A 57,671-nucleotide genomic window follows, 5' to 3' on the forward strand; every position below is an offset into this window, starting at 1 on the left:
TTGATGACTACCGCAGGAGAGGTACACCTGTAATGTGAGGAATGGCCGCTACGAGGTACTCGTGACGGCCCAAAACGGAGAGCTGAGCGGACAACCTGACCGGTTTTGATTGGCGGGTGCGTTCAAAATCGGCAGAGGTCGAAGTCGGCCGGAAATGTAGGACTACTTCAGACCATCCCTAGGCATCGACCGCTTCAATACCCGGCACTTTACCACCAGTTTGATATGTAGTTAGCAAAGCGATGCCTTTGGTGTGTGGCGGCCCAACACCAAAGGCGGCAATATCGATGTGTTCCTGCGCTTCCACGGGCAGGTCGCCGATGCGCACAGTGGGCTGTATTACAACTACTTCAGGGATTACGACCCGGAAACGGGTAGGTATGTGGAGAGTGATCCGATTGGGCTTGGTGGCGGACTCAATACATATGGGTATGTGCAGGGAAATCCAGTAAAACTCGTAGATATCCTTGGGCTGGCACCGGGAGATATGTTCGCGACTGAAGCCGAGGCTCGAGCAGATGCATCGGCCTATCAGGAAACGGTGAACAATAGTATTGATAGATGGCTTTGGGGCCGTATGGTCTACGGTTTTCGGACATTTAAAATTTCCGAGTGTTCCTGGACATACGAGGCACAAACCCCAGTACTTGTAATGGCGCCCCCAATTGGCCCTCGTGGTATTTGGAAAATTAACAAACCAGGCGTTTCCGGAAAGGCTGGAGCCAAAGATATACCAAGCTGGGCACGAGGAGAAAGACCATATAAAGGTGAGCCGGGAAAAGATTTTGCCAAGCGGTTAATGGATAAAAAATACGGAGAGGGCAACTGGAGTTACGGCCCAGGCTCTGAGTACAATCAAATTAAAAAATGGGGCGACAGATTTTTTATAGACCCACAATAATCAACTCTTGGTGAACCCAATGAAAGACGTATTTATACTTCATCACACATATGGAGACTCCAATAGCGAAAGCTATAAGCTTTTAGGAGTTTTCAGGTCAAGACAAAAAGCAAATTCAAAAATCCGAGAATATGCAAAACTACCTGGGTTTATAGATTTCCCTGATGGATTCACTGTAACTAGATACACGCTTGACGAATCGCACTGGTTAGATGGCTTTGGGTCTGAAAAACTGGACGAAATTGAGGATAAAAACTGAAATAGTTACGATACAGCTTTCAAAAACCAGCAATTATAGAAACTCCTCGTCGTGTGCGAGACTCTCGACAAACATGAGAAAACTAGCCCTGCAACCGCCCATCCTACTCTCCTAACTTCATTGTCACTCCGGTTGGAACAGTATATCCGGTGCCGCAAGGTGCAGTAGGTCCCCGACCGGTAATTAATCAAAGCGGAAATATTACCGGGGCAGCATTTGTCGGGGGAAATGGTGGGAGTAATAGGCAAGTAACCACCATGAGGATAATGAATGCCACACAACCCAAGGGTAATAGCCCTGGATATCCGGATGGGTATATCCGATATACAAATTCGGCCAGTCCACGCCCCCAAGGTGTTGACCCTGTAACGGGAAAAACCTTACCCAATACTGCAGGCCACTATCCAATCGACTAGGGGGTAACAATGAAATCCTACTTAATAACTCTGGAAAACAAGCGCATAACAGATGTGTATAACGATAGTGAGTTAACAGGCTTCTTATTTGAAGACACCTCAAAGCTATCCATATTCAACAAGCACAAACTGTCGTCGAGCAATCCAAAAAATCTAATTGGCGAAAAAATTGAATCAATTGCGGAGAGCGAAAAAATGGTTCGACTGGAACTCAAGGGGGGCGCATATATAGAGATATACCTAGACAGCCCATCTTGGACAGGGCCAGAGGCAATCGAATTGGTCTTGCCTGACGGAAAAATAATTATTTGGAACTAGGAATGATCTGAAGTAGCCCGGTATTTTTTACTACCCCAGCACCTACCGTTTTTAAAGCAGGGGAGTCAAACGACTAGATCATCCGCTCACTTCAGTAATTTAGCCGCCGCGAGCACCTCGCGGTGGCTACTCCCTGTATTACAGGCTCACCTCCCCCTTATTCGCCAGCAAAACCCCGCGCCTGGCCACCAACCAGAGCGGCAACCTGGTGTGGAGCTGGCAGAGCGATGCCTTTGGAGTGGGGCAGCCGAATAACCACGGCAGCACCATCGACGTGATCCTGCGCTTCCCCGGGCAGGTCGCCGATGCGCACAGTGCGCTCTACTACAACTACTTCAGGGATTACGACCCGAAGACGGGTAGGTATGTGGAGAGTGATCCGATTGGGTTGGCCGGCGGGCTGAACACCTACGGGTATGTTCTAGGCAATCCGCTTGGCTATAGTGATTCGTTAGGGCTAGCAACTACAGTTATTTATACTTCAGATGGCATTGACCATACTGCAGTACACATTACAAACCCTCGCGGCAAGGAAATGCTATATGACCCCAACGGAGGTTATAGGTACTATGAGTGTGACCCGTGCAGTCAGGGTCAGAGGTACCTAACCAATCCAGGCCCTGTATTTGAAGATGATGAAGCAGATCTGAATAAATACCTTAACCACCCAGGAGAATACGGACCCAATACGAAAACGTATACATTCAACACAACACCAGAAGAGGAAGAAGAAATAGCCAGAAGAATACTGGGAATGCCAACTCCGGGAGCCCTTAGTTGTGCACGGCACACATCCTTGGTCATACACGGAATTGGCCCTTTTAATAGACTTGTACCTACGCAATTACCCTGGAGACTGGCCGATCAGCTTGAAAATTTGAAAGGGAAATAACTTGAAACAGAGCACATACCGATACTTGACGCTTGGTTGCTTACTGCTCGTGATTTCATTATTTATATGGATCTTCATACCCTCTCGAATTGAGAGACATCCATACAATGATGGTTATCGACTCGCATTCTTGATCACGCTCACCTTGCTGACGCTATGGTCATCTTCAGAGCCTCAAAAAAAACGACGACACTCCATACTTTTCAGTATTCTCATCGGATATACCTCATCGCTATCAGGCTATATTTTTGCATATTCTTTACTGTATAGCGGATTCTTTTCAGCCGAGGGCGCAAGCCTCGTACTGGAAAGGCTATCGGGTAGCCCCCCCAAGTACATTTACGAAACCATGGTCTATGTCTTAATCATTGGCGACTGGATTTACGGAGCTATTTTTTGGGGCGCCACATATCTTTTAAATTCCATAATCGAGAAACAATCCGCCAAATAATTTTTATTCACGAATATACGCACTAGGTTCTGTACGAAAAGTACTGCCGCAGGCATCGCAGCGTGCAAGCCAGCGTGACCATTGCGGCAAAACTCCTGGCGAGCTTGTCGTAACGGGTGACAATTCTCCGGTTTTCTTTTAGCCAGCCAAACATTCGCTCAATGATATTCCGCTGCCGGTATTTCGGACGATCAAACAGTCGGGGTAGCCCTGGCTTGGGTTTGCGCTTCATGGCGCGCTGCGGAATCACCGGCTGCATGCGGTAGCGGTCGCAGTACTGGCGCAGATGCTCGGCATCGTAACCTTTGTCTGCCAGTAACCAACGGCAGCGCTTACGAGGCCGTCCCGACTTTCCGGGGATACGTACCTGATCCAAGAGTGGCTGAGCATGGCCAATGTCGCTGGCCTGCCCAGGTGACAGCATGAAGCGGAGAGGTATCCCGTTGGCATCGCAGATCAGGTGAATCTTGGTGGTTAGGCCGCCTCGGCTACGTCCCAATGCATGATCTGCCGGTTCTTCTGGCCCCCTTTTTCCCGGCGCCAGAAGAGGCTCGGGTTGCACGCACCGCGGTGGAGTCGATCATCCACGTATCCAGGTCGATCAGGCCTTCCTGATTCAACCGGACGTGCAATCGCTCAAGTACCCGGTTAAACGTGCCGTCGTCTCGCCAGTCACGGAACCGTTGATAAACCGTCGACCACGGGCCGAAACGTTCCGGCAGATCACGCCAGGCGGCTCCGGAGCAGAGAATCCAGAAGATGCCGTTGAGCACCAGCCGATCATCACTTCGAGGTCGGCCCATCTTCTGTTCCGGGGCAACCAGATCCTTGATCAACTCCCAGCCTGCATCCGGGAGTTCGTAGCGCCTTGCCATATGGGACTCCAGCCAATCATGGCGGCGATTCTACCTGCACCGACTTTTCGTACAGAACCTAGCCCCCATCACCAAGTGCTCGACGACTCCAGTCCCCGGCGACCAACAGAAACCGCAAACGTCTAACTTGTTCAGCCACGCCCACAGAAGCGCCACCACCTCCGCCAACCCTATAACCAATCGATCTGAACCGAACGCACATTCTCCTGTCGGACCCCTATGCACCTTTGCGGTGCACCCTCCCCAACGGACACACCGGTAAGGAACTATGTGCGGCATTTCTGGAGAACTACGTTTCGATAACCGACCCGCCGACCTGGCTGCGGTCGAACGCATCACCCACCACATGGCCCCACGCGGGCCGGATGCCTGGGGTTTCCACAGCCAGGGACCGGTCGCCCTCGGCCACCGTCGGCTGAAGATCATGGACCTGTCCGACGGCTCTGCCCAACCCATGATCGAGCCCGACCTGGGGCTGGCGATCAGCTTCAACGGCGCGATCTACAACTTCCCCGAACTGCGCGAAGCGCTGCAGGCGCTGGGCTACCACTTCCGCTCCAGCGGCGACACCGAGGTGCTGGCCAAGGCCTGGCATGCCTGGGGCAAGGACATGCTGCCGCGCCTCAACGGCATGTTCGCCCTGGCGATCTGGGAGCCTGGCAGCCAGCGCCTGTTCCTCGCCCGCGACCGCCTCGGCATCAAGCCGCTGTACCTGTCCTGCACCGGCGAGCGCCTGCGCTTCGCCTCCAGCCTCCCGGCCCTGCTCAAGGGCGGCGACATCGACGGCAGCCTCGACCCCGAGGCGCTGAACCACTACCTCAGCTTCCACGCCGTGGTGCCGGCACCGCGCACCCTGGTCAAGGGCATCGAGAAACTGCCGCCCGCCACCTGGCTGATGGTCGACGCCCAGGGCAACCGCGACCAGGCCACCTGGTGGAGCCTCGCCTACGGCCACGATGCCGACGAGGCCGGGCTGGAACTGGCGGACTGGCGCGACCGCCTGCTGGCGAGCCTGCGCGAGACCGTTTCCATCCGCCAACGCGCCGCCCGCGACGTCGGCGTGCTGCTCTCCGGCGGGGTGGATTCCAGCCTGCTGGTGGGCCTGCTGGCCGAAGCCGGCGTGAAGGACCTGCTGACCTTCTCCATCGGCTTCCAGGACGCCGGGGGCGAGCGTGGCGACGAGTTCGAGTACTCCGACCTCATCGCCCGCCACTACGGCACCCGCCACCACCAGTTGCGCATCGGCGAGCACGAGATCATCGAGCAGTTGCCGGCCGCCTTCCGCGCCATGAGCGAGCCGATGGTCAGCCACGACTGCATCGCCTTCTACCTGCTCTCCCGCGAGGTGTCCCGGCACTGCAAGGTGGTGCAGAGCGGCCAGGGCGCGGATGAACTGTTCGGCGGCTACCACTGGTACCCGCCGCTGGTGGACAGCCGCGACCCGTTCGCCACCTACCGCAACGCCTTCTTCGACCGCAGCCACGCCGAGTACCGCGACACGGTGATGCCCGCCTGGCAGACCGGCGACCTGGCCGGCGACTTCGTCCGCGAGCACTTCGCCCGCCCCGGCGCCGACGACCCGGTGGACAAGGCCCTGCGCCTGGACAGCACCGTGATGCTGGTGGACGACCCGGTGAAGCGGGTCGACAACATGACCATGGCCTGGGGCCTGGAAGCCCGCGTGCCGTTCCTCGACTACCGCGTGGCCGAGCTGTCGGCGCGCATCCCGTCGCGCTTCAAGCTGGGCGATGGCGGCAAGCAGGTGCTCAAGGAAGCGGCCCGCCAGGTCATCCCCCACGCCGTGATCGACCGGCCCAAGGGCTACTTCCCGGTGCCCGGCCTCAAGCACCTGCAGGGCCGCACCCGCGACTGGGTGCGCGAGCTGCTGCTGGACGGCGGCAACGACCAAGGGCTGTTCAACCGCGCCAGCCTGGAACGGCTGCTGGCCCACCCCGAGGAGGACCTCACCCCGCTGCGCGGCTCGCGCCTGTGGCAACTGGCGGCCCTCAACCTCTGGCTCAACGAACAGGGAATCTAAGGAGAGAGACATGAAAGCCCACACCGGCCAGCCCTACCTGCACAGCCAGCGCCTGATGCGCGGCCAGGCCCCCTCCTACGAGCGCCTGCAGGCACGCCTGGCGGAAGAACACCAGACGCCCCCGGAAGACCCGGTGCAGATGCTGCACTGCGGCTGGGGCCGCCTGCTGCTCGGCCACACCTATGCCGACCCGGCCAGCCTGGCCCGGGAGCTGCTGGCCGAAAGCCCCGGCGAGCGCGACATCGCCCTCTACGTCGCCGCGCCCCAGCAGGTGCTGGCCCAGGCGCCGCAGCAACTGTTCCTCGACCCCTCCGACACCCTGCGCCTGTGGTTCACCGATTACCGCCCGGCGCGCCGTGCCTTCCGCGGCTTCCGCATCCGCCGGGCCCACAGCGACGAGGATTGGCAAGCCATCAACCAGCTCTACCGCAGCCGCGCCATGCTGCCCGTGGAACCGACCGCCATCACCCCGCGCCACCTGGGCGGGCCGGTCTACTGGCTGGCCGAGGACCCCGCCAGTGGCCAGGTGGTGGGCAGCGTGATGGGCCTCAATCACCGCAAGGCATTCCAGGACCCGGAAGGCGGCTCCAGCCTCTGGTGCCTGGCCGTGGACCCGCAATGCGCCCGACCCGGCGTGGGCGAGGCGCTGGTGCGTCACCTGGTGGAGCACTTCATGAGCCGGGGCCTGGCCTACCTCGACCTGTCGGTACTGCACGACAACCGCCAGGCCAAGGCGCTCTACGCCAAACTCGGCTTCCGCGACCTGTCCACCTTCACCATCAAGCGCAAGAACGGCATCAACCAGCCGCTGTTCCTCGGCCCCGGCCCGGAGCAGACCCTCAACCCCTACGCCCGCATCATCGTCGACGAGGCCCACCGGCGCGGCATCGAAGTGCGCGTGGACGATGCCGCCGCCGGCCTCTTCACCCTCAGCCAGGGTGGCCGCAGCGTGCGCTGCCGCGAGTCGCTGTCGGACCTGACCAGCGCCGTGAGCATGACCCTCTGCCAGGACAAGACCCTCACCCACCGCGCCCTCGCCCGGGCCGGCCTCAACCTCCCCGCCCAGCGCCTGGCCGGCAGCCGCGAAGAGAACGCCGCGTTCCTCGCCGAGCACGGCACCCTGGTGGTCAAGCCGGTGGATGGCGAACAGGGCCAGGGCGTCGCCGTCGGCCTGCGCCGCATCGAGGACGTCGAGGCCGCCATCGCCGAAGCCCGCCGCTACGACAGCCGCGTGCTGCTGGAGAGCTGCCACGAGGGGATGGACCTGCGCATCGTGGTGATCGGCTTCGAGGTGGTGGCCGCCGCCCTGCGCCGCCCCGCCGAAGTGGTCGGCGACGGCCAGCGCAGCATCCGCGCCCTGATCCAGGCCCAGAGCCGCCGGCGCCAGGCCGCCACCGGCGGCGAAAGCCGCATCCCGCTGGACGCGGAGACCGAGCGCACCCTGCGCGACGCCGGGCACGGCTATGACGACGTGCTGCCCGCCGGCCAGCGCCTGGCCGTGCGCCGCACCGCCAACCTGCACACCGGCGGCACCCTGGAGGACGTCACCGGCATCCTCCACCCGGCCCTGGCCGATGCCGCCCTGCGCGCCGCCCGCGCGCTGGACATCCCCGTGGTGGGGCTGGACCTGCTGGTCCCCGCCGCCGACCAGCCCGACTACGTCTTCATCGAAGCCAACGAACGGGTCGGCCTGGCCAACCACCAGCCGCAACCTACCGCCGAACGCTTCGTCGACCTGCTGTTCCCGCTCAGCCGCCAACCGGGCACCCCCTGAACGTGCCGGCCGCCGGCCCCACCGCCGCCCCGGCCCGCGCCCCCCCACAGAGGAGCCACCATGAGCCAGACGCTTCCCGACCCCGACCTCGCCTACCTGCAGAAGGTGCTGCTGGAGATGCTCGCCATTCCCAGCCCCACCGGCTTCACCGACACCATCGTGCGCTACGTCGCCGAACGCCTGGATGAGCTGGGCATCCCCTTCGAACTGACCCGCCGAGGCACCATCCGTGCCACCCTCGCCGGCCGCCAGAACAGCCCCGACCGCGCCGTCGCCGCGCACCTGGACACCATCGGCGCCATCGTCCGCCAGGTGAAGGACAACGGCCGCCTGGCCCTTGCGCCGGTGGGCTGCTGGTCCAGCCGCTTCGCCGAGGGCAGCCGGGTCAGCGTGTTCACCGAGAGCGGGGTGATCCGCGGCAGCGTGCTGCCGCTGCTGGCCTCCGGCCACGCCTTCAACACCGAGGTGGACAGCATGCCCATCAGTTGGGACCACGTAGAGCTGCGCCTGGACGCCTACAGCTCGACCCGCGCCGATTGCGAGTCCCTGGGCGTGTCCGTCGGTGATTTCGTCGCCTTCGACCCGCTGCCGGAGTTCACCGAGAGCGGCCACATCAGCGCCCGTCACCTGGACGACAAGGCCGGCGTCGCCGCCCTGCTCACCGCCCTCAAGGGCATCCGCGAGGCGCGGCTGGTGCCGCCCATCGACTGCCACCCGCTGTTCACCATCACCGAGGAGATCGGCTCCGGGTCCGCCGGCGCCCTGCCCTGGGACGTCAGCGAATTCGTCGGCATCGACATCGCCCCCGTTGCGCCCGGCCAGCACTCCAGCGAGCACGCCGTCAGCGTCGCCATGCAGGACTCCTCCGGTCCCTACGACTACCACCTCTCCCGGCACCTGCTGAAGCTGGCCGAGCAGAACGCCGTGGCAGTTCGTCGCGACCTGTTCCGCTACTACCACAGCGACGCGCAGTCGGCGATCGCCGCCGGCCACGACACCCGCGCCGCCCTCCTGGCCTTCGGCTGCGACGCCACCCACGGCTACGAGCGCACCCACATCGACAGCCTGGAGGCCATGACCCGCCTGCTCGGCGCCTACCTCATGAGCCCGCCGGTGTTCGCCAGCGACGCCGATACCGCCCAGCACTCCCTGGAGCCATTCAGCCACCAACTGGAGCACAGCGCGCAGATGGAGAACGACACCCGCGTACCGACCGTCGGAAGCCTCATAGGCAAGGGCGATAACGACGCTTGAAGACCACCGCGCATACGGGCAAAGTGCCAGGCCACAGGCGATAACAACGATGGGATCAACGGATGCCTCGCCTCTGTCTGGCGCTTCTGCTCCTGTGCGTCATCGGACCGGTCTGGGCGCTGCAGGGCGCCCCTCTCGACCGTGATGAACTACGCCTGTCCCTGAGCCCCTTCGCCGCCTACCTCGAAGACCCCGATGGCAGCCTCGCACCCGATCGGGTCCGCCATCTGCCCGACGAGGCCTTCACCCCTGTCCACGGCGAACACGCCAACCTGGGCAAGAACGCCTCGGTGTGGTGGTTCAAGGTCCGCCTGGTCAACAGCCGTCCGCATCCGGTGGCCGGCTACCTGGAAGTCAACTACCCGCTGCTGGATCACATCCGCCTGTATGCCTACGGCCCCGACGACCGTATCAGCGTGCAGGAAACCGGCGACAGCTTCGCCTTCGCCCAGCGCCCGGTGCAGGTGCGCAACTTCTGGTTCCCCCTGGAGGTGCAGCCGGGGGTCAGCACCGTGCTGCTGCGGGTGGAGAGCACCAGCACGCTGTTCCTGCCGCTGTTCTTCAGCACCCACGGCGCCAGTGCCGCGGCCCAGGAAAACTTCATGGGGTTCAACGGCGCCTTCTACGGTGTGCTGTTCGCCATGTTCTTCTACAACCTGTTCCTCTACCTCTCGCTGCGCGAGTCCGCCTACCTCTGGTACCTGGCCTACAACCTCAACGTCGGCCTGCTCGCCGCCTGCTTCGACGGCATGCTGTTCAAGCTGCTGCCCGAACATGTCGCCCTGCAATCGGTGAGCATCTACATCCTCATGTACCTGCACTGCCTCACCGCCGTGCAGTTCAGCCGTTATTTCCTCCACGCGCGCGCCTACTTCCCGCGTCTGGACAACTGCCTGCGCGGCGCCATGCTGTTCATCCTGCTGGCCTTCGTATCCGCCCCGCTGGTGGGCCTGCCGGCCTGGAACATCCTCGCCAGCCTCACCCTCCTGGCCGTGTCCCTGCTGCTGCTGGCAACCGGCATCTACGTCTGGCGGCGCGGCGTGCGCTACGGCTCCTACTACACCCTGGCCTGGGGGGTCATGCTGTTCGCCTTCATCCAGGCCACCACCGGCTCCCTGGGCGTGGAGGTGCTGGGCATCTTTGGCGCCACGGCAGTGAAGATCGGCGTCACCATCGAGCTGATCACCCTGTCCATCGGCCTCGCCGACCGCATCAACACCCTCAAGGAAGAAGGCTACCGCTCGCGCCAGGCCGCCGAGCAGGCCCACGTCGAGAGCCGCGCCAAGAGCCGCTTCCTGGCCAAGATGAGCCACGAGATCCGCACCCCGCTCAACGGCGTGCTGGGCATGCTGCACCTGCTGAAGGACACCTCGCTGGACCGCACCCAGCGCTTCTACGTCGACACCATCTCCAGCTCGGGAACCGCGCTCATGGCCGTGATCAACGACATCCTCGACTACGCCCGCATCGAATCCGGCAAGCTGACCCTGGAGCACATCGAGTTCGACCTGGAGCAACTGGTCTCCGACGCCCTCAGCCTGTTCACTGCCCAGGCCCTGGACAAGCGTCTGCGCCTCTACGTCAGCCTGGAGAACGGCGTGCCCCGGCGCATCCAGGGCGACCCCACACGACTCAAGCAGATCCTCATGAACCTGCTGAGCAACGCCCTCAAGTTCACCGCCGAAGGCCACGTCGCCCTCAACGTCAGCTGCCGCAACAACAGCCTGGGCAAGCCACGCCTGGTGTTCGCCATCAGCGACAGCGGCATCGGCATCGGCACCGAATCCCTCTCCCACCTGTTCGACTCCTTCGCCCAGGGCGACTCCAGCACCACCCGCCGCTACGGCGGCAGTGGCCTGGGCCTGGCCATCAGCAAGGAGCTGGTGGAGATGATGGGCGGCCGCATCGAAGTGCAGAGCACCCCCGGCCAGGGCACCCGGTTCTCCTTCGACCTGCCCCTGCAAGCCGTGGAGGAAACCGACGAGCTGCCGGCCCTGCTGAATGGCCGTACCGCCCTGCTCACCTCCCTCGACGGCCTTGGCCTGGACACCCTGGGCCGCCTGCTGGGCCGCTGGGGCATGCGTACCGAGCGCTGCCAGGACCCGGAACGCCTGCAGGACTACCTGGAAGACTTCACCGTGCCACCGCTGCTGGTGCTGATGGCGCCCTGGCCGGGCAGCGTCGCCCATTGGCTCGACAGCCTGCGACCCAGCCTCGCCAAGGGCCAGCGCGTGCTGCTGCTGTGTCCGCCCGAGCAGTGCCAGAACCTGCCCCCCAGCGACGGCCTGCAGCTTCTGGCCATGGCCCAGCCGCTGGCGGTGCTGCCGCTGCGCCAGATTCTGCTCGACTTCTACAGCGAACACCCGGCCATGCCCGCACCGCCCCCCGCGCCTCAGCACCCTGAGCCCGACCGCGCGCCCTGCGTGATGGTGGCCGAGGACAACCCGGTGAACCAACTGGTGGTGCAGAACTTCCTCAAGCGCCAGGGCTACCGGGTGCGCACCGTGGCCAACGGCGTGGCCGCCGTGGCCGAGTACGAGCGTGACCCGCAGGGCATCTCGCTGATCCTGATGGACTGCGAGATGCCGGAAATGGACGGCTTCGAGGCCACCCGCCGCATCCGCGTACTGGAGCGCAACCGTCACCTGGCCCCGGTGCCCATCATCGCCCTCACCGCGCACATCTTCGACGAGCACCGCGAAGCCGGCGCCGCAGCCGGCATGGACGACTTCCTCGGCAAGCCCCTCGACGCCCACCAGCTCTACGCCACCCTGGACCACCACCTGGCGCGCCAGCGCGTGCAAGACGAGAGCTGAACGCCCGCAGGTGCTACGATCGCGCCCCCGCTCCACGAGGCCCACCCATGCTCATCCCCCATCACCTGCTGGAACCCGAGACCCTGACCCGGCTGATCGAGGACTTCGTCACCCGCGACGGCACCGACAACGGCGACGAGACCCCGCTCGACACCCGCGTCGCCCGCGTGCGCAAGGCCCTGGAGAAGAAGCAGGCGGTCATCCTCTTCGACCCCGACAGCCAGCAATGCCAACTGATGCTGCGCAGCGAAGTGCCCAGGGAACTGCTGGTGGAAGACGAGGACGAGTGATGCGCCGGCTCAACCACCTCTCCCCGGGCTGAAGCCGATCACGGGCGTGCGGCCAGGAGCCCCCGTAGCCTGGGCTTCAGCCCAGGGCCACGCCGGTATCTCCGGTGAAATGCCCAGGTGAAGCGCCGGCTCACTTCTTCCCGGGCTGAAGCCCGGGCTACGGGCGATCACGCCCCGCGTCGCTGGGAGGATGAGTTCGTTCCTAGAGGTTTGCGCCATTGGCCGGGTGCACGATCACCGTGGCGGTGATGCCGGCGGCCAGGAGCACGCCCTCGGGCACCTTGTCGATGTGGATGCGCACCGGCACCCGCTGGGCCAAGCGCACCCAGTTGAAGGTGGGGTTCACGTCGGCCACCAGCTCACGGCTCTGGGGGTTGTCGCGGTCGTAGATGGCGCGGGCGATGCTCTGCACGTGGCCTTCCAGGCGCTCGCCGCTCATCAGTTGCAGCTCCGCCGGGTCGCCCACGGCGATGTGCGGCAGCTTGGTTTCCTCGAAGTAGCCGTAGACCCAGTAGGACGCCTCGTCCACCACCGCCAGCTTGGCCTCGCCGATGCGCGCGTAGTCGCCGGCGTGCACGGTCAGGTTGGTCACGTAGCCGTCCACCGGTGCGCGCACGTCGGTACGGGCCAGGTTCAGCCGGGCCGCCTCCAGGTTGGCCTGGGCCTGCTGGTAGTCCGCCTCGGCGGCCAGCGCGGTGTTGCTGGCGTCGTCCAGGCTCTCGCGGGAGACCACCTGCTCGTCCATCGCCGCGCGGCGGTGGGCGCTGAGCCGGCGCATGTCCAGCACCGCCTTGCGGGCGTTCACCTGGGCTTCGGCCTGCTTCACCGCCAGGCGGTAGTGCTCGGGGTCGATACGCATCAGCAGGTCGCCCTTCTTCACCCGCTGGTTGTCGGCCACCGGCACCTCCACCACCACGCCGGACACATCCGCCGCGACGTTGATGATGTCGGCGCGCACGCGGCCGTCGCGGGTCCAGGGGCTGTCCATGTAGTTCACCCAGAGGGTGCGGCCGATGAACACGGCCAGGAGCAGGACGAGAAGGGTCGCCAGCAGGCTGAAGACGGATTTGAGGGTCATGGTGGGCTCGATCAACGGTAGACGAACAACGAAAGCCCGCCGAACAGGCAGGCGAACAGGCTCACCCGGAACAGCACCGGGTGCCAGGCGAAGCGGTACAGGCCGGCGGCGGCCAGCACCCGGTCCAGGGCCCAGCAGGCCAGCGCGGTGGCGATGAACAGCAAGGTCAGGGTCGGCATGTAGACGCCGTGGAAGGCGATCTCGCGGGGCAGGCTGTCAGGCAGCATGGGCAGGCGCTCCGGCAGGGGCGGACCCGCGCAGGGGCGACTGCGGGTCCAGCAGGGAGGTACGGATGAAGTGCAGGTAGCTGAGCACGCGGCGCAGGCGGGACTGCTCGAAGTCGGCGCCGCCGGGTTCCTCGGTGGCGCGCACGGCGTCGATGGCCTGTTCCACCGCCAGCCGGGCCCGCTCCAGGTTGCCCGGCCCCGGCTTCATGAACAGCCGCGCCAGGGCCCGGCCCATGGCCCGCACGGCCTGGCGCCAGGGCTGGTCCTCGGCGTAGCACGGCGCCGCCGGCAGCAACGCCTGCTCGCGGCGCAGTTCCAGCACCGCGTGGCCCACCTCCAGCACCTGGAAGGTCCAGCGCAGCAGGCCGCGCTGCACCTCGGGCCGCCCGCTGGCGACGCCGTAGGCCTGGTTGAGCAGGTCCCGCGTGCCGCTGTCGAACGCCGCCGGCAGCAGCTCGCCGCGCTCGCTGGTGGCCAGCACCACGCGCTGGCGCAGGTCGCGCTCCAGGCGCCGCCAGAGCCAGGCACTGGTGGGCGGCAGGATCACCGCCGTGACCACCGCCGCCAGGGCCTGGGCGAGGATCAGCGCCAGGTACTCGTTGAGCATGCGCCCCGGGTCGTAGACCGTGAGGTTGGCCGGGATCGCGCCGAAGCTGAAGAACACCAGCAGCCCCAGGCCGTAGCCCGCCCACTGCGGGCGCACCGAGAGGAAGGCGCCGAAGGCGAACACCGGCGCCACCGCCAGGGCCAGCAGCGGGAAGCCGTCCAGGTGCGGCAGCACGAAGAAGGTCACGGTGAAGCCGAGGATGGCCGCCAGCACCGTGCCCATGGCCATCTGCATCGCCATCCGCGCCGGGTTGGGCGCCGCCGAGACCAGTGCCGCCACGGCGGCGGCGTTGAGCACGAAGCTGCTGCCGCTGGGCCAGGCGGTCTCGATCCAGAACAGGCCGAACACCAGCACCATCAGCGCGGTGCGCGCCCCGGCCACCAGCGCCGCCAGGGAGCTGGCCTTGGCGGCGAAGGACGGCTTCCAGTTCTCCCGCGCGTGGCGGTGGGACGCCAGGGATGCATGGGTGCGGGTGTAGCCCTGCAGCTCATCGGCGAAGCGGTAGAGCAGTTCGGCGGCGGTGTCGAAGTCCAGCCGCTGGGCCTCGTCGGCACCGGCGGCGAGCAGCCGGGCGCGGGCATCGCGGATGCGCTGCTTGAGCTGCTGGCGGCGGTCTTCCAGGCGCTCGGCCAGGGCCAGGGCGTCCTGGTCGGTGAGCGGGCGCTCGCGCCAGGGCCCGAGCACCTCGCGCACGCCGGCCAGGCACGGCTCCAGGGCCTGCAGCACGGTGCCGTCGCCCTGGGCCCGCAGCCGTGCGAGCAACTGGTGCAGGGCGTGGTAACGGGTGGTCAGGGCCATGAACTCGCTGTTCAGGCGAGACAGCCGGCCGCTGCGCAGGCGCATGTGCGGGTCCTCGAAGCCGGTGGCGCTGCGCAGCGCCTCCAGCCCCACCGCCTGGCTGGCGAAGGCCACGCTGGCCGCCTCGAAGCGCTGGCGGTCGCCGCCGTCCAGGTGCTCCAGGACGAACGCAGCGAACGCACCGAAGCGCTGGTACAGGGCGTTGCGCATGGCCGCGCTGGAGGTCTGCGGGAGGATCAGCGCGCTCACCAGGCTGGCGCAGCCGATGCCCAGGGCGATCTCCAGGATGCGCCACAGCGCCTGCATGAACGCCGCCTCCGGGTGGGTGGTGGCGGGCAGCCCGATGAGGGTGGCGGTGTAGCCGGCCAGCACGCAGGCGTAGGAGCGGAAGTCGCGGTAGCGGGTCGCGCCCACGGTGCACAGGCCGATCCACAGCGAGGACACCAGTAGGAACAGCACCCGCTCCTGGGCGAACAGGGCGATCAACGCCACCATCACCGTCAGCCCCACCAGGCTGCCGAGGATGCGGTAGAAGCCCTTCGCCAACACCTGGCCGCTCTGCGGCTGCATGACGATGAACACCGTGATGGTCGCCGTGCTCGGCTGCGGCAGCTCCAGGCGCATGGCCAGCCACAGGGTGACCAGCGCCGCCAGCAGCACCTTGCCGATGTAGACCCAGGTGACGCCGTCGCTGCGCGCCCATTCGAAGAAGGCCCGGCGCCAGGCCTCGGCATCCGGCAGGCGCAGGCCGCCGTGGGAGGCGGCCATCAGCGTGCCTCCGGGGTGCGCAACGGCACCCGCTCGGGCAGCAGGTGGGCGTCGTCCGGCGCCTGGTCCGGCTCACCCAGGCCGCCACCGAGGGCGATCACCAGGCCGGCGTGGGCCGCCAGGCGACCGGCGTGGACCTGCTGCGCCACCTCCTGCTGCTGGAACAGGCGGGTCTGGGCGTTGAGCACGTTGAGGTAGTCGGTCAGCCCACCCTGGTAGGCCTGGGTGGCCAGTTCGTAGGTGTGCTGCGCGGCGGCCACCGAGTCATCGGCCAGCTGCTGCTGGCGGGCCAGGCTGCGCACGCGGATGAGTTGGTCGGACACGTCCCGCAGGGCCTGCACCAGGGTGCCGTTGTAGCGCGCCACGGCCGCGTCGTAGGACGCCGAGGCTTCGCCCAGCAGGGCCCGGCGCCGGCCACCGTCGAAGATCGGCAAGGACAGCGCCGGGCCGATGCCGTAGTTGAATTTCTGCCCCCGGAGGAACTCCAGCATGCCGCCGCCCACGGCGTTGTAGCCGACGCTCGCCACCAGGTCGACGTTGGGGTAGAAGTCGGCCTCCGCCGCGTCCACCCCGCGTGCTTCGGCGGCCACCTGCCAGCGGCTGGCCACCAGGTCCGGGCGGTGCCCCAGCAGCTCCACCGGCAGGCGCGCCGGCAGGCCCGGCTGGGCCGCCAGGGACAGGCTCGGGCGGCGCAATTCGGCCGCCGCCCCCGGGCCCTTGCCGGCCAGGGCCGCCAGCTGGTTGCGGCTGAGGGCGATGGCCTCCTCCACCGCTTCCAGGCGGCGGCGGGTCTCCGGCAGCGGCACCTCGGCCTGGCTCACCTCGAACTGGGTGCCGAGGCCCCCGGTCAGGCGCCGCCGGGCCAGGTCGAGAATGGCCTGCTGCTGGTCCAGCAGCGCCTGGGCGATGTCCCGCTCGGCGTACTGCAGGGACAGCTGCACGTAGGCGCGCACCACGTTGCCCTCCAGCTCCAGCTGGGCCATGCGGGCCTGGGCGGCGCTCATGCGGGCGAGGTCCTGGTAGTGCTCGGCGATGCTGGACTCGCGCCCCCAGAAGTCGAAGGCGTAGCTCAACCCCAGAGCGGCGTCGTTGTTCCAGGTGGTGGTGCGGGCCAGTTCGCCGGGGCCGTAGAAATAGTCCGTGGGCCAGCGGTGGCGGCTGAGGGACGCCTTGGCGTCGACCTGGGGCGACTCCACCGCCTCGGCGGCACCGGCCAGGGAGGCGGCCATGCGCACCCGCGCGCGGGCCTCGGCGAGGCTCGGGCTGCCGGCCAGGGCCTGGTCGATCCAGGCGTCCAGTTGCGGGTCGCCGAAGGCCTGCCACCAGCGCTGCCGGGGCCAGCCGGCATCCTGCCCGGCCTGGACGATGGCGGCGTCCAGTTGCAGGTGGTCGGGGGCCAGGCGTTGTTCGGAGGGGGCGATGCCCTGGGTGGAAAGGCAACCGGCCATTGTTGAAAAAATGACAACGGTGCTGGCGGACCTCAGTCCTCTGGCGAGACGACGCGGCACGGTGGGCTGTCCTGGGATGGTGTGGCTGGATTGGAGCGGAGAGCAGGCACCGACGGGTGCCCGGTGGAGCAGATTCTAGGGATCGGCCCGCACCGGCATAAGCGGGGCATTCGGTGAATGACTATTACCGGATCAGTAACAATCCGCCGACCCGGCCGCGTGATAATGGCGCCCCCAGCCCTCACCCCGAGCCGCCCCATGGACACCCTGCAGACCATGCGCGCCTTCAGTTGCGTCGCCGACACCGGCAGCTTCACCGCCGCCGCCCAGCAGTTGGGCACCACCACCGCCAACATCTCCCGCGCCGTGGCCCACCTGGAACGCCACCTGAAGGCGCGCCTGCTCAACCGCACCACCCGGCGCATCGCCCTGACCGAAGCCGGCCAGCGCTACCTGCTGCGCTGCCAGCAGATCCTCGCCTACGTGGAAGAGGCCGAAGCGGAGGCCGGCGACGCCCATGCGCGCCCTGCCGGGCGGCTGCGGGTGCACTCCATGAACGGCATCGGCCAGCACTACGTGATCCGCGCCATGGCCGGCTACCGCCAGCAATACCCCGACGTGAGCCTCGACCTGACCCTGGCCAACCGGGTGCCGGACCTGCTGGACGAAGGGCTGGACGTGGCCATCGTGGTCGCCACCGAGCTGCCCGACTCGGGGCTGGTGTCCCAGCGCATCGGCGCCACCTACAGCATCCTCTGCGCCTCCCCCGGCTACATCGCCGAGCGTGGCGCCCCGCGCACCCCGGCGGAACTGGCCCAGCACGAGTGCCTGCTGCTGATCAGCCCGGTGATGCCCTTCGACCGCTGGCACTTCGTCGGCCCCGACGGCGAACAGATGATCACCCTCGGCAACCCCAGCTTCCAGGTGAACGTGGGCGATGCCATGACCGAGGCCATCCGCTCCGGCATGGGCATCAGCGTCCTGCCGCTGTACTCGGCCATGGACGGACTGCGCGACGGCTCCCTGGTACCGGTGCTGCCCCACTACCGCCTGCAGTGCCTGAACATCTACGCGCTCTACCCCTCGCGCCAGTACCTGGACGCGAAGATCAGGACCTGGGTGACCTACCTGCGCGAGACCCTGCCCGACGCGCTGCAGGCCGACGAGGTGGAGCTGGCCGGGATTCGCGCCCGCGCCGGTTGAGCGGCGCGGGCGACGGGCTCAGGCGCCCGCCTTCTCCAGCACCAGGTCCGGCGCGGCGGCGGGCTTGAGCAGGGCGTAGAGCACAGCGGTGAGCAGGCTGCCGGCGACGATGGCCAGCAGGTACGGCAGCACCTGGTTGATGGCGTTGGGGATGAGCAGCACGAACAGCCCGCCGTGGGGCGCCATCAGCTTGCAGCCGAAGTACATGGACAACGCCCCGGTGAGCGCACCGCCGGCGATGCTGGCCGGGATGACCCGCAACGGGTCCTTGGCCGCGAAGGGAATCGCCCCCTCGGAGATGAAGCACAGCCCCAGCACCAGCGCCGCCTTGCCCGCCTCCCGCTCGCTCTGGGCGAACTTGCGCCGTGCCAGCAGGCAGGCCAGGCCCAGGCCGATGGGCGGCACCATGCCGGCGGCCATGGTGGCGGCCATCGGCGCATAGCTCTGGGACGCCAGCAGCCCCACCGAGAAGGCGTAGGCAGCCTTGTTGATCGGCCCGCCCAGGTCCACGCACATCATCCCGCCCAGCAGCACGCCGAGGAGGATGGCGTTGGTGGCGCCCATGCCGTCGAGGAAGCGGGTCAGCGCGGCGAGCATACCGGCCACCGGCGTGCCCACCACGTAGATCATCACCAGCCCGGTCACCAGGCTCGCCAACAGCGGGATGATCAGGATCGGCTTCAGCGCCTCCAGGCTCTGCGGCAGGTGCAGCCAGCGGTTGATGGCGCGGGCGCAGTAGCCGGCGATGAAACCGGCGACGATGCCACCGATGAAGCCCGCCCCCAGGGTGCCGGCCAGCAGCCCGCCGATCATCCCCGGCGCCAGGCCCGGCCGGTCGGCGATGGAATAGGCGATGTAGCCGGCCAGCAGCGGCACCATCAGCTTGAAGGCGGTGTCGCCGCCGATCTGCATCAGCGCGGCGGCCAGGGTGCCCTGCTCCTTGAAGGCCTCGATGCCGAAGACGAAGGACAGGGCGATCAGCAGGCCCCCCGCCACCACCATCGGCAGCATGAAGGACACGCCGGTGAGCAAGTGCTTGTACAGGCCCTTGGCCTCGCCGCCCTTCTCCACCGGTGCAGGGCCGGAGGAGGCCTCCGCCTGCAGCTCGCGGGCCTCGGCCAGGGCGCGCTCCAGGGTCGCCTCGGCCTGCTTGAGGGCCACGCCGGTGCCGCAGCGGTAGACCCGCTTGCCGGCGAAGCGCGCCAGGTCCACCTCGATGTCGGTGGCCAGCAGCACCACGTCGGCACGGGCGATGGCGTCCGCCGGCAGCGGATCACGGGCGCCCACCGACCCCTGGGTTTCCACCAGCAGGTCGTAGCCCAGGCGCTGGGCGGCCTGCTTGAGGGCCTCGGCGGCCATGAAGGTGTGCGCCACCCCGGTCGGGCAGGCGGTCACCGCCACCAGGCGCGGCCGCTGGACACGGGCGCCGACCTCGGAGGGCTCGCGCAGGGCCGCGCGGGCCTCGGCGCGGCGCAGGAAATGCTCGGGGGCCTGCAGCGCCTCCACCGGGCTGGAGAGGAACACCCGCTTGCCGCTGAAGCGCGACAGGTCCACCTCGCCGGTGGCCACCACCAGCACCCAGTCGGCGGCGGCCAGGTCGGTGGCGGACAGCGGCGCCCCGCCGGGCATCTCCACGCAGGTGCTCCAGCCCAGGCGGCGGGCGGCGGCGTCCAGCAGGCGGGCGCTGATCAGGCTGGTGACGGCCCCGTTGGGGCACGCCGTGACTAGGGCGAGTTTCATCGCGGGACCTCATGCTGTGCGGGGGCATCGACCAGGGTGACGGCGCCTTCCAGCGCGGCCAGTTGGACCCGGTCGTGAATGCCGAAACCGATCTGAGTGACGGCCAGGGCGGCAATGGCGGTGGAGTGGCGCAGGGTCTGCTGCGGCGACCAGCCGCTGAGCAGGCCGTGCAGCATGCCGGCCAGCAGCGAATCCCCGGCGCCGACGGTGCTCGCCACCTGCACCCTGGGCGGACGGGCTGCCAACACCCCGCCCGGGTTGAACCAGCGCACCCCGTCGGCGCCCAGGGACAGCACCAGGTGCTCGATGCCCGCCGCGTGCAGGCGCTGGGCCTCCGCGGCCTGGGCGGCGGCGTCATCCAGGGGGTGGCCGCAGGCGTCCGCCAGCTCCTCCTGGTTCGGCTTCACCAGCCAGGGCGCGCAGTCGAGCCCGGCCCGCAGCGCCGCGCCGCTGGTGTCCAGCGCCACCCGGGCACCCAGCCCGCGCAGGCGCTGCAGCAGCGTCCGCAGCCAGTCCGGGTCCACGCCCCGGGGCAGGCTGCCGGCCACCACCACCAGGTCGTGGCCCGGCACCAGGCTGTCCAGCCGCTCCAGCAGCGCAGCCCTGGCGGCCGCGTCGACTTCGGGACCGGGGCCGTTGATGTCGGTGATGCGGCCGTCGTCCTCGGCCAGCTTCAGGTTGCTGCGGGTCTCCCCGTCGACGCGGACGAAGGCATCGTGGAAGCCGCGCCGGGCGAACAGCGCCTCGAACGGCTGGGCATTGTCGGCACCGAGGAAGCCGGCCACCGACAGGCTGTGGCCGAGGTCGGCCAGCACCTGGGCCACGTTGAGGCCCTTGCCGGCGGCGTGGGCCACCAGCGCATCGCCGCGGTTCACTGCGCCCGGCACCAGTTGGCGCAGGCGCAGGGTGAGGTCCAGCGCGGGGTTGAGGGTCAGGGTGAGAATGCGTGCCATCAGAATCGCTCCGCCAGTTCGCGCACGGCTTCGGCGCTTTCGGCCTGCAGGGCCACGGCTGCCAGCTCCTGGGCGGCCGCCTGGCTCATGGCGCGGATGCGCGCCTTGATTTCCGCAATGCTGCGTGCGGACACGCTCAGCTCGTCCACCCCCAGCCCCACCAGCAGCGGCACCGCCAGCGGGTCGGAGGCCAGTTCGCCGCACACGCCGACCCACTTGCCGTGGGCATGGGCGGCGCGCACGGTCATGTCGATCAGTTGCAGCACCGCCGGGTGCAGCCCATCGGCCTGGGCGGACAGGGTCGGGTGGCCACGGTCGATGGCCAGGGCGTACTGGGTCAGGTCATTGGTGCCGATGCTGAAGAAGTCCACCTCGCGGGCCAGCACCGGCGCCAGCAGGGCGGCGGACGGCACCTCCACCATGATCCCCAGCTGCACGTCGGCATGGGGCAGCTCGTCCAGCAGCTCACGGGCCATGTCCCGCGCCTGGCGCCACTCGCCGACGCTGCCGACCATGGGGAACATGATGCGCAGCGGCCGGCCCTCGGCGGCCTGCAGCAGCGCGCGCAGTTGGGTGCGCATCACCTGCGGGCGCTGCAGGGTCAAACGCACGCCGCGCAGGCCAAGGAAGGGGTTCTCCTCGGTGGGGATGGGCCAATAAGGCAACGGCTTGTCGCCGCCCACGTCGAGGGTCCGCGCCACCAGCGGGCGCCCGTCCAGGGCGTCGAACACGCGGCGGTAGTCGGCCTCCTGGGTGGCCAGGTCGGGGGCCTGGGCGTGGGCCATGAAGATGAATTCGGTGCGCAGCAGGCCGATGCCTTCTGCCCCCTGGGCCACGGCCGCAGCGGCGCCCTGGGCGTCACCCAGGTTGGCGCAGACCTCCACTGCGTGGCCGTCGCGGGTCACCGCCGGCTCCAGCTTGTGGGCCTCGGCCTCGCGCAGCAGGCGTTCGCGTTCGCTGCGCTCCTGGCGGGCACGCTCCAGCAGCGCCGCCTCGGGTTCCACCACCAGGCGCCCTCGCCCGCCGTCCAGCAGCAGCATGGCGCCCGGCGCCAGGTCCAGCACCCGCGCACCCGCACCCACCAGCGCGGGGATGCCCAGCGCCCGCGCGACGATGGCGCTGTGGGAGGTGGCGCCACCCCGGGCGGTGAGGATGCCGGCGACCCGCTCGCGGTCCAGGCGGGCCACGTCCGAGGGGGCCATTTCGTCCAGCACCAGCACGTAGGGCTCGCGGGGCTCGGGCACCTCCTCCACGCCGCACAACTGGGCCAGCACGCGCCGGCCGACGTCGCGCAGGTCGGCAGCACGCTCGGCCAGCAACGCATCCTGCAGAACCTCCTGCTGGCGGGCCGCCTCGCCGATGACCGCATTCCAGGCGGCGGCGGCACTCTCGCCACGGGCCAGGCGCGCATCCACGTCCTCCACCAGGGAGGGGTCGGCGAGCATTTCCAGATGGGTGACGAAGATCTCGCGGATGGCCTTGACCTCGCTGCGCGCCACCAGCGCCTCGATCTCGCCCCGCACCTGGGCCAGGGCCTGCTCCAGGCGCTGGCGTTCCTGCGCCGGGGACTGGCCCCGGGCCGGGTAGTCGAAGGCCCGCGCCACGCGGACATGGGCCGGGCCGATGGCGATGCCGGGGGACGCCGACACGGCCGCCAGCACCTCGCCGGGCTGCGGTGCGGTGGGCTCGGCGACTGGAGCCTCGGGTGCTTCCGAGGGTGCCTCGGGTCGCGCTGCATCCAGCGGCTCAACGCTTTCGCCGAGCCCGGCCAGGATGGCATCACGCAGGGCTGGCAGGGCCTCATCGGCAATCGCCGGTTCGGCCAGCAGCTCCAGCACCTGGCCACGGCGCACACCCAGTGCCAGCAGTTTGCTCAGGCTGCGAGCGCTGACGGCGGGCTGGCCGCTGTCGGCGACACGGATGCGGATTTCCCCGGCAAAGGCCTTGGCCGCCAGGGCCAGCTCCTTGGCGGGGCGGGCATGCAGGCCGTGGGCGTTGGCCAGGGGCACGCGCAGGCTCGGCCAGTCGGCGATGGAGTCACCGCCGAGGGTTTCCAGCAGCGCACGACTGGAGACGGCGTGCACGATCTCGCCGCCGCGCCCTTCCACCAGCAGGCTGCAGAGGCGCTCCAACAGGGCCTGGTGGGCATCCCCCAGGCTCGCCAGGCAGAACAGGCCGGCCAGGGGCTGGCCCTGGTACTGCAGGGCCGCCGCCGGGGCGACGAAGGCCAGGCCAGGCCGCTCCACGGCCTGGTCGGTGTCCAGCCACCAGAGGCCGTCGCCCAGGGGCAGCGGCTCGCGCTGCAGCAGGGCTGCCGCGAAGCCCTTGTCGACGCAGCCGGCGCGACGCAGCAGGCGGGCGCCTTGCAAGGCCAGTTCGTCGAGGTCTTCGGCCTCGCTGCCGAGGGCGATCAACTGGTCGTCCAGCGCCAGGTCACGGGGGGCGCCCTGAAGCAGTTGGAGGATGGCCTCGGGGCTCTCGGCCGCGCGCAGGGCCTCGCCCAGCTCGCCCTCGCCGAGGGCGCGGGTCAGCAGTTGCAGCAGGCGCAGGTGCTCGTCGGACTTGGCGGCGATGCCGATGGCCAGGTACACGCGCTGGCCATCGCCCCACTCCACACCACTGGGGAAATGCAGCAGGCGCACGCCGGTGGCGTGCACCAGGTGGCGGGTCTCGGGGGTGCCGTGGGGAATCGCGATGCCCTGGCCGAGGCAGGTGGAGCCCTGCGCTTCGCGGGTCTCTAGCGCCGCCAGGTAGCCGTCGGCGGCCAGGCCGTCCGCCACCAGCCGCTGCGCCACCTGGCGCAGGGCGTCGGCCTTGTCCGACGCGGCCAGGCCCATGGACACCTGTCCGGGGGTCAGTTCGAGCATGCGTGCCTCCAAACGGGCCTCGGGGCCCTCTTGTCGTTGTGCCATCTGCATCAGCTTAGGGGTTGCCTTCCATCGCGCCCGGGCAGGTGCGTGCGGTCCGTGACCACGCCAGGCAGGACGTGGGAACATCTGGACAAGGGCCTTGCTGAATCGTTTCACTAAGCGTGGGCGGCACGGTAACCGATATCCTTCGCCGCTTGAAGTGCCCGACGGACGAAATGTGCATCCGCCCGCCGTGCCCCAGTGAGGACCCCGAACGTGAAACTCAGCGACATCGCCCGCCTGGCCGGCGTCTCCCTCACCACAGCGAGCTACGTGGTCAACGGCAAGGCCGAGCAGAAGCGCATCTCCCCTGCCACGGTGGCGCGGGTGCAGGCGGTGGTGGAAGCCCACGGCTTCCGCCCCGACCCCCAGGCCGCCGGCCTGCGCCGGGGGCAGACGCGCACCCTCGGGTTCATCCTCCCGGACCTGGAGAACCCCAGCTATGCGCGCCTGGCCAAGCTGCTGGAGCAGCGGGCGCGTGCCCGGGGCTACCAGGTGCTGATCGCCAGCTCGGACGACGACCCGGCCAGCGAGCGCCAGTTGCTGGAGCTGTTCGCCGCCCGCCGCTGTGACGCGCTGGTGGTCGCCAGTTGCCTGCCGCCCGAGGACCCGACCCTGGCCGACCTGCTGGCCGAAGGGCTGCCGGTGATCGGCGTCGACCGGGTGCTGGACCCGGCGCGCTTCGGCTCGGTGGTCAGCGACGACCGCCCGGCCAGCCAGCAGCTCACCCACAGCCTGCTGGCACCCGGCCTGCGCCAGGTGGCGCTGCTGGGCGCGCGCCCGGAGCTGAACATCAGCCGCGAGCGGGAAGCGGGCTTCCGCCTGGCGCTGGAGGGGTTCGCGGGTGAGGTGCGGGTGATGCAGGGCACGCAGTTCAGCCGCGAATGCGGGCGCCAGATGATGGAGTCCCTGCTGGACGAACAGGCCCACCTGCCGGACGCCCTGGTGACCACTGCCTATGTGCTGCTGGCGGGGGTGCTGGACGTGCTGCGCGAACGCGGCGCCTGGCCCCGGGCGTTGCGCGTCGGCACCTTCGGCGACACCCAGTTGCTGGACTTCCTGCCCCTGCCGGTGAACGCCATGCGCCAGCAGCACGAACTGATCGCCGATGCCGTCCTGGCCCAGGCCCTGCGAGCCATCGCCGGGGACTACCAGCCCGGCGTCACGGCCGTCCCACGGCAACTGCATGTGCGGCGTAACGGCTGACAGGTCGCCCGGACTTCAGTTCGGGGAATGCCCCAACCTCCGCGCCCTGGGCTGAAGCCCAGGCTACGGGTGCCAGTAAACGGCTGCGGGGGCGAGCACTGGGTAGCCCGGGCTTCAGTGCGGGGAATGCCCCAACCCCCCCGCTCCCTGGGCTGAAGCCCAGGCTACGGGTGCCAGTAAACGGCTGCGGGTTCGAGCACTGGGTAGCCCGGACTTCAGTCCGGGGAATGCCCAACCTCCGCGCCCTGGGCTGAAGCCCAGGCTACGGGTGCCAGTAAACGACTGCGGGGGCGAGCACTGGGTAGCCCGGACTTCAGTCCGGGGAATGCCCCAACCCCCCCCGCTCCCTGGGCTGAAGCCCAGGCTACGGGTGCCAGTAAACGACTGCAGGTTGAAGCACGGGGTAGCCCGGACTTTAGTCCGGGGAATGCCCCAACCCCCTGCTCCCTGGGCTGAAGCCCAGGAAATGTGCGGGTCAGGGTTCTTCGAGGAAGAGGGTGACGCGGACGTGGAAGCGTTCGATGCGGGTCCAGTCCTTTTCCAGGGTTTCGCCGGAGCCCATGCCGATCTCGTAGCCGTAGGGCCGGCCGGCGGGATGGGGGGCGTAGACGGACGGGGCCTCCCAGCCGCAGCAGACGAAGCGCAGCGGCTGCATGCCGAAGCGCTGTTCCAGCCGGGCCTCGAGCGCTCGGGCGTCACGCCCGGGGATGCTGTACTCGGCCACCCGCTGGCGCAGCTGGCCGCCCGCCTCCAGGCGGCAGCCGTCGAACTGCAACCCGGGCGCGGTGACGCCGAGGGCCGCCAGGTAGTCGCCGCACCCTGGCTCCTCGCCCCAGGCCAGCAGCGGCAGCAGCGCCACCGCCAGCAGCACGCCGCGACGCATCAGAAGATGTAGTCCGTGCTGATGAAGCTGGATTCGCGGTTGCCAAGGATGCGGCTGACCAGCGCCTTGTTGTCCGCGTTGAAGCGGGTCGCCACCAGGGTGCGGATGGAGAAGGTGCGCAGGGCGTCATGCACCGACAGGGTGCCTTCGGCGGAGTTCTTGCGGCCGTTGAAGGGGAAGCTGTCCGGGCCGCGCTGGCACTGGGCGTTGATGTTGATGCGCCCCACCTGGTTGGCGAAGGTGTCCACCAGCCGCCCCACTTCGGCGGGGTCGTTACCGAAGATGGACAACTGCTGGCCGTAGTCGGAATCCAGCACGTAGTCGATCACCGTCTGCAGGTCGCGGTAGGGCACCACCGGCACCAGCGGGCCGAATTGTTCCTCGTGGTAGACCCGCATGGCCGGGGTCACCGGGCACAGCAGCGCGGGGTAGAAGAAGCTCTGGTGACGCCGGCCGCCGCCTTCGTTGACCACCTGCGCGCCCTGCTCCAGGGCATCGCGCAGCAGGCCGTCGAGGTAGTCCACCTTGCCCGGTTCCGGCAGCGGGGTCAGGGCCACGCCGTCGTCCCAGGGCATGCCGGGGCGCAGGCGCGCCAGGCGCGCGCTGAACCGGGTGAGGAAGGGTTCCAGCACGTCTTCGTGGACGAAGAGGATCTTCAGCGCGGTGCAACGCTGGCCGTTGAACGACAGCGCGCCGGTGACGGCCTCTTCCACGGCGTTGTCCAGGTCCACCTGGGGCAGCACGATGCCGGGGTTCTTCGCATCCAGCCCGAGGGCGGCGCGCAGGCGGTGCGGGCGCGGGTGCAGCTTCTTCAGGTCGGCGGCGCCGGAGTGGGTGCCGATGAAGGCGAACACGTCCACCTTGCCGCTGGCCATGATGGCGCTGACGGTCTCGCGGCCCTTGCCGTAGATAATGTTGATGACGCCGGGCGGGAAGCTGTCGCGGAACGCCTCCAGCAGCGGGCGCATCAGCAGCACGCCGAACTTGGCCGGCTTGAAGACCACGGTGTTGCCCATGATCAGTGCCGGGATCAGCGTGGTGAAGGTTTCGTTCAGCGGGTAGTTGTACGGTCCCATGCACAGCGCCACGCCCAGGGGGACGCGGCGGATCTGCCCGAGGGTGCCCTGCACCAGTTCGAAGCGGCTGGAGCGGCGGTCCAGCTCCTTGAGCGCCTCGATGGTGTCGACGATGTAGTCGCAGGTGCGGTCGAACTCCTTCTCGGAGTCCTTGAGGTTCTTGCCGATCTCCCACATCAGCAGCTTCACCACCGCCTGGCGCTGCTCGCGCATGCGCGCCAGGAAGCACTCCACGTGGGCGATGCGCTCGGCCACCCGCAGGGTCGGCCAGGCGCCCTGCCCCTTGTCGTAGGCACGCACGGCGGCGTCCAGCGCCTGCAGGGCGGCCTCGGCATCCAGCAGCGGGGTGCTGCCGAGCACCACCTGCTCCTCGCCCTGCGGCCCCTTGAGGTAGACCGGGCTGCGCACCGGAGCCAGGGGGCCGGCCCAGTGGCGCAGCTCGCCATCCACCAGGTAGTCGCGTTGTTCGACGGGCTCGCCCAGGCGCCAGGCCTCGGGAATCTGCTCGGCGTGGGGGAACAGGGTCTCGGCGGTGAACAGGGACATGGCGCGCTCCGGGTAGGGGTTCAGGCCAGCAGGGCCAGGGCTTCGGCGGTGGTGCGGGTGATGCGGTCCCAGTCGCCGGCACGCTGCCAGGCGCTGTCCAGCATCCAGCTGCCGCCCACGCACATGACGTTGGGCTGGGCCATGTACTGGACCAGGTTGTCCGGCCGCACGCCGCCGGTGGGGCAGAAACGCACCGCCGGGAACGGGCCGCCGAAGGCCTTGAGCGCGGCGACGCCGCCGCAGACCTCCGCCGGGAACAGCTTGAAGCGCCGATAGCCACGGGCGTGGCCGAGCATGATCTCGGAGGCGCTGCCCACGCCCGGCAGCAGCGGCAGTGGGCTGTGCAACGCGGCATCGAGCAGCTCGGCGGTGCAGCCGGGGCTGACGAGGAACTGGGCGCCGGCGGCCTCGGCCTCGGCCAGCATCGCTTCGTCCAGCACGGTGCCGGCGCCCACCAGCAGGTCCGGGCGCTGCGCCCGCAGCAGGCGGATGGCGCCCAGGCCGTGGGCCGAGCGCAGGGTCACTTCCAGCACCTTGAGGCCACCGGCGGCCAGGGCGTCGGCCAGCGGCAGGATGTGGGCTTCGTCTTCGATGGTGATGACCGGCAGGATGCGCGCCTCGGCGCAGAGTCGGTCGATCATCTCCACCTTCTCGGCCATGCTCGGCACGCGGCGAACGGCGGTTCGCGGCTTGTGGATGGTGGTCATGGCATTACTCCCATTGCGTGAGCCCTTGAGACGGATGGAGCCTCAGGGGCACCAGTAGATCGACAGCGGCCGGCGCAGGAAGGCGCGGATCGGCATGGCCGCCACGTCCTCGCCCTGCAGCGCGGCGACCAGGGTGTCCAGCTTGCCGCGCCCTTGCAGGGCCAGCAGGGTCAGGCGGCTGCCTTGCAGCAGGGCCAGGGGCAGCGTCAGGCGCTGGTGGGGCACGCTGGGTGCCCGGGTCGCCAGGCACCGGGCGCGACAGGCCGGGTCCAGGGCCTCGGCCAGGTTCGGGCTGCCGGGGAACAGCGAGGCGGTGTGGCCGTCTTCGCCCATGCCCAGCACCAGCACGTCGATGGGCTGCGGCAGCGCTTCCAGGGCCTGGTCGGCCAGGCGCGCGGCCTCCTCCTGGGTCGCGGCGGCCTGGTAGAGGCCGACGAAACGGGCCTTGGCGGCTTCGCCCTGGAGCAGGTGGCGCTGCACCAGCCCTTCGTTGCTGTCCGGGTGGCTCACTGGCACCCAGCGCTCGTCGGCCAGGCCGACGGTCACGGCGGACCAGTCCAGCCGCGCTTGCGCCAGGCGTTCGAAGAAGGCCACCGGACTGCGCCCGCCGGACACCACCAGGGTGGCGCTGCCGCGTGCGGCCAGGGCCTCGCGCAGGGCCTCGGCCACGCGCTGGGCCAGGTGCCCGGCCAGTTCGGCGGCGTCCGCCAGGGTCACCGGCTCCACGGCCGGGGGGAATCGGAGGTCAGAGATCGCCATACCAGCTCCTTCCGTCTCGGGTGATCAGTGCGATGGAGGCCACCGGGCCCCAGGTGCCGGCGGCATAGGGTTTGGGGGCATCGCCCAGTTGCTTCCAGCCTTCGATGAGCTGGTCGCACCACTGCCAGGCGTATTCGATTTCGTCCTTGCGCACGAAGAGGTTCTGGTTGCCCTGCATCACCTCCAGCAACAGGCGCTCGTAGGCATCGGGGATGCGCGCGCTGCGGTAGGTGTCGGAGAAATTCAGTTGCAGCGGGCCGCTGCGCAGTTGCATGCCCTTGTCCAGGCCCTGTTCCTTGGTCATCACCTGCAGGGAAATGCCTTCGTCCGGTTGCAGGCGGATGATCAGCCGGTTGCTGATCAGCGGCCGCTGCTCGGGGGCGAAGATGTAGTGCGGCGGTTCCTTGAAGTGGATGACGATCTGCGACAGCTTCTGCGGCATGCGCTTGCCGGTGCGCAGGTAGAAGGGCACGCCGCTCCAGCGCCAGTTGCGGATGTCGGCCCGCAGGGCGACGAAGGTCTCGGTGTCGCTGTGGGTGTTGGCGTTCTCTTCCTCCAGGTAACCCGGCACCGCGCGGCCCTGGCTGCTGCCGGCGATGTACTGGCCGCGCACCACCTGCTGCGCGACTTGGGCGGCGGTGATCGGCGCGAGGGCCTTGAGCACCTTGACCTTCTCGTCGCGGATGCTGTCGGCGGAGAGGTTGCTGGGCGGGTCCATGGCGATCAGGCAGAGCAGTTGCAGCAGGTGGTTCTGCACCATGTCGCGCAGTTGGCCGGCCTCGTCGAAATAGCCCCAGCGCCCTTCGATGCCCACCTGCTCGGCCACGGTGATCTCCACATGGGAGATGTGGTGCTGGTTCCACTGGGTCTCGAACAGGCTGTTGGCGAAGCGCAGGGCGATCAGGTTCTGCACCGTCTCCTTGCCCAGGTAGTGGTCGATCCGGTAGATGCGGCTCTCCGGGAAATGCACCGCGACGGCGTCGTTGACCCGCCGGGAGGACTCCAGGTCATGGCCGATGGGTTTCTCCAGCACCACCCGGGTGTTCTGCACCAGGCCCACCTGGGCCAGACCTTCGCAGATGGCGCCGTACACCGAGGCCGGGGTGGCGAAGTAGGCGATCAGCGGCTCGTCCGCCCCCACCCGCTCGGCCAGCTCGCGGTAGCCCTCGGCGTGAAGGAAGAAGTCCATCGACAGGTATTCCAGCCGCGCCATGAAGCGCGCCACCTGGTCGGGGTCGATCTCGCGCTCGGGCACATGGCGCCCCAGATGCTCGGCGATGGCGGCCTGGCGGGCGCCGTTCTCGTCGCTCTCACGGGCCAGGGCGAGGATGCGGGTGCGGGGATGCAGCAGCCCCGCGCGGTCCAGCTGGTAGAGCGCCGGAAACAGCTTGCGCAGGGCCAGGTCGCCAAGGGCGCCGAACAGGGCGAAGGTGCAGGGTTCTACAGTGATGACAGCCATGATGTTTTGTTCTTCAACAAGGTCGTGAGAGATTTACACCGCCAGAACTCGCAACACAAGAATAAATGTAGTAATAAACACAACATTTAGTCACACCCCTGTTACCTCTGGCTGGCGACTGTGGCCCTCAGTACGATAGGCCACCGTTTCCGCAGGCCCTGCTAAGGAATCCCCATGGACCGCATGCGCAATCTCCTGGAGCAGATCCAGGGCCGTCTCGACGAACTCAACAAGGCCGAACGCAAGGTCGCCGAGGTGATCCTGCAGGACCCGCAGCAGGCCACCCGCTTCAGCATCGCCGCCCTGGCCCAGGCCGCCCAGGTCAGCGAGCCCACGGTGAACCGCTTCTGCCGCTCCTTCGGCGTCAACGGCTACCCGGAGCTGAAGATGCAACTGGCCCAGAGCCTGGCCAGTGGCGCGGCCTACGTCAGCCAGGCGGTCTCGGCGGACGACGGCCCCGAGGCCTACACGCGGAAGATCTTCGGCAGCGCCATCACCTCCCTGGACAGCGCCTGCCAGAGCCTCGACCCGCAACTGATCAGCCGCGCGGTGGACCTGATGATCCAGGCCCGGCAGATCCACTTCTTCGGCCTCGGCGCCTCGGCCTCGGTGGCGCTGGATGCCCAGCACAAGTTCTTCCGCTTCAACCTGGCCGTCTCGGCCCACTCCGACGTGCTGATGCAGCGCATGCTCGCCTCGGTGGCCCACACCGGGGACCTGTTCGTGATCATTTCCTACACCGGGCGCACCCGCGAGCTGGTGGAGGTGGCGCGCCTGGCCCGGCAGAACGGCGCCTCGGTGCTCGGCCTCACCGCCGCCGGCTCGCCGCTGGCCAAGGCCAGCACCATCAGCCTCAACATCCCGTTGCCGGAGGACACCGACATCTACATGCCGATGACCTCGCGGATCATCCAGCTCACCGTGCTCGACGTGCTCGCCACCGGCGTGACCCTGCGCCGGGGCATCGACTTCCAGCCGCACCTGCGCAAGATCAAGGAAAGCCTCAACGCCAGCCGCTACCCGGCGGATGAAGAGCCGGCCTGAGCCCCACCCCATAGGGCACGGCGGACCTCCCGCCGCCTCGTCCCGGGCTGAAGCCAGGGCTACCCCGTCGATTGATTCGAGCCCAATGGTCCGGCGGTAGCACCACCCTCGTAGGATGGGCTGAGCTACGCGAAGCCCATCATGGGCGTGGCACGGTGGCCTGGGTTGTACCCCGTGCCTTGGCAGATTCAGGAACGTAGCCCGGACTTCAGTCCGGGAAACCCGCGCCAACCCTTCCCGGGTTGAAGCCAGGGCTACCCCGTCGATTGATTCGAGCCCAATGGTCTGGCGGTAGCACCACCCTCGTAGGATGGGCTGAGCTACGCGAAGCCCATCACGGGCGTGGCACGGTGGCCTGGGTTGTACCCCGTGCCTTGGCAGATTCAGGAACGTAGCCCGGACTTCAGTCCGGGGATTTCCCGCCACCGATTCCCGGGCTGAAGCCCGGGCTACGCCGCTACCCCGCGATCCAGGCCTTCAGCGCCAACCTGGCCTCGTCCCCCGGTGCCAGGACCTGCCCCGGGTCGCCGCAGGCGGCGGCCTGCACCGACAGGAACCCCAGGCTCTCCGCCCAGCTCACCTCGGGCAGCGGCCGGCTGCCGGGGTGCCAGACCAAGGTGTGGGGATTGTCGCCACCGTCGATGCGCAACCGCCGTTGCCAGCCGGGGTCCTGCAGGGTCAGCGCCCCGCCACGCTGGAAGCGCCTGTGCACGCCCTCGGTGACCCGCAGTTCACCGGCTTGCCGGCAGGGCTCTCGGGCCAGCAGGTCGTGCCCGTCGGCGCCATCCAGGCCGAGCAGCGCCACCCGCGCCACATCCGACACCCGCCAGTAGGCATGCAGGGCCTGACTGAGGACGCACGGCCCGCTGTCATGGTGGGTCGTCACCAGTTCCAGGCTCAGGGCATCCCCCAGGCAGGCCCGCAGCTCCACCTGCCAGTCGTGCAACTGCAGGCGCCACTCCAGGCGCACCCCCTGGGCGTCGGCGTCCTTGCCGATCAGCCGCCAGTCGGAGAGCCGCGCCCAGCCGTGGTGGGGCCAGCCGCTTTCCACGGGATGCCGCCCGAACCAGGGCCAGCACACCGGCACGCCACCGCGAATGGCGCCCACGCGCGGCCAGTGACGGGCGCACCAGAGCACCGGGTGCTCGCCCCGCGGCTGGTAATGCAGCAACTGCCCACCCTGGCGACTGAACACCGCCGAGCAGCGGGGATGCTCCACCAGCAGCAGCTCGCGCCCCTGGTGTTCGTGCCAGCGGAACAACTGCCCGCTGGCCGGCCGCAGCAGGGCGTCGAGGGGATGCGCGCCGCCCTCCCCCGCCTGCCCTGCGCGGCGCGCCCCGTCGCGCTCAGCAGCCGCCACGGGCCGCTCCCGTCACTTCCACCAGTACTCCACCTGCACGCCAAAGTTGGAGCCATGCAACGCATCGCCGAAGGCCCCGGTGTCGGACAACGCCGAACCGGCGGCCAGCTCGCTGGCAGCGCGCTGGGCGGCCTCGTTCCAACTGGCGTAGGTGTAGTAGAGGCGGAACTCCGGACGCTGGGAGAACCCCGGCCCGGACGGCGACCAGGTGGGCGCCACGGTGAACTTGGTGAGCTTGCGGGTGCCGCCGGGGGCCTCCACCTGGTCGCGGCCCAGCTCGGTCACCAGCTTGAACTGGTCGGTGAAGGCGTAGACCGGGCGCACGCCGATGGACAGCCAGTTCTGGTCGTCGCCGTCCGGGCGGGTGTCCTTCTGGTAGACCACTTCGAACTGCCCGCCGAAATGCGGCGTCACCTGCCAGTCGAAGAACTCCACCAGGCGCCAGCTCTTGTTGGCGTTGTCCAGGGTCGGGTCGCCGGTGTAGCCCAGCGCCGTGCCGGGGCCGCGCCCGTATTGCAGGGCCAGGGTGTTGACCCCGCCGAGGAAGGCCTGCTGCTTGTGCTGCGCCGAGACCGACCAGCCGCTGTGGGCACCGGTGCTGTCGGGCTTGTCGATATAGCTGACGCCCAGTTCCACCTCGCCGCCGGGGTTGGTCTGGAAGCCGCCGACGTTGAAGTCGTGGCGGTTGATGTAGGGCTTCTGCTCGTAGTTGTCCTTGCGCGAGAACACGTAGCTGTACTTCAGGTCGCCGATGGCCACTTCGTCGAAGCCGAAGCCCGTGGCGCTCTGGTTCCAGTAGTAGAAGTCGGAGATGTGGATGTCGTTGCGCTTGTAGAAACGGCGCCCCGCCCAGAACGAACCGCCGTTGAGCGCGGGCATGTTGCTCCACTCGGCGTACATCTGGTTCATCCGCGCGAAACCGTAGTCACCGGTGAACTTCGGCGTGTGCCCGTACTGGTTGTACAACTGCGCCATGCCTTCGACGCTGACCACCGAGCCGTCGTCCAGCTTGAGCAGGTCCTGGCGCAGGTCCAGCTCCATGTACTGCTCGCACTCGTTGCCCAGACGGTACTTTGACTGCGCCCCCGGCAACTGGAAGCAGGACTGCGTGCCCCCTTCGCTGGAACCGCCGGCGCCGCTGCGCACGTACCCGCTGAACTCGACCGCCTGGGCCAGCCCGGAGGCGGCGAACAGCGTGCAGGGCAGTACCCACAAACCTCGGATCTTCGTGTTCATGTCCACTCCATTCTTATTGTTGTGTTGCGATGGAACGTTCCCTTGGCGCCCTCGCAGAGTGGGCATCAGCCCACCACGGGGCGATCGGCAGGGCTGAGACGAAGCACCCTGCCTGCCGTGGCCCGGCGGTTCCGAGCCATGGTTCAACGCCCCTTCAGTTGCGCCACGTTGGCGGGCAGCCCGGGGCTGCTGGAAGGGCCTGCCGGGCGCAGCCGCTCGCCGCTGTTGGCGTCGAACAGCAGCACCTTGCTCGGATCGATGTGCAGCGTGAGGCTTTCACCTGGCCGGGGAACGGTATCCGGGCCGAGGCGGCAGCAGACCTTGGTGCGGTTGAGGCTGGTGAACACCAGGGTGTCCGGGCCGGTGGGCTCGACCACCTCCACCTCGACCCGCACGCCCGGGGTGCCACGGCTGTCCGGCGCGGTACCGAGGATCTGCTCCGGGCGTATCCCGAGGATCACGTCACGCTCCTCGAACCCGGCCCCGCGCTCGCCCAGGGGCAGCTCGCAGCGGTCCTGGCCGCTGTCCAGCAGCGCCCACAACTGGCCGTCGCGGCGCTGCAGGCGCAGGGGGATGAAGTTCATCGGCGGCGAGCCCATGAAGCCGGCGACGAAGAGGTTGGCCGGGTCGTTGTAGATCTGCTGCGGGGTGCCGAACTGCTGGATGACGCCATCCTTCATCACCGCCACCTTGTCGCCCAGGGTCATGGCCTCGATCTGGTCGTGGGTGACGTAGACGGTGGTGGTCTTCAGCCGCTGGTGCATCAGCTTGATCTCGGTGCGCATCTCCACCCGCAGCTTGGCGTCGAGGTTGGAGAGCGGCTCGTCGAACAGGTAGATCTTCGGCCGCCGTGCCAGGGCCCGGCCCATGGCGACGCGCTGCTGCTGGCCGCCGGAGAGCTGGCCGGGCTTGCGCTCCAGCAGGTGCTCGATCTGCAGCAGCTTGGCCACGCGGCTCACCTCCGCCTCGATCTCGGCGGACGGCAGCTTGCGGATCTTCAGGCCGAAGGCGATGTTCTCGCGCACGCTCATGGTCGGGTACAGGGCGTAGGACTGGAACACCATGGCGATGTCCCGGTCCTTGGGGCTCATGCTGCTGATGTCCTGGCCGTTCACGAGGATGGCGCCGCCGCTGATGGCTTCCAGCCCGGCGATGCAGTTCATCAGGGTGGATTTGCCGCAGCCCGAAGGCCCGACGAGGATCAGGAACTCGCCCGAGTCGATGGACAGTTCGATGTCCCGGAGGGTGTCGGCCAGGCCGCTGCCGTAGCGTTTGTTCACGTTGCGCAGTTCGAGGGTTGCCATGTCGATCTCCACTAATCAGAAGCGCCGCGAACGGGCGCAGCCGCTTTTCAGCCCTTCACCGCACCGGCGGTGAGGCCGCGCAGGAAGTACTTGCCGGCGAATACGTAGACGAGCAGGGTCGGCAGGCCGGCGATCATCGCGGCGGCCATGTCGACGTTGTATTCCTTGGCCCCGGTGCTGGTGTTGACCAGGTTATTGAGGGCCACGGTGATGGGCTGGCTGTCGCCGCTGGCGAACACCACGCCGAAGAGGAAGTCGTTCCAGATCTGGGTGAACTGCCAGATCAGGCAGACCATGACGGTGGGCACCGACATGGGCAGCAGGATGCGCCCGAAGATGGTGAAGAACCCCGCGCCGTCGAGCCGCGCCGCCCGCACCAGGGCATCGGGGATGCTCACGTAGAAGTTGCGGAAGAACAGCGTGGTGAAGGCCAGGCCGTACACCACGTGCACCAGCACCAGGCCGCCGGTGGTGTTGGCCAGCCCCAGCTTGCCGAGGGTGAAGGACGCGGGCAGCAACACCACCTGGAACGGCAGGAAGCAGCCGAACAGCAGCGCACCGAAGAACAACTGCGAACCCCGGAAGCGCCACATGGACAGCACATAGCCATTGAGCGCGCCGAGCAGCGTGGAGATCAGCACCGCCGGCACGGTGATCATCACCGAGTTCCAGAAGTAGCCGCCGACGCTGGCCCAGGCCTTGGCCCAGCCGATCAGGGTGAAGGCATCCGGCAGGGACAGCAGGTTGCCGGTGCGGATGTCGTCGGGGGTCTTGAAGCTGGTCAGCAGCATCACCACCAGCGGCACCAGGTACAGCGCGCAGGCGAGGACCAGGGTGGCGTGGATGGCCAGGCGGCTGACGCTGAGCGGGGACTTTCCGGCCAGGCTAGTCATGGCGCTTGTTCCTCAGTTCGGAATACAGGTAGGGCACGATGATCGCCAGCACGGCGCCGAGCATGAGCATGGCGCTGGCGGCACCCAGGCCCATCTGCCCACGGGTGAAGGTGTGGGCGTACATGAACATCGCCGGCAGGTCGGAGGCGTAGCCGGGGCCGCCGGCGGTCATCGCTGCCACCAGGTCGAAGCTCTTGATGGCGATGTGGGCGAGGATCATCAGCGCGCTGAAGAACACCGGGCGCAAGCTCGGCAGGACGATGCGCAGGTAGATGGTCGGCAGGCTGGCGCCGTCCACCTGGGCGGCGCGGATGATCGACGGGTCGACCCCGCGCAGGCCGGCGAGGAACAGCGCCATGACGAAGCCCGAGGACTGCCAGACGGCGGCGATCACCAGGCAGTAGACGACCCGCTCCGGGTCCACCAGCCAGTCCAGGCGGAAGCCTTCCCAGCCCCAGTCGCGCAGCAGCTTGTCCAGCCCCAGGCCGGGGTTGAGCAGCCACTTCCAGGCGGTGCCGGTGACGATCATCGACAGCGCCATGGGGTAGAGGTAGACGGTGCGGATGAAGCCTTCGCGGCGGATGCGCTGGTCCAGCAGCACGGCGAGGAACACGCCGATCACCAGGCTGATGGCGATGAACAGCCCGCCGTACACCAGCAGGTTCTGGCTCGCCACCCACCAGCGGTCGTTGTCCCACAGGCGCTGGTACTGCTGCAGGCCCACCCACTTGTAGCTGGGCATGAAGCGCGAGTTGGTGAAGGACAGGACGAAGGTCCAGAGGATGTAGCCGTAGAAGCCCACCAGCACGATGAGCATGCTCGGCGCCAGCACCAGCTTGGGTAGCCAGCGCTGCAGCGCATCCAGCGGTGAGGCCTTGGCGAAGGCGGCGGTCGAACTCATGGGGCGCTCCGGGTTGGCAGGGGAAATTCGGCACGGCCGGGCCCGCAGCGCAGGCAGCGGGGCCTGCGCCGTGGGCGGGTCAATCGGCGGTTACTGGACGGCCTGGATCGCGGCAGCCAGTTGCTGGGCGGCCTTCTTCGGGTCGGCGGCGGGGTCGTTGAAGAAGTTGGTCACCACGTCGAACACCGCGCCCTGCACGTAGCTGGAGGCGGCCATGCCATGGGACAGGCTGGGCTGCAGGCCGTTGCCGGCAGCGGCGGCCTTGAAGTCCTTCATGGACTGCTGGGCGCAGGCGTCGAAGCTGGACATGTCCTGGTCCAGGCGCACCGGGATCGAGCCCTTCTCCTGGTTGAAGAACTGCTGGAACTGCGGCTCCATCACCGTCCGCGCCAGGTCGTTCTGGGCCTTGCGGTTCTCCGCGTCGCTCAGCTTGAACATGGCCAGGGAGTCGATGTTGTAGGCGAAGCTGCCCTGGGTGCCGGGGAACGGCAGGCACTGGTAGTCCTTGCCCGCCACCTTGCCGGCGGCGGTCCACTCGCTCTTGGCCCAGTCGCCCATGATCTGCATGCCGGCCTTGCCGCTGATCACAAGGCCGGTGGCGCTGTTCCAGTCTCGGCCGGCGGCGTCGGCGTCGAGGTAGCCGCGCAGCCTCTTCAGCGCGGCGAAGGCCTGGACCATGGGCTCGCCGGTAAGGGTCGCCTTGTCCTGCTCGACGAAGGCCTTGTGGTAGCCCTCGGGGCCGAGGATGGCGAACACCAGGTCCTCGAACACGGTGCCGTCCTGCCAGGGCTGGCCGCCGTGGGCGACGGGGATGAAGCCGGCGGCCTTGAGCTTTTCAGCGGCGGCGAAGAACTCGTCGAGGGTGGCGGGCGGCGTGGCACCGGCCTTCTTGAACACCTCGGGGTTGATCCACAGCCAGTTGACCCGGTGCACGTTCACCGGCACCGCCACATAGTGGCCGTCGTGCTGCATGATGCTGGCCACCTGCTTGGGCAGCAGCGTGTCCCACCTGCCCTCCTCGGCCACTTCGTCCATCTCGGTGAGCAGGCCCAACTCGCCCCATTCCTGGATGTCGGGGCCCTTGATCTGGGCCGCCGAGGGCGGGTTGCCGGACACAGCGCGGGTCTTCAGCACGGTCATGGCCGCCTCGCCTCCGCCACCGGCAACGGCGAAGTCCTTCCAGGAGTGGCCTTTCTCTTCGACGAGTTTCTTCAGGGTGTCGGCCGCGCGCTTTTCGCCGCCGGAGGTCCACCAGTGCAGGACTTCCACTTCGCCGGCGAGGGCGGACAGGGGGAACAGCGATGCGAGGGAGACGGCAGCAGTCAGGCGAGACAGAGCATTCATCGGCAATACCTTGTTGTTCTTATTGGTCATGCAAGTCGGTGCTTGCGCTGACCAGCAGTCTAAACACGCCCCGAAAGGCCCTGGGTAACAAAGGGATTGTCGATGGTCACGGGGTCGTTACAAAGCGCCGCGTGAACGCAAGCGCCTGACGCGCTTGGCAAAATCCGCAACCGGCCACCGAAGCGCCACGCCTTCACACCCACTCCCAGGTGCCCGTCGGCGCGCGACCCGGCACTCCGCCCCCTGCCAGCGCCCCTAGGGCCCCTAGGGGGAATCCCTATATCGAGCCCCCCAGGCGCGACCTATCTTTTCGAACATTGCGCATCTCACAGGACGTGTCCCGTGCTGGCTTACTCCCTCCTCTGCCTCGCCCTCCTCCTCGGCTTCGCCGGCCTCGGACTCGGTCAGCCCTGGGTCACCGGAGCGGGCCTGGCACTGGCGGCGGGCGCCGCCGTCGCGCTGCGTCCACGCAGCACGCCGCCGACACGCGAACCCCAGGTGGATGACCTGCCGAGCACGCCGGTGCAGGCCGATTGCGTGCCGCTGCTGGTCAGCGTGCTGCCGGCCTGGGGGCAGAACCTCGGCCAGGTGCGCGAGCTGGTGTCCAGCAACATCGGCCAGCTGTTCCAGCATTTCTCCAGCCTCGCCCAGCGCCTGGACCAGACCCTGCAACGCTCGGAGAACGTGGTGGGTGGCTCCGGCGTCGCCGACAACCTGCGCCACGCTCAGCAGCGCCTGGACGAAGTCACCACCGCCTTCCACAAGTCCGCCGATCGCAAGACCGAGCTGCTCAACACCATCGGCCACCTGGACAGCTACGCCACCGAACTGCAGAGCATGTCCAAGCACGTCCAGGACATCGCCAGCCAGACCAACCTGCTGGCCCTCAACGCCGCCATCGAAGCGGCCCGCGCCGGGGACTATGGACGCGGCTTCTCGGTGGTGGCCGACGAGGTGCGCAAACTCTCCAGCCTTTCTGCCGAGACCGGCCAGCGCATGGTGGAAAAGGTCGGCGAGATCAACCAGGCCATCCGCGGCACCGTCAGTGCCGCCGCCGAGCTGTCCAGCAGCGAGGAAAACAACCTGCGCTACCTGGACCAGGTAGCCGGGGAAATCATGAAGGACCTGGGCACCAACCTCGACGAACTGGCCGAGAGCGCCATCGCCCTGCAGCAGGACGCCCGCACCACCCAGGGCGACATCCAGCAGATCATCGTCGGCATGCAGTTCCAGGACCGCACCGACCAGATGCTCGACCACCTGCAGCACGACATCGAGCGCCTGCGCCAGGCCGTGCAAAGCCAGGACTCGATCCTCGGCGAGCCACAGCGCTGGCTGGCCGAGCTGCGCCGACAGTTCACCACCGACGAAGAACGCACCGGCCGGCGTGCCAAGCCGGCCGACAACGAAGTCACCTTTTTCTGATCCGGGAGCCACACATGAGCAAGACCATCCTCATCGTCGACGACTCATCCTCGATGCGACAACTGGTGAAGATGACCCTGGGCGGCGCCGGCCACCAGGTCATCGAAGCCGTCGACGGCCGCGACGCCCTGACCAAGCTCAACGGGCAGAAGATCAACCTCATCATCAGCGACGTGAACATGCCCAACCTGGACGGCATCAGCCTGGTGAAGGAGATCAAGAACAGCAAGGACTACCGTTTCACCCCCATCGTCATGCTCACCACCGAGAGCGAGCAGGCGAAGAAGGCCGAAGGCCAGGCCGCCGGCGCCCGTGCCTGGATCGTCAAACCGTTCCAGCCGCAACAGTTGCTGGCCGCTGTCGAGAAGCTGGTGGGTTGAAATGCTCACGGTCCATGTGAAATCCCCCGGGCACCTCGAACTGGAGGGCAGCCTGACCATCTACGAGGTGGCCGATGCCCACGCCGAGCTGACCGCGCGGCTGGCCGAGCAGGCTGCCGACCAACCCTGGCGACTGGACCTGCACGCCCTGGAAGACCTCGACAGCGCCGGCCTGCAACTGCTCCTGGCGCTGCGTCGGCAGGTGCTCGGCAACGGCGCCGTGCTGGTCATGGAAGGCATCCAGGGCGGCCCTCTGGAACTCATCACCCTGCTGCGCCTGGAGCACCTGCTCCCGGCCGCAGCCACGTCCACGGCCTGAGCGGAGACCGCCATGCTCAACGGAGACCAGTGGAGCCAACTGCTGCAGGGGTTCATCGAAGAAGCCCGCGACCTCAGCCAGCAAGCCGAGGAATACCTGCTGCAACTGGATCAGCAGCCTGACGACGCCGAGGCCATCAACGGCCTGTTCCGCGCCATGCACACCCTCAAGGGCTCGGCCGGGCTGTTCTCCCTGACCCCGCTGGCCAGCTTCACCCACCACCTGGAAAACCTGCTGATGGCAGTGCGCGACGGTCAGCGCCAGTTGGAGCCGTCGCTGGTCTCGCTGATGCTGCGCTGCCTCGACGAGATCGTCTCGATGATCGCCCTGATCGACCCGGAGACCGGCGAGCTGCCGGTGGACGAAGCGCACCAGGCCGAGCTGCTGGCGGCCCTGGCCGAGCACCTGGGCGAACCCCTGGCCGCCGTGGTCGAGGCCGTCGATGCCCCGGCCGCCCTGCGGGAAGAGCGCGGCAACGGCGCCTGGCACCTGTCGCTGCGCTTCGACGGCGACCTGCTGCGCAACGGTTTCGACCCGATCTCCTTCGTCCAGTACCTGGGACGTCTGGGCACGATCACCGCCCTGGAAGTACTCGACGACAGCCTGCCGCCCTTCGCCGAGATGGACCCGGAAACCTGCTACCTGGGCCTGGAGATCGACCTGGACACCCCGGCGAGCAAGACCGAGATCGAGGACGTCTTCGAGTTCATCCGCGACTTCTGCACCCTGCGCATGCTGCCGCCGGCCAGCACCCTGGACGATTGCCTGCGGCTGATCCAGGCGCTGCCGGAGGCCGACGAGCGCATCGGCGGCATCCTCGTCGCCGCCGGCCTGCTCACCGAACACGAACTGCAGCAGGGCCTGGCCGTCCAGGCCAGCGCCCCGGCGGAGAGACCGCCCCTGGGCGCGGTGCTGGTGGAACAGGGACTGGTGGCCCCCCAAGCGGTGGACGCCGCCCTCGCCCGCCAGCAGAAAACCCGCCGCGACGGCGAGCGCCGCACACCGAACACGGAAAGCACCCTGGTGAAGGTGGCCGCCCACAAGCTCGACGAGCTGATCAACCTGGTGGGCGAGCTGGTGATCAGCGCTGCCGCCGCCCGCATGCAGGCCCAGGAACACGGCAACCCGCAGTGCCAGGAGAGCGCCCAGACGGTGAACCAGCGCGTGGAACAGATTCGCGAGGCGGCGCTGAAGCTGCGCATGATCGAGATCGGCGACACCTTCAACCGCTTCCACCGGGTGGTGCGCGACGTCAGCCAGCAACTGGGCAAGGACATCCGCCTGGAGATCCGCGGCGCCGACACCGAGCTGGACAAGACGGTGATCGACAAGCTCGCCGACCCCCTCACCCACCTGGTGCGCAACGCCATCGACCACGGCATCGAACCCGCCGAACAGCGCCTGGCCGCCGGCAAGAGCGCCGAGGGTCACCTGGGGCTCAACGCCTACCACGAGTCGGGAATGATCGTCATCGAGGTGAGCGACGACGGCCGGGGTCTGAACACTGCACGTATCCGCGAGAAGGCCATCGAGCGCGGCCTGCTGGACCCGCAGGCCAACCCGCCGGAACACGAGGTGCAGCGGCTGATCTTCGCCGCCGGCTTCTCCACTGCCGACAACGTCTCCGACCTCTCCGGCCGGGGCGTCGGCATGGACGTGGTGCGCAGCGCCATCGAGGCCCTGCGCGGCAGCATCGAGATCGACTCACGCCCCGGCCAGGGCTGCACCTTCCGCATCCGCCTGCCACTGACCCTGGCCATCATCGACGGTTTCCTGGTGAGCCTGGGCGGCGAGCATTTCGTGGTGCCGCTGAACCTGGTCACCGAGTGCCTGGAACTGGACGAGACGCGCCTCGGCCGTCGTGCCTACGGCCACATCGAGCTGCGCGGCCGGCCCCTGCCCTGCATCGACCTGGCCGCCCACTTCGACCTGCCCTGCAGCGCCCATGGCCGGCGCAACATCGTGGTGGTCAGCCTCGGGCGGCGCCAGGCCGGGCTGATCGTCGACGAGCTGCACGGCGAGCTGCAGACGGTGATCAAGCCCCTCGGCCTGCTCTTCGAACACCTTCGCGGCATCAGCGGCTCCACCATCCTCGGCTCCGGCCAGGTGGCGCTGATCCTCGACATCGCCAGCCTGCTCCAGCACCTGCAACAGAACGCGGACGCAGAACCGCGCACCCTCGCCAACCCCGTACCAGCACGGCCCGATCTCGCGGGTCAGTAGGAGAGCCTCACCATGCAATTCATCCGCAACATGAAAATCGGAGCCCGGCTGATCGCCGGCTTCACTCTGGTGGTGCTGCTCACCGCTGCGGTGGGTGGGCTGGGCATCGCCAACCTGCACAGGGTCAACGACCTCACTGACCAGATGTACCTGGGCGAAGTCGGTGCCTTGAAGACCATGATGAGAGGCAACATTGACCTCATCTACATCGGTCGTAACCTGCGCAGCCACCTGCTGGCCACCACCGTGGAGGAACGCCAGCGCACCGCCGACCAGGTCGTGGAGGCGCTGCAGAGCGTGCATGAGCACGTCAACAGCGCTCGGGGCAGCTTCAAGAGCGAACAGTCCATGGCCAAGCTGGCAGAGATGGAAGCGAGCCTGGCGGGTTACGAAAAAGTGGTGCGGCAGATGCTCGAACTGAGCAAGACCGTCCCCCTGGCCAGTGATACCGAGTTCACCGCGCTGATGCCCGAGCTGCGCGCCCAGGGAGACAGCGCCGACAAGCTGTTCTCCGAGCTGGTGACCCAGAAGGACGCCAGCGCCAAGGAGGCCAACGACACCATCACCGAGATCTACCTTGGCTCACGCGCCCAGTTGATCACTCTGATGATCATTGCCGCCGTGCTCGGATTCGCCATCGGCATCTTCGTCACCCGCTCCATCACCCGTCCCCTGAACAGCGCGGTGGCCGTGGCCGACAAGCTGGCCGAAGGTGACCTGTCCACCGAGATCGAGGTGGACAGCCGCGACGAGACCGGCCGCCTGCTGGCCTCCATGAAGCACATGACCGAGCGCCTGCGCACCGTGATCAGTGACGTGCGCAGCGCCGCCGACTCGCTGTCCTCGGCTTCAGAGGAAGTCAGCGCCACCTCCCAGTCCCTCAGCCAGGCGGCCACTGAACAGGCGGCCAGCGTCGAGGAGACCACGGCCTCGGTGGAGCAGATGTCCGCCTCCATCGCGCAGAACACCGAAAGCGCGCAGATCACCGACGGCATCGCCGGCAAGGCCGCCAATGACGCCGTGCAGGGCGGCCAGGCGGTGGGCGAGATGGTCCAGGCCATGAAGCAGATCGCCAACAAGATCGGCATCATCGACGACATCGCCTACCAGACCAACCTGCTGGCCCTCAACGCCGCCATCGAGGCTGCCCGCGCCGGCGACCACGGCAAGGGCTTCGCGGTGGTCGCCGCCGAAGTGCGCAAGCTCGCCGAGCGCAGCCAGGTGGCCGCCCAGGAGATCGGCGGCGTGGCCAGCAACAGCGTGCAACTGGCCGAGCAGGCCGGGCACCTGCTGGACGAGATCGTGCCGAACATCCAGAAGACCTCCGATCTGGTGCAGGAGATCACCGCCGCCTCCCGCGAGCAGAGCACCGGCGCGTCGCAGATCAACATCGCCATGGGCCAGATGAACCAGATCACCCAGCAGAACGCCTCCGCCTCCGAGGAGCTGGCGGCCACCGCCGAGGAGATGAACGCCCAGGCCGGACAGTTGCTCGAGCTGATCAACTACTTCCGCCTCGAAGCGACCAGCGCGCGGGCCGCCTCGACCGTGCGGACGGAGCGCCCTGCGGCCGTGCGCGAGCTGCGCAAGCCGAGCACCGCCGTGGCCCGCAAGCCCCAGCCGGTGGCCGATGAAGGCCACTTCGTCAACTTCAACTGAGGGGAGCGGCATGAGCGAACTCCAGGCAGTCCTGGCCAGCGAGGCGGCGGAAAGCGTGCAGCAGCTGTCCTTCCGGGTGCGCGATGCACGCTACGCGCTGCCCATCGACCTGGTGCGGGAAATCATCGAATACGGTCAGGTCACCACCGTGCCGATGATGCCGATCTTCATCCACGGGGTGATCAACCTGCGCGGCAACGTGGTACCGGTGATGGACCTGGCGGCGCGCTTCGGTCAGGACCTGAGCGTGCCGAACAAGCGCACCTGCATCGTCATCATCGAGCTGGACCTGGACGAACAGCACCAGCGCATCGGCCTGGTGGTGGATGCCGTGGATGCCGTGCTGGACATCGAGACGGATCAGGTGGAGCAGGCACCGCCCTTCGGCGCCGGCATCCGTACCGACTTCATCGCCGGGATGGCCCGGGACGAGCGCGGCTTCACCATCATCCTCGACGTGCGGCGGGTGCTGTCGCTGGAGGACATCCGCCAGCTGAGCCTCGCCCAGCAGGCCGGCTGATGCCCCACCGGCAGTTGCCCAAGCTCAGCGACGCCGACTTCCGGCAGTTGCAGCAGTTGATGCTGGAGGCTTCGGGCATCCACATGACCGATCAGAAGCGCATCCTCATGGCCGGCCGCCTGATGGGCCGGCTGCGGGCGGTGGGCGTTGACTCCTTCAGCGACTACCTGCGCCTGCTCGGCGATCCCGCCAACCAGGACGAGCGGCGCCTGGTGGTGGACCTGCTGACCACCAATGAAACCTATTTCTTCCGCGAGCCGCAGCACTTCAAGGAGCTCGGCGAGTGGGCCGCCCACCAGCGCAAACCGCTGCACCTGTGGAGCGCGGCCAGCTCATCCGGCCAGGAGGCCTTCAGCATGGCGATGACCCTCGCCGAACATGCCCGGACCAAGGACTGGTCCATCTTCGCCAGCGACCTCAGCCTGCGCATGCTGGAAAAGGCCCGCAGCGCCACCTACCCCATGGAGCAGACCGAGCACTTCCCCCCCGGCTGGCTGCAGCGTTACTGCCTGCGCGGCGTGGAGGAAAGCGCCGGGCTGTTCCGCATCAACCAGGCGCTGCGTCACCGGGTGATGTTCGCCGAACTCAACCTGACCCGGCCGATCCCCCGGGAGATCGGCCCCTTCGACGTGATCTTCCTGCGCAACGTGCTGATCTACTTCGGCCAGGACGAGAAGCGCGGCATCGTCGAGCGGCTGGTGGAGCGCTTGCGCCCGGAGGGCCTGTTCTTCATCGGCCACGCCGAAAGCCTGCACGGCTTCAAGCTGCCGCTGCGAGCGGTCCGCCCCTCGGTCTACCAACGCACATGAGCCCGGCCAGGGAGAACGCCGCCATGATCAAGGTCTTCATCGTCGACGACTCGGCCCTGGTGCGCCAGGTGCTCACCGCGTGCCTCGACAACCATCCCGGCATCCAGGTGATCGGCCAGGCCGCCGACCCGCTGTTCGCCCTGGACAAGATGCGCAAGCAATGGCCCGACGTGCTGGTGCTTGACGTGGAAATGCCACGCATGGACGGCATCACCTTCCTGCGCAAGATCATGGCCGAGCGCCCGACCCCGGCGATCATCTGCTCGACGCTGACCGAGAAAGGCGCGGCGGTGACCCTGGAGGCCCTCGCCGCCGGTGCCGTTGGGGTGTTCGCCAAGGCCCGCCAGGGGTTGAAGGACAGCCTTCAGCAACTGTCTGGCGAGCTGATCCGGCAGATCGAGGCTGCCGCTCGCAGCCACCCACGCGCGATGCCCTCCCCACCCGTGGCGACAGCCCCCACCAAGGAGGCACCCGCTCCCCGTCCCACCACCCTGTCCACCACCGACCGGGTGGTGGCGCTGGGCACTTCCACCGGCGGCACCCAGGCCCTGGAAGTGGTGCTGCGCCAATTGCCGGTGGACTGCCCCGGGATCGTCATCGTCCAGCACATGCCGGAGAAGTTCACCGCCGCCTTCGCCCAGCGCCTGGACAGCATCTGCGCCATCGAGGTGCGCGAGGCGCGGCACATGGACCGGGTACGGCCGGGCCTGGCCCTGGTGGCCCCGGGCGGCAGGCACATGCAGCTCAAGCGCAGCGGCGCGCAGTACCTGGTGGAGGTGATCGACGCTCCCCCGGTCAATCGCCACCGGCCCTCGGTGGACGTGCTGTTCCGCTCGGTGGCGCGCCACGCCGGGCACAACGCCATGGGCGTGATCATGACCGGCATGGGCGATGACGGCGCCCGTGGCCTGCTGGCCATGCGTGAGGCCGGCGCCCGCACCGTAGCCCAGGACGAGGCCAGCTGCGTGGTCTTCGGCATGCCCAAGGAGGCGCTGCGCATGGGCGCAGCCCAGGTGACGGAGCCCCTCGGCCGTCTGTCGGAAGTGATCGTGCAATACGCCCGCGGCCAGTCCAACCCACGCGCGCACGAAAGCGCACGCTAGGGCCTTCCGCTCCCCGGCCATCGATGATGGCCGGTTGCTACCGTTCGTCCGGACCAAAGAGGCGAACTTTTGCGTTCGGTGCTACTCCGTAGCTGTACGGCCTGCCTTTTCGGGGCGCGCCGTGCGTCAGGAGTACCCGAGTCTCGCAATGAGCAAGGAGCGCCCATGACCTGTCGACTGCTATTGGCCGACGACCACGCCCTGATTCGCGTAGGCGTCCGCGCCATGGTCAACGAACTCGAAGGCTACGAAGTCGTCGGTGAAGCGGAAGATGGCGAACAGGCCGTTGCCATGGCCGAGCGCCTGCGACCCGACATCATCCTCCTGGACATTTCCATGCACGGCCTCGACGGGCTAGAAGCCTTGCAACGCCTGGGCCACCAGGTACCGGAATCCCGCGTATTGATGCTCTCGATGCACGCCGAGGCGGAGCTGGTGCTCTCTGCGCTGAAGAAGGGTGCCGCCGGCTACCTGCTCAAGGATGCGGCCATGTCCGAGCTGCACATGGCCCTCAAGGCCGTGGACCGGGGCCAGTGCTACCTGAGTTCCGCCGTGGCACAGCCGGTGATCGAGCAGGCTCTGGCGAGCCGCGACGAGATGGATGCCGAGCTGACCCAGCGCCAGGTGGAGATACTCCGGCTGATCTGCCGGGGGGCTTCGACCCGCGCCATCGCCGACGGCCTGTGCCTGAGCGTGAAGACGGTGGAGGCGCACCGGGCGCAGATCATGAAGCGGCTGGACATCCACGACGTGCCAGGGCTGGTCCTCTACGCCGTGCGCAAGGGCATCATCCGCCCGGACGATTGAAGTTCCCCTGGGTTCCTGTCGGGCGGGCGGCGAACTCCACCGGAGCGACCCGGGATCGGGCTGTCGGGGCATCCAGGGGCGGCGTGCGGGCCTGGGCTGCGGTGATGCAGAGCAGCAGCAATGCCGCCACAGCCGCGAGAGTGAGTGAGAAGTGCGGGCCTCGGGGCATGGGCGTGTCCTCGTTCGATTGGCCCACAGACTGGCCAAGCGGCCGTAAAGCGCCCATCAAGATACGGTGAAAAAAACGTTGCCCCATCTGTGGATCGATGGGTGCCCCGGAGCGGAGAGGCTGGTCTAGAATCCCACCCCATGAATCCGACTGCGCCCTACCAGTCCATGGATATACAAAGCCGTACCCAACTCCTGCGCGCCCTGATCGAACAACTCAGCGAGGAACACCCTCGCGATGCCCGCCACCTCGACGGCGACCCTCAGCGGGTGCTGATCGGCCTGCGCGACCTCGATGAACTCGGCCTCATCCGGGCCCAGCTCGACTGGTCCGAAACCTGTGATGCCCAAGGCCGCCTGCTGGTCGATGCCCGGACCATCACCCTCACCCGCCGAGGCGTCGCCTTCCGCCAGGGCTGAGCACTCTTGCGCTGACGCAGCTCGGTCATCAGCAGGCAGGCGCCCAGGCAGGAGCCGGCTTCGATGCAGGCCGGCGCCGACATCCGCCCGCGGCTTCCCAACGACCGACAAACTGCCACCTGCGCCCCCTGAAACGGGCGTCTAGCATTAAGGCGTGACGGGACTCACACTTCGCTTCCCTCATGGAGAGCCTGCATGTACACCCCGACCGATCGCCCAAGCCCCTGCGCCCACTGCCGTGACGGCAACGCACTCGACTTCGACTTCAGCATGGCGTTCCAGCCCATCGTGGACCTGCGTGACGGCAGCCTGTTCGCCTACGAAGCCCTGGTGCGCGGGCTCGACGGCCAGGGTGCGAGCAGCGTGCTGGAGCAGGTCACCGAGGCGAACCGCTACGCCTTTGACCAGGCCTGCCGGGTGAAGGCCGTGGAGTTGGCCGCACGCCTGGACGTGCCTTGCTACGTCAGCATCAACTTCCTGCCCAACGCCGTTTACCAGGCCGCCACCTGCATCCGCGCCACCCTGGACGCGGCACGGCGCTTCGGCTTCCCGACCAGCCGGCTGATCTTCGAGATCACCGAGGGTGAGGAGCTGGTGGACAAGGCCCACCTGAAAAGCATCATCGCCGAGTACCGCAAGCAGGGTTTCAAGACCGCCATCGACGACTTCGGCGCCGGCTATTCCGGCCTCAACCTGCTGGCCGAGTTCCAGCCGGACATCATCAAGCTGGACATGGCGCTGATCCGCAACATCGACCAGGACCCGGTGCGCGAGGCCATCGTCCGGGGCATTCTCGGCGTCTGCCAGGCGCTGTCCATCGAGGTCATCGCCGAGGGGGTGGAGACCGGCGAGGAGCTGGCCAAGCTCCGGGCGTTGGGTGTCCACCTCTACCAGGGCTTCCTGTTCGCCCGACCGGCGTTCGAGCAGTTGCCGGAGGTGAGGTGGCCGGCGGCCTGACCTTCCGGCGCAAAGGCGAGCAGTTCTTCCTCCAGGGGGCGGCCCGGAATTCATGAACACATGCTGGGTGACGCTCTACTAGGCTGTAGCAAAGCCAAGCGAACCCTGACCCCCATGAGCAACGCTCAACACGAAGCCGAACGCCTCCATCTGCTGCGCAGCCTGGAAATCCTCGACACACCGCCAGAGCAGGTGTTCGACCGCATCACCCGCGTACTGGCCAGCAGCCTGGGTGTGCCCATCGCCCTGGTGTCCCTGGTGGACGAGCACCGCCAGTGGTTCAAGTCCCGGGTGGGGCTGGACGTGCAGGAAACTCCGCGCGACGCCGCCTTCTGCGCCCACACCATTGGCGGCAGCGGCACCCTGGTGGTGGAGGACACCCGCACCGACGCCCGCTTCCGCGACACCCCCCTGGTGCTCGGGGCACCCCACATCCGCTTCTATGCCGGCACGCCGATCCGCACCCGCGACGGCTTCGCCCTAGGCACCCTGTGCGCCATCGACAACCGCCCTCGGCAGCTCACCGACGAACAACGCCGGGTGCTGGAAGACCTGGCGGCCCTGGTCGCCCGCGAATTCCACCTGCGCGAGGCGGCCCTCGACTCGCGGCGCCTGGCCCGGGAGGCGGAAGGCCGCTTCGAGATGCTCTTCGAGCGCGTCGGCTCCGGTCTTGCCGTGATCAGCCCCGAAGGGCGCTGGCTACGGGTCAACCAGGCGCTGGTCGAACTGCTCGGCTACAGCCGCGTGGAGCTGGCCGGCATGAGCTTCGCGGACGTCACCGTGCCCGAGGACCTGAATGCCGACCTGGTACAGGTGCAGCGACTGATCCGCGGCGAGATCGACCGCTACGAGCTGGAAAAGCGCTACGTGCGCAAGGACGGCCGCCAGATCTGGGTGAGCATCACGGTGACCAAGCAGCTCGACCGCCGTGGCGCCCTGGAGCACTTCCTCGCGGTGATCAACGACATCGATGCACGCAAGCACACCGAGGCCCACCTGGCGGAGCTGCAACGCACCCTGGAGCAGCGCGTCCATGAGCGCACCCAAGCCCTGGCAGAGCGTGAAATGGAACTGCGCGCGGTGCTGGAACACACCCAGGACGCCTACGTGGCGATGGACAGCGAGGGCCGCATCAGTGCCTGGAACCGCGCTGCCGAGGCGCTGTTCGGCTGGACCCGGGACGAAGCCATCGGCCAGGCCATGCACGACCTGCTCATTCCCGAGCCCATGCGCCAGGCGCACCTCAACGGCCTGCGCCACTACCTGCAGACCGGCGAGCACCAGGTGCTGGGCCGGCGCATCGAACTGGACGCCCTGCACCGGGACGGCCAACTGATCCCCCTGGAAGTGCACATCGACGTCCTGCGGGCCGGCGGCAGGGTACTGTTCAACGCCTTCCTCCACGAGATCAGCCAGCGCAAGCAGCGAGAAGACCGCCTGCGCCGCGAGGCCCTGCAGGACCCGCTCACCGGCCTGCCCAACCGCCGGGCGCTGTACGACCACCTGCCGACACTGATGCAGCGTGCCGACAGCCACGGCGAAGCCTTCGCCCTGATGTTCCTCGACCTGGACGGTTTCAAACGGGTCAACGACGCCCTCGGCCACGACGCCGGCGATGCGCTGCTGCGCGAAGTGGCACGACGCCTGCGCGCCAGCCTGCGCGGCGCCGATCTGGTCTACCGCCTGGCCGGCGACGAGTTCACCCTGCTCGTCCACCCCCTGTGCGACCGCCCGGCGGTACATGCGGTGGCGGAGAAAGTGCTGGCTGCCGTCCGCGAGCCCTACCAACTGGAAGGTCAGAGCGCCGAGGTGCAGGTGAGCATCGGTGTGGCGCTGTTCCGCCCTGGTGACGAGCGCAGCCACACCCAACTGATCAAGGACGCCGACGCGGCGATGTACCAGGCCAAGCAACAGGGGCGCGACCGCTATCGCATCGCCGGGGCTGACCTGGCCTGGGTCGGTGGCACCTAGCCACATGAAACCAGGCGACATCGCCACTCGGATCGTTCAGCATGCGGGCTCCTTCGACGGCACAGGAGACTCGCCGATGAACCCACCCCGCATCGCCGGCTTCCTGCTGGACCTCGACGGCACCCTGGTGGACACCGAGACCCTCAACCTCGCCTGCTCCCTGCACGCCCTCGAATCCCTCGGCCTGCCGGATGCCAAGTCGCTGTGCGAGGGCCTGGTGGGCATCGACTGGCCGGCCTACCGCCAGCGCCTGTTCGGGCACTACGGCGCCGACTTCCCGCTGAACGACTTCGGCGCCGCCTACCTGCGCCACAGGGCCTCCATGCTGGAGGACGGCCTGCCGCTCAAGCCCGGCGTCGTCCCCCTGCTCAGCGCTATGCGCGAGAGCGGTCGGCCGATGGCCATCGCCACCTCCTCCCACCGCCGCTCGGCCCACGAGCACCTGGCCCTGGGCGGCATCGACGGCTACTTCGACGTAGTGGTCACCCGCGACGACGTGGACCTGGGCAAGCCCGACCCGGCGCTCTATCTGCTGGCGGCACAGCGCGTGGGCCTGGCCCCGGCGGACTGCCTGGCGGTGGAGGACTCCATCCCCGGCGTGACCGCTTCCCATGCCGCGGGCGTGCCAACGCTGATAGTGCCGGACCTGACCCAGCCCCCCGAAGACATCCGGCGCCGCTGCCTGGCCGTGCTGCCCGACCTGCACGCGGTGCTCGACCTGCTGCGCCGCGAAGGCGTGCTGGGCGGCGCCGGCTGACGTACCGCAAGGTGAACGAGACTCCGCTCCCTGCGCTCTGAACTGGAGGACGCCGCGATCGGCACGGCGCACCGGAGGGGCGCCATGCACGCCCCCGAGTACCTCGACTGGCTCAGGCGCGCTGGTCGATGCGCTCGCGCAGGGTGCGCAGGTCGGCGGCGTCCTGGTGCATGCGCTGGATGATCTCCAGCAGTTGCTGTTTGAGGTGTGCATCGCCGATGCGTTCGGCGGCCTTCATCACGGCGATGGCGGCGTCTTCGTTGTTCATGGCGATGGTGTCCAGGAGCTTGCGGCAATCACGTACGGCACGGGTCACGGCGGGGGTCCGAGGGGAAAACTGCGCGCATCCTGAAGGAGGGATGTTGCGATCTGATGTCAGGAGCGGCCAGCCGGAATTTCACAATGTGCTTTCAGGTCGGGAAACCGCGGCAGGATGCACAGGCGAAAAAAAACCGACCTTTGAAGGTCGGTTCCTGCCCAGCGAGGGCACGATCGATGTGGAAACAACGATATGCACGCACCCACTGCCCGTTGGGTGCAGTTGCATCATCGCTGCCCGCGATGACGAGTTGATGACAGTGGTATTTCAGTTCGGCGACCGCGAGCGGATCGGCAGCGCCTGCAGTTGCTCCAGCATCCATGCATGGGCGTCGCGGCCGGCGTAGCGGGCGTGGCTGTAGAGCCGCAGGGTGTAGCGCGGGATGGCGAAGGGCGCCGGGTAGAGGGCGATGCCGGCTAGCTCCCGCAGGGTCTCGGCGGCGTGGCCGGGGGCGGTCATCAAGAGGTCGCTGGCGCCGATGATGAAGGGCGCGGCGAGTACCGAGGGCAGCCACAGCGCCACGTCGCGCCGCAGCCCCATGCGTGCCAGCACCTGATCGATCACCCCACTCGGTTCGTTCCACGGCGTCACCACCGCATGGCGTTCGGCCAGGTAGGCATCCAGGTCGGGCGCGCCCTGCACGCGGGGGTGGTCGCGCCGGGCGATGACCTGGTAGGCGTCGCTGAACCAGTCCAGCACCTGGATGCCCGCTGGCAACTGGTCCTGCTCTTCGCCGTAGCCCAGGGCGAAGTCGATGCGGCCGCTGGCCAGGTCGTCGATGGAGACCTGGCGCTCGGCGTGCACCAGGCGTAGCTGGATGCCCGGGGCGAGACGCTGCAGGCGCTCCACCAGGGCCGGCATGAGGGCGAAGGCGGTGTAGTCGGTGACGGCGAAGACGAAGGTGCGCTGGCTGCGCGCGGGGTCGAACGGGTCCCACTGCTCCAGCCCCTCGCCAAGGGTGCGCAACGCGGCCGCCACCGGGCCGGCGAGCTGCTCGGCCCGTTGGGTCGGCTGCATGCGGCTGCCCTGGCGCAGGAAGAGTTCGTCGTCCAGGGCCTGGCGCAAGCGGGCCAGGGCATGGCTGAAGGCCGAGGCGCTGATGGCCAGTTCGCTGGCGGCGATGCTGACGTTGCGGTGGCGATGCAGGGCGTCGAAGGCCAGCAGCAGGTTGAGGTCGAGGCGGCGCAGCAAGTAATGCACAGCTTTCAGCTCCTGATGACATAAATGCACTTCATGCAGCTTACCTGTGCCGCTAGCATGGGCGCCCCTTTACTGGAGAGCCCCATGAACATCGAGATTCGCCCCGCCCAACCCGGCGACGCCCAGCAGATCCTGGACTTCATCATCGAACTGGCCGACTACGAGCGCGCACGCCATGAGGTGATCGCCAGCGTCGAGGACATCCAGCGCACGCTGTTCAGCGAGGGCGCGCCGGCCAAGGCGCTGATGTGCCTGTGCGACGGCCAGCCCATCGGCTACGCGGTGTACTTCTACAGCTACTCCACCTGGCTGGGGCGCAACGGGATCTACCTGGAAGACCTCTACATCACCCCGGCCAAGCGCGGCGTGGGCGCGGGCCGGGACCTGCTGCGTGCCCTGGCCCGCGAGGCGGTGGCCAATGGCTGCGGGCGCCTGGAGTGGAGCGTGCTGGACTGGAACCAGCCAGCCATCGACTTCTACCAGGCCATCGGCGCCAAGCCCCAGGACGAGTGGGTGCGCTACCGCCTGGATGGCGAGGCGCTCACCGGCTTCGCCACCGGCGCCTAGGGCGCGTCAGCGCCTGTGCGCGGCAGGCGCAGGGTGACCCGCAGGCCGCCCTCGCGCAGGTTGCGCAGGCTCAGCCCGCCGCCGTGGCTATGGGCCAGGCTGCGGGCGATGCCGAGGCCCAGGCCATAGCCCTGCTGCTGGCCGGCCAGGCGGAAATGCGGCTCGAACACCTGCTCCAGCTTCTGCTCCGGCACTCCCGGGCCCTCGTCGTCCACATGCAGGACGAAGGCTCCAGGGCCGTCCTCCACCCGCAGGTGGGCGCGCTCGCCGTACTTCAGGGCGTTGTCCAGCAGGTTGCCGATGCAGCGCCGCAGCGCCAGCGGCTTGCCGGGGTAGCGCTCGAGGGCGGCGCCGTCGAGGGTGACCCGGCCGTTGGCCAGGTAGGGCTCCACCAGGCTGTGGAGCAGGTGGTTGAGGTCCACCTGTTCGATGTTCTCGTGGATGTCGGTGTCCTTCACACACTGCAGCGCCCCCTTCACCAACAGTTCCAGTTCATCCAGGTCGCGGTTGAACTTGGCCTGCTGGGCCTCGTCCTCCAGCAGTTCGACCCGCAGGCGCAGACGGGTGATGGGGGTGCGCAGATCGTGGGAGATGGCGCTGAACAGCTGGCTGCGCTCGCTCAGGTAACGGCTGATGCGCTCGCGCATGGCGTTGAAGGCGCGGCTCACCTCCACCACTTCGCTGCCACCGGCCTCGGGCAGCGGGCGCACCTCGGCGCCCAGGTTCATTTCCCGCGCGGCGGCGGCCAGGCGCTTGAGGGGGCGGCTCTGCCAGCGCACCAGCAGGCCGATGAACAGCAGCAGGAAGGCGCTGGTGATAAGGATGAAGCCCCATTGCTGGGCCGGCAGGCCCTGGTCCTCCAGCCCGGCGTAGGGCTCGGGCAGCAGCGAGGCGAGGTACAGCCACTCGTTGGGGCTGATGCGGATCTGCGTCACCAGTACCGGCGGATCGAGGGGCTCCAGGGTCAGGGCGTAGTGGGCCCAGGAGCGCGGCAACTCGTCCAGCTTGAGGCCGCTGTTGAAGAGCCGCAGATCCGCCGGTTCGACGAAGTGCAGCGACATCTCCACCGGTCTGCCCAGGCGCTCGCGCAACACCGCCTCCACCTCGGCGAGCACCGCCTGCTTGCGCGGGGTTTCCGGCAGCACGCGCATGGCCAGCGGCTTGTCGTTGAGGGAGACGAAGAAGCGGGTGCCACCCATGCTGCGCAGTTGGTCCAGCACCATGGGCCGGTAACCCAGGGGCAGCGAGCGGATGTAGCTGACGCTGGCGGCCATGGACTGGCCGAGGCTGCGGGCGCTGATCAGCAGCCCCTCCAACTGGCTGGCACGCAGTTGGGAAACCCAGATCAGGCTCGACAGGGCCTGGGCCAGCACCACCACCAGCAGGGTGAGCAGCAGCATGCGGGCCAGCAGGGAGCGCGGAGCCCTAAGCACGGCGGGAGGAGACCTGGGCCGCGAGCAGGTAGCCGGCACCTCGCACGGTGCGGATCAGCCGGGGCGCCTTGCCGGTGTCGCGCAGGCGCTGGCGCAGGCGGCTCACGGCCATGTCGACGATGCGCTCCAGGGGCATCACCTCGCGGCCGCGGGTGGCGTTGGCGATGGTGTCGCGGTCGAGGATCTGCTGCGGGTGGTCGAGAAACAGCTTGAGCAGGGCGAAGTCGGCACCGGAGAGAATCACCTCCTCGCCGTCGCGGTGGAACAGGCGGTGGCTGACCATGTCCAGACGCCAGGCGTCGAAGCTGACCACCTGGGCCTCGCGCTCCTGACCGAAGCCGACCCGGCGCAGCAGGGCCTTGACTCGGGCCTGCAGCTCGCGGGGGCTGAAGGGCTTGCCGATGTAGTCATCGGCGCCCAGCTCCAGGCCGATGACCCGGTCGGCCTCGTCGGAGCTGGCGGTGAGCATGATGATCGGCACCTGGGCCAGGCGCGGGTGTTCGCGCACCCAGCGGCAGAGGCTGAAGCCGTCCTCGTCGGGCAGCATCACGTCGAGGATCGCCAGGTCGGCGCCGGCCTCGTCCATGGCGGCACGAAAGCCCGCGCCATCGGCCACGGTGCGCACCTGAAAGCCGGCGCGGCTGAGGAAGACTTGCAGCAGTTCGCGAATTTCCTGGTCGTCATCCACCAGGAGGATGTGCTTTCCGGAAGGGCTCATGTCGGCCGTCCTTTGTTGTTATCGGTCATGTCCGTTTGGATGCAAGGCGTTGATGCCGAGACTCTTTCATCCAGTTGTCGGCGTCGGCGCATCGCCATCGGTGGACCGATGAAGCGCGGTCCACCCTACAACAGGTCGCCTGCCGGGAACGTGCCTCGCGTCCGCTTCCCGTGATTGCGCCTCACGCCCGCATCGCCTGCTGCAGCGCCACGCCGGCACCTTCGAGGCCCGGGTACTCGGCCGTCACCAGCCACACGGGGATGCCCTCCAGGTAGCCGCTCATGCAGCCCTTGCTGGCGAAGGCGCGGGCGAAGCCGCTGGCCTTGAAGAACTCGGCGAAGCGCGGCACCACGCCGCCCACCACGTAGACCCCGCCCCGGGCGCCGAGGGTGAGGACGTTGTTGCCCGCGACGCGGCCGAGCCAGGTGCAGAACTGCTCCAGCACCGCCCTCGCCTCGCGGTCGCCGGCCAGGGCGGCCGAGGTGATGGCCGACGGGCTGTCCAGGTACGGCTCGCTGCCATCGAGGGCGCAACTGGCGCGATAGAGCTGCAGCAGGCCGTTGCCGCTGAGCACGTTCTCGGCACTGACATGGCCGAGGTGTTGGTGCAGGTGTTGCCACAGGGCGGCCTCACGAACGCTGCCCACCGGCAGGTCGACGTGCCCGCCCTCCCCCGGCAAGGCCGTCCAGCGGCCCTCACCCAGGGGCAGCAGGGTGCCGACGCCAAGCCCGGTGCCGGGCCCGATCACCACGGCGGGACGATCCGCTTCGGGAGTGCCGGGGCACACCTCCTGGCGCTCCTCGGGACGCAGGCGGGTCATGCCCAGGGCCATGGCGGTGAAGTCGTTGACCAGCAGCAGGCGCTGGATGCCCAGGCGCTGGCAGAAGGCGGTACGGTTGAGCCGCCAGTGGTTGTTGGTGAAGCGGAAGTCTTCCCCGCCCACGGGGCCGGCACAGGCCAGGCAGACGGCCTCCAGCTCGGCGAGGGGCAGGTCGAGCCCAGCCAGGTAGTGCTGGATGGCTGACTCGGGGTCCGGGAAATCAGCGGTGGCCAGCACCTTCACGGCGTCGAGGCGCTGTTCCCGCCACAGGGCGAAGCGGGCGTTGGTCCCGCCGATATCACCGACCAGCGCAAGGCTCACTTGAGGCCCTCCAGGCTGCCGGTGAAGGCGCTGGCACCCTCT

49 protein-coding genes and 2 pseudogenes (1 of these 51 running past the window's edge) are annotated in these 57,671 nt (G+C 67.9%); 26 read left to right on the plus strand and 25 right to left on the minus strand.

Features of this window, described 5'->3' with window-relative positions:
• Positions 1–235: 235 nt before the first annotated feature.
• The 4 genes and pseudogenes from A9G05_RS26540 to A9G05_RS28095 all read left to right on the plus strand — a co-directional run.
• Positions 236–901: pseudogene (locus tag A9G05_RS26540) on the plus strand (RHS repeat-associated core domain-containing protein); the annotation flags it as partial.
• Between the two features lie 19 nt (positions 902–920).
• Positions 921–1,160, plus strand: a complete 240-nt coding sequence (locus tag A9G05_RS27215) for a hypothetical protein (RefSeq protein WP_139131133.1) — start codon at positions 921–923, stop codon at positions 1,158–1,160.
• Positions 1,161–1,585: 425 nt separating this feature from the next.
• The gene (locus tag A9G05_RS27220) at positions 1,586–1,894 is read left to right on the plus strand and encodes a hypothetical protein (protein WP_139131134.1); all 309 of its coding nucleotides are present in this window, start codon (positions 1,586–1,588) and stop codon (positions 1,892–1,894) included.
• Between the two features lie 172 nt (positions 1,895–2,066).
• Positions 2,067–2,354: pseudogene (locus A9G05_RS28095) on the plus strand (RHS repeat-associated core domain-containing protein); the annotation flags it as partial.
• Between the two features lie 905 nt (positions 2,355–3,259).
• Here A9G05_RS28095 and A9G05_RS26550 read toward each other — a convergent pair.
• Positions 3,260–4,112 (minus strand): IS5 family transposase gene (locus A9G05_RS26550; protein WP_139131135.1). Its coding sequence is split into 2 segments (ribosomal slippage): positions 3,260–3,764 and positions 3,763–4,112, totalling 855 coding nucleotides; the frame shifts between segments, so codons are not numbered across the junction.
• A gap of 268 nt (positions 4,113–4,380) precedes the next feature.
• Between A9G05_RS26550 and A9G05_RS11590 the strand changes: the two genes are divergently transcribed.
• From A9G05_RS11590 to A9G05_RS11610, 5 genes are all read left to right on the plus strand, one after another.
• On the plus strand, positions 4,381–6,150 hold the full coding sequence (locus A9G05_RS11590; protein ID WP_069561125.1) for an N-acetylglutaminylglutamine amidotransferase: 1,770 nt from the start codon (positions 4,381–4,383) through the stop codon (positions 6,148–6,150).
• A 10-nt stretch (positions 6,151–6,160) separates the two neighbouring features.
• Positions 6,161–7,924, plus strand: a complete 1,764-nt coding sequence (ngg, locus tag A9G05_RS11595) for an N-acetylglutaminylglutamine synthetase (RefSeq protein WP_069561126.1) — start codon at positions 6,161–6,163, stop codon at positions 7,922–7,924.
• Between the two features lie 60 nt (positions 7,925–7,984).
• Positions 7,985–9,178, plus strand: a complete 1,194-nt coding sequence (locus tag A9G05_RS11600; protein WP_069561127.1) for an osmoprotectant NAGGN system M42 family peptidase — start codon at positions 7,985–7,987, stop codon at positions 9,176–9,178.
• 62 nt (positions 9,179–9,240) lie between these two features.
• Entirely contained in the window at positions 9,241–11,994 is a 2,754-nt protein-coding gene (locus A9G05_RS11605; RefSeq protein WP_069561128.1) for a hybrid sensor histidine kinase/response regulator, read from the plus strand.
• Between the two features lie 47 nt (positions 11,995–12,041).
• Entirely contained in the window at positions 12,042–12,284 is a 243-nt protein-coding gene (locus tag A9G05_RS11610; RefSeq protein ID WP_044406564.1) for a YheU family protein, read from the plus strand.
• Between the two features lie 202 nt (positions 12,285–12,486).
• On the opposite strand, the gene A9G05_RS11615 is transcribed toward A9G05_RS11610, so the two are convergent.
• Genes A9G05_RS11615 through A9G05_RS11630 form a run of 4 tightly spaced genes read right to left on the minus strand, consistent with a single transcriptional unit; the run spans position 12,487 to position 17,270 of the window.
• Positions 12,487–13,362, minus strand: coding sequence for an HlyD family secretion protein (locus A9G05_RS11615; RefSeq protein ID WP_069561129.1), 876 nt, complete (start codon positions 13,360–13,362; stop codon positions 12,487–12,489).
• Between the two features lie 11 nt (positions 13,363–13,373).
• Complete coding sequence (locus tag A9G05_RS11620; protein ID WP_044406645.1) at positions 13,374–13,574, minus strand: DUF1656 domain-containing protein; 201 nt, start codon at positions 13,572–13,574, stop codon at positions 13,374–13,376.
• A 4-nt stretch (positions 13,575–13,578) separates the two neighbouring features.
• The gene (locus A9G05_RS11625) at positions 13,579–15,762 is read right to left on the minus strand and encodes an FUSC family protein (protein WP_069561130.1); all 2,184 of its coding nucleotides are present in this window, start codon (positions 15,760–15,762) and stop codon (positions 13,579–13,581) included.
• The gene (locus A9G05_RS11630; protein WP_083272550.1) at positions 15,762–17,270 is read right to left on the minus strand and encodes an efflux transporter outer membrane subunit; all 1,509 of its coding nucleotides are present in this window, start codon (positions 17,268–17,270) and stop codon (positions 15,762–15,764) included. Before A9G05_RS11630 ends, A9G05_RS11625 begins: the two co-directional genes overlap by 1 nt.
• A 198-nt stretch (positions 17,271–17,468) precedes the next feature.
• Between A9G05_RS11630 and A9G05_RS11635 the strand changes: the two genes are divergently transcribed.
• On the plus strand, positions 17,469–18,413 hold the full coding sequence (locus A9G05_RS11635; RefSeq protein ID WP_069561132.1) for a LysR family transcriptional regulator: 945 nt from the start codon (positions 17,469–17,471) through the stop codon (positions 18,411–18,413).
• Positions 18,414–18,431: 18 nt separating this feature from the next.
• Here the strand turns inward: A9G05_RS11635 and A9G05_RS11640 are convergent, their stop codons facing one another.
• The 3 genes from A9G05_RS11640 to ptsP are packed head-to-tail and all read right to left on the minus strand — an operon-like array spanning position 18,432 to position 23,973.
• Positions 18,432–20,153 (minus strand): fructose-specific PTS transporter subunit EIIC, encoded by a 1,722-nt coding sequence (locus A9G05_RS11640; RefSeq protein ID WP_069561133.1) that lies wholly within the window; start codon positions 20,151–20,153, stop codon positions 18,432–18,434.
• Entirely contained in the window at positions 20,150–21,106 is a 957-nt protein-coding gene (gene pfkB / locus A9G05_RS11645) for a 1-phosphofructokinase (protein WP_069561134.1), read from the minus strand. The genes A9G05_RS11640 and pfkB overlap by 4 nt, the downstream gene beginning before the upstream one ends.
• A complete protein-coding gene (ptsP, locus tag A9G05_RS11650) occupies positions 21,106–23,973 on the minus strand; it encodes a phosphoenolpyruvate--protein phosphotransferase (protein ID WP_069561135.1) in 2,868 nt (955 codons plus the stop codon). Before ptsP ends, pfkB begins: the two co-directional genes overlap by 1 nt.
• Before the next feature lie 258 nt (positions 23,974–24,231).
• Here ptsP and cra point away from each other — a divergent pair, with 258 nt between their 5' ends.
• Positions 24,232–25,221 (plus strand): catabolite repressor/activator, encoded by a 990-nt coding sequence (cra, locus tag A9G05_RS11655; protein ID WP_069561136.1) that lies wholly within the window; start codon positions 24,232–24,234, stop codon positions 25,219–25,221.
• A gap of 475 nt (positions 25,222–25,696) precedes the next feature.
• On the opposite strand, the gene A9G05_RS11660 is transcribed toward cra, so the two are convergent.
• The 5 genes from A9G05_RS11660 to zwf all read right to left on the minus strand — a co-directional run bounded on the left by A9G05_RS11660 (position 25,697) and on the right by zwf (position 30,651).
• The gene (locus A9G05_RS11660; protein WP_069561137.1) at positions 25,697–26,104 is read right to left on the minus strand and encodes a DUF4952 domain-containing protein; all 408 of its coding nucleotides are present in this window, start codon (positions 26,102–26,104) and stop codon (positions 25,697–25,699) included.
• Positions 26,104–27,726: an NADP-dependent glyceraldehyde-3-phosphate dehydrogenase gene (locus A9G05_RS11665; protein WP_069561138.1), complete on the minus strand. Its 1,623-nt coding sequence runs from the start codon at positions 27,724–27,726 to the stop codon at positions 26,104–26,106. Before A9G05_RS11665 ends, A9G05_RS11660 begins: the two co-directional genes overlap by 1 nt.
• 20 nt (positions 27,727–27,746) lie before the next feature.
• Positions 27,747–28,385 carry a bifunctional 4-hydroxy-2-oxoglutarate aldolase/2-dehydro-3-deoxy-phosphogluconate aldolase gene (locus tag A9G05_RS11670; RefSeq protein WP_069561206.1) on the minus strand — a complete coding sequence of 213 codons (639 nt, stop codon included), beginning with the start codon at positions 28,383–28,385 and terminating at the stop codon, positions 27,747–27,749.
• 90 nt (positions 28,386–28,475) lie between these two features.
• Positions 28,476–29,192, minus strand: a complete 717-nt coding sequence (gene pgl / locus A9G05_RS11675) for a 6-phosphogluconolactonase (protein ID WP_069561139.1) — start codon at positions 29,190–29,192, stop codon at positions 28,476–28,478.
• A complete protein-coding gene (zwf, locus tag A9G05_RS11680) occupies positions 29,179–30,651 on the minus strand; it encodes a glucose-6-phosphate dehydrogenase (RefSeq protein ID WP_069561140.1) in 1,473 nt (490 codons plus the stop codon). The genes pgl and zwf overlap by 14 nt, the downstream gene beginning before the upstream one ends.
• 183 nt (positions 30,652–30,834) lie before the next feature.
• On the opposite strand from zwf, the gene A9G05_RS11685 reads away from it, so the two are divergent.
• Positions 30,835–31,695 carry a MurR/RpiR family transcriptional regulator gene (locus A9G05_RS11685; RefSeq protein ID WP_170832287.1) on the plus strand — a complete coding sequence of 287 codons (861 nt, stop codon included), beginning with the start codon at positions 30,835–30,837 and terminating at the stop codon, positions 31,693–31,695.
• A gap of 457 nt (positions 31,696–32,152) precedes the next feature.
• Here A9G05_RS11685 and A9G05_RS11690 read toward each other — a convergent pair whose 3' ends face one another.
• The 6 genes from A9G05_RS11690 to A9G05_RS11715 all read right to left on the minus strand — a co-directional run bounded on the left by A9G05_RS11690 (position 32,153) and on the right by A9G05_RS11715 (position 38,733).
• Positions 32,153–33,055, minus strand: coding sequence for a D-hexose-6-phosphate mutarotase (locus A9G05_RS11690; RefSeq protein ID WP_083272551.1), 903 nt, complete (start codon positions 33,053–33,055; stop codon positions 32,153–32,155).
• Between the two features lie 12 nt (positions 33,056–33,067).
• Entirely contained in the window at positions 33,068–34,291 is a 1,224-nt protein-coding gene (locus tag A9G05_RS11695) for a carbohydrate porin (protein WP_069561142.1), read from the minus strand.
• 143 nt (positions 34,292–34,434) lie between these two features.
• Complete coding sequence (locus A9G05_RS11700; protein ID WP_069561143.1) at positions 34,435–35,595, minus strand: ABC transporter ATP-binding protein; 1,161 nt, start codon at positions 35,593–35,595, stop codon at positions 34,435–34,437.
• A gap of 47 nt (positions 35,596–35,642) precedes the next feature.
• Entirely contained in the window at positions 35,643–36,488 is an 846-nt protein-coding gene (locus tag A9G05_RS11705) for a carbohydrate ABC transporter permease (RefSeq protein WP_069561144.1), read from the minus strand.
• The gene (locus A9G05_RS11710; RefSeq protein WP_069561145.1) at positions 36,481–37,389 is read right to left on the minus strand and encodes a carbohydrate ABC transporter permease; all 909 of its coding nucleotides are present in this window, start codon (positions 37,387–37,389) and stop codon (positions 36,481–36,483) included. The genes A9G05_RS11705 and A9G05_RS11710 overlap by 8 nt, the downstream gene beginning before the upstream one ends.
• Positions 37,390–37,479: 90 nt before the next feature.
• On the minus strand, positions 37,480–38,733 hold the full coding sequence (locus A9G05_RS11715) for an ABC transporter substrate-binding protein (RefSeq protein ID WP_069561146.1): 1,254 nt from the start codon (positions 38,731–38,733) through the stop codon (positions 37,480–37,482).
• Between the two features lie 687 nt (positions 38,734–39,420).
• On the opposite strand from A9G05_RS11715, the gene A9G05_RS11720 reads away from it, so the two are divergent.
• From A9G05_RS11720 to A9G05_RS11780, 13 genes are all read left to right on the plus strand, one after another.
• A complete protein-coding gene (locus tag A9G05_RS11720) occupies positions 39,421–40,158 on the plus strand; it encodes a methyl-accepting chemotaxis protein (RefSeq protein WP_256548377.1) in 738 nt (245 codons plus the stop codon).
• A gap of 14 nt (positions 40,159–40,172) precedes the next feature.
• Entirely contained in the window at positions 40,173–40,538 is a 366-nt protein-coding gene (locus A9G05_RS11725) for a response regulator (protein WP_044406509.1), read from the plus strand.
• 1 nt (position 40,539) lies between these two features.
• Positions 40,540–40,857 (plus strand): STAS domain-containing protein, encoded by a 318-nt coding sequence (locus A9G05_RS11730; protein WP_069561148.1) that lies wholly within the window; start codon positions 40,540–40,542, stop codon positions 40,855–40,857.
• A gap of 12 nt (positions 40,858–40,869) precedes the next feature.
• A complete protein-coding gene (locus A9G05_RS11735) occupies positions 40,870–43,080 on the plus strand; it encodes a chemotaxis protein CheA (protein ID WP_069561149.1) in 2,211 nt (736 codons plus the stop codon).
• Positions 43,081–43,092: 12 nt separating this feature from the next.
• The gene (locus A9G05_RS11740) at positions 43,093–44,739 is read left to right on the plus strand and encodes a methyl-accepting chemotaxis protein (RefSeq protein ID WP_069561150.1); all 1,647 of its coding nucleotides are present in this window, start codon (positions 43,093–43,095) and stop codon (positions 44,737–44,739) included.
• 10 nt (positions 44,740–44,749) lie between these two features.
• Entirely contained in the window at positions 44,750–45,259 is a 510-nt protein-coding gene (locus tag A9G05_RS11745) for a chemotaxis protein CheW (RefSeq protein WP_069561151.1), read from the plus strand.
• The gene (locus tag A9G05_RS11750) at positions 45,259–46,068 is read left to right on the plus strand and encodes a protein-glutamate O-methyltransferase CheR (RefSeq protein WP_069561152.1); all 810 of its coding nucleotides are present in this window, start codon (positions 45,259–45,261) and stop codon (positions 46,066–46,068) included. The genes A9G05_RS11745 and A9G05_RS11750 overlap by 1 nt, the downstream gene beginning before the upstream one ends.
• Positions 46,069–46,091: 23 nt before the next feature.
• Positions 46,092–47,171, plus strand: coding sequence for a chemotaxis response regulator protein-glutamate methylesterase (locus tag A9G05_RS11755; RefSeq protein ID WP_069561153.1), 1,080 nt, complete (start codon positions 46,092–46,094; stop codon positions 47,169–47,171).
• A gap of 165 nt (positions 47,172–47,336) precedes the next feature.
• Positions 47,337–47,978, plus strand: coding sequence for a response regulator transcription factor (locus A9G05_RS11760; protein ID WP_069561154.1), 642 nt, complete (start codon positions 47,337–47,339; stop codon positions 47,976–47,978).
• 309 nt (positions 47,979–48,287) lie between these two features.
• Positions 48,288–48,566 (plus strand): hypothetical protein, encoded by a 279-nt coding sequence (locus A9G05_RS11765; protein WP_083265580.1) that lies wholly within the window; start codon positions 48,288–48,290, stop codon positions 48,564–48,566.
• Between the two features lie 195 nt (positions 48,567–48,761).
• On the plus strand, positions 48,762–49,523 hold the full coding sequence (locus tag A9G05_RS11770; protein WP_069561155.1) for an EAL domain-containing protein: 762 nt from the start codon (positions 48,762–48,764) through the stop codon (positions 49,521–49,523).
• Positions 49,524–49,637: 114 nt separating this feature from the next.
• A complete protein-coding gene (locus A9G05_RS11775; RefSeq protein WP_069561156.1) occupies positions 49,638–51,494 on the plus strand; it encodes a PAS domain S-box protein in 1,857 nt (618 codons plus the stop codon).
• A 76-nt stretch (positions 51,495–51,570) separates the two neighbouring features.
• Positions 51,571–52,251 (plus strand): HAD family phosphatase, encoded by a 681-nt coding sequence (locus tag A9G05_RS11780; protein ID WP_069561157.1) that lies wholly within the window; start codon positions 51,571–51,573, stop codon positions 52,249–52,251.
• Between the two features lie 112 nt (positions 52,252–52,363).
• Here A9G05_RS11780 and A9G05_RS11785 read toward each other — a convergent pair whose 3' ends face one another.
• Together A9G05_RS11785 and A9G05_RS11790 are read right to left on the minus strand one after the other, a co-directional pair.
• Complete coding sequence (locus tag A9G05_RS11785) at positions 52,364–52,567, minus strand: hypothetical protein (protein ID WP_044406437.1); 204 nt, start codon at positions 52,565–52,567, stop codon at positions 52,364–52,366.
• 270 nt (positions 52,568–52,837) lie between these two features.
• Positions 52,838–53,770, minus strand: a complete 933-nt coding sequence (locus tag A9G05_RS11790; RefSeq protein WP_069561158.1) for a LysR family transcriptional regulator — start codon at positions 53,768–53,770, stop codon at positions 52,838–52,840.
• A gap of 84 nt (positions 53,771–53,854) precedes the next feature.
• Here A9G05_RS11790 and A9G05_RS11795 point away from each other — a divergent pair, with 84 nt between their 5' ends.
• A complete protein-coding gene (locus A9G05_RS11795; RefSeq protein WP_069561159.1) occupies positions 53,855–54,337 on the plus strand; it encodes a GNAT family N-acetyltransferase in 483 nt (160 codons plus the stop codon).
• Here the strand turns inward: A9G05_RS11795 and A9G05_RS11800 are convergent.
• The 4 genes from A9G05_RS11800 to edd form a co-directional block, all read right to left on the minus strand.
• A complete protein-coding gene (locus tag A9G05_RS11800; protein WP_083265586.1) occupies positions 54,334–55,737 on the minus strand; it encodes an ATP-binding protein in 1,404 nt (467 codons plus the stop codon). The two genes, A9G05_RS11795 and A9G05_RS11800, sit on opposite strands and share 4 nt — an antisense overlap.
• A gap of 25 nt (positions 55,738–55,762) precedes the next feature.
• On the minus strand, positions 55,763–56,488 hold the full coding sequence (locus tag A9G05_RS11805; protein ID WP_069561161.1) for a response regulator: 726 nt from the start codon (positions 56,486–56,488) through the stop codon (positions 55,763–55,765).
• Positions 56,489–56,669: 181 nt separating this feature from the next.
• On the minus strand, positions 56,670–57,629 hold the full coding sequence (locus A9G05_RS11810; RefSeq protein WP_069561162.1) for a glucokinase: 960 nt from the start codon (positions 57,627–57,629) through the stop codon (positions 56,670–56,672).
• Positions 57,626–57,671 carry the end of a phosphogluconate dehydratase gene (gene edd / locus A9G05_RS11815; protein ID WP_069561163.1) on the minus strand. The gene runs 1,781 nt beyond the window's last position, so the window shows 46 of its 1,827 coding nt (coding positions 1,782–1,827); the start codon falls outside the window, past its right edge; the stop codon is at positions 57,626–57,628. The genes A9G05_RS11810 and edd overlap by 4 nt, the downstream gene beginning before the upstream one ends.

This window comes from Pseudomonas sp. ENNP23 (genome assembly GCF_001728945.1).
GTDB lineage: Bacteria > Pseudomonadota > Gammaproteobacteria > Pseudomonadales > Pseudomonadaceae > Metapseudomonas > Metapseudomonas otitidis.

Bases quoted from the DNA above. Each gene is read 5' to 3' on its own strand.
- A9G05_RS11795 (WP_069561159.1), top strand. From the start codon at position 53,855: ATGAACATCGAGATTCGCCCCGCCCAACCCGGCGACGCCCAGCAGATC.
- pgl (WP_069561139.1), bottom strand. From the start codon at position 29,192: ATGGCGATCTCTGACCTCCGATTCCCCCCGGCCGTGGAGCCGGTGACC.
- A9G05_RS11765 (WP_083265580.1), top strand. From the start codon at position 48,288: ATGAATCCGACTGCGCCCTACCAGTCCATGGATATACAAAGCCGTACC.
- A9G05_RS11670 (WP_069561206.1), bottom strand. From the start codon at position 28,385: ATGGCCGAGAAGGTGGAGATGATCGACCGACTCTGCGCCGAGGCGCGC.
- A9G05_RS11730 (WP_069561148.1), top strand. From the start codon at position 40,540: ATGCTCACGGTCCATGTGAAATCCCCCGGGCACCTCGAACTGGAGGGC.
- A9G05_RS11625 (WP_069561130.1), bottom strand. From the start codon at position 15,762: ATGGCCGCCTCCCACGGCGGCCTGCGCCTGCCGGATGCCGAGGCCTGG.
- A9G05_RS11725 (WP_044406509.1), top strand. From the start codon at position 40,173: ATGAGCAAGACCATCCTCATCGTCGACGACTCATCCTCGATGCGACAA.
- A9G05_RS11710 (WP_069561145.1), bottom strand. From the start codon at position 37,389: ATGAGTTCGACCGCCGCCTTCGCCAAGGCCTCACCGCTGGATGCGCTG.
- A9G05_RS11665 (WP_069561138.1), bottom strand. From the start codon at position 27,726: ATGTCCCTGTTCACCGCCGAGACCCTGTTCCCCCACGCCGAGCAGATT.
- A9G05_RS11780 (WP_069561157.1), top strand. From the start codon at position 51,571: ATGAACCCACCCCGCATCGCCGGCTTCCTGCTGGACCTCGACGGCACC.
- A9G05_RS11715 (WP_069561146.1), bottom strand. From the start codon at position 38,733: ATGAATGCTCTGTCTCGCCTGACTGCTGCCGTCTCCCTCGCATCGCTG.
- A9G05_RS11700 (WP_069561143.1), bottom strand. From the start codon at position 35,595: ATGGCAACCCTCGAACTGCGCAACGTGAACAAACGCTACGGCAGCGGC.
- A9G05_RS11605 (WP_069561128.1), top strand. From the start codon at position 9,241: ATGCCTCGCCTCTGTCTGGCGCTTCTGCTCCTGTGCGTCATCGGACCG.
- A9G05_RS27215 (WP_139131133.1), top strand. From the start codon at position 921: ATGAAAGACGTATTTATACTTCATCACACATATGGAGACTCCAATAGC.
- A9G05_RS11775 (WP_069561156.1), top strand. From the start codon at position 49,638: ATGAGCAACGCTCAACACGAAGCCGAACGCCTCCATCTGCTGCGCAGC.
- A9G05_RS11635 (WP_069561132.1), top strand. From the start codon at position 17,469: ATGGACACCCTGCAGACCATGCGCGCCTTCAGTTGCGTCGCCGACACC.
- A9G05_RS11745 (WP_069561151.1), top strand. From the start codon at position 44,750: ATGAGCGAACTCCAGGCAGTCCTGGCCAGCGAGGCGGCGGAAAGCGTG.
- pfkB (WP_069561134.1), bottom strand. From the start codon at position 21,106: ATGGCACGCATTCTCACCCTGACCCTCAACCCCGCGCTGGACCTCACC.
- A9G05_RS11640 (WP_069561133.1), bottom strand. From the start codon at position 20,153: ATGAAACTCGCCCTAGTCACGGCGTGCCCCAACGGGGCCGTCACCAGC.
- A9G05_RS11695 (WP_069561142.1), bottom strand. From the start codon at position 34,291: ATGAACACGAAGATCCGAGGTTTGTGGGTACTGCCCTGCACGCTGTTC.
- A9G05_RS11615 (WP_069561129.1), bottom strand. From the start codon at position 13,362: ATGACCCTCAAATCCGTCTTCAGCCTGCTGGCGACCCTTCTCGTCCTG.
- ngg (WP_069561126.1), top strand. From the start codon at position 6,161: ATGAAAGCCCACACCGGCCAGCCCTACCTGCACAGCCAGCGCCTGATG.
- A9G05_RS11735 (WP_069561149.1), top strand. From the start codon at position 40,870: ATGCTCAACGGAGACCAGTGGAGCCAACTGCTGCAGGGGTTCATCGAA.
- zwf (WP_069561140.1), bottom strand. From the start codon at position 30,651: ATGGCTGTCATCACTGTAGAACCCTGCACCTTCGCCCTGTTCGGCGCC.
- A9G05_RS11800 (WP_083265586.1), bottom strand. From the start codon at position 55,737: ATGCTGCTGCTCACCCTGCTGGTGGTGGTGCTGGCCCAGGCCCTGTCG.
- A9G05_RS11660 (WP_069561137.1), bottom strand. From the start codon at position 26,104: ATGCGTCGCGGCGTGCTGCTGGCGGTGGCGCTGCTGCCGCTGCTGGCC.
- A9G05_RS27220 (WP_139131134.1), top strand. From the start codon at position 1,586: ATGAAATCCTACTTAATAACTCTGGAAAACAAGCGCATAACAGATGTG.
- A9G05_RS11740 (WP_069561150.1), top strand. From the start codon at position 43,093: ATGCAATTCATCCGCAACATGAAAATCGGAGCCCGGCTGATCGCCGGC.
- A9G05_RS11705 (WP_069561144.1), bottom strand. From the start codon at position 36,488: ATGACTAGCCTGGCCGGAAAGTCCCCGCTCAGCGTCAGCCGCCTGGCC.
- ptsP (WP_069561135.1), bottom strand. From the start codon at position 23,973: ATGCTCGAACTGACCCCCGGACAGGTGTCCATGGGCCTGGCCGCGTCG.
- A9G05_RS11600 (WP_069561127.1), top strand. From the start codon at position 7,985: ATGAGCCAGACGCTTCCCGACCCCGACCTCGCCTACCTGCAGAAGGTG.
- A9G05_RS11805 (WP_069561161.1), bottom strand. From the start codon at position 56,488: ATGAGCCCTTCCGGAAAGCACATCCTCCTGGTGGATGACGACCAGGAA.
- A9G05_RS11590 (WP_069561125.1), top strand. From the start codon at position 4,381: ATGTGCGGCATTTCTGGAGAACTACGTTTCGATAACCGACCCGCCGAC.
- A9G05_RS11685 (WP_170832287.1), top strand. From the start codon at position 30,835: ATGCGCAATCTCCTGGAGCAGATCCAGGGCCGTCTCGACGAACTCAAC.
- A9G05_RS11610 (WP_044406564.1), top strand. From the start codon at position 12,042: ATGCTCATCCCCCATCACCTGCTGGAACCCGAGACCCTGACCCGGCTG.
- A9G05_RS11755 (WP_069561153.1), top strand. From the start codon at position 46,092: ATGATCAAGGTCTTCATCGTCGACGACTCGGCCCTGGTGCGCCAGGTG.
- A9G05_RS11770 (WP_069561155.1), top strand. From the start codon at position 48,762: ATGTACACCCCGACCGATCGCCCAAGCCCCTGCGCCCACTGCCGTGAC.
- A9G05_RS11750 (WP_069561152.1), top strand. From the start codon at position 45,259: ATGCCCCACCGGCAGTTGCCCAAGCTCAGCGACGCCGACTTCCGGCAG.
- A9G05_RS11760 (WP_069561154.1), top strand. From the start codon at position 47,337: ATGACCTGTCGACTGCTATTGGCCGACGACCACGCCCTGATTCGCGTA.